Genomic DNA, 57,671 nt, shown 5'->3' on the forward strand with positions numbered 1-57,671 from the left:
TTCTGGTTTGTATTCGCAAGCATATTGAATTGCCTGCATCCCTCCCCAAGATTGTCCCAATAAGTGGATTTCGTCTAGGCCTAAGTGTTTACGTAACTGGATTAATTCTTCAATCCATGTTTTCGCACACCATAAGTCAGGACGGGAAGGTGTTGCGGACAATCCGCATCCCAATTGGTCATACATAATAACCGCACGTCCATCTTCCGCAACTTTGTCAAGTACTTCAAAATAATTATGTGTAGAACCCGGTCCGCCGTGTAATAAAACCAATGGTTTTTTATTTCCTGTGCATTCACCTACTATACGATAGTAAGTCTTATATTCTAGATATGGAATATAGCCTTCAGTAATCTTCATAATCAATCTCCTTATGTATATTTGTATTTAGTAACAATAATTATGTCTTTTGTAAATTCGTAAACTTTAGTATTTAATTCTTATACCTCTCATGCTCATCTCATTTATGATTTTAAACTATCTGATATTCCTTTGAAGAAATTTCCAATAGAGGCACAAATACTTGCGAACCAACCTTTAGCCTTATCACTATCTAATGTATTTTTCATTGTACTAGCTACACCCTCAAGCTGTCCTTTTACTTTGCTGTAATCCAAGTTTAATTTATTTACATTTGTCATTAATCCAACAATACCATTTACATCATCTTTAGACAGAGTGTAATTGTAATTATTTGTTACATTATTTACTATTTTTGTTATACCTGCCTCAGTCTTAGGTTTATCTTTTATAACTTCATTCTTTACTTCATTGATTAATCCCGCAGCTTTATCTTGTCCGATTTTTTCACCTAGTTTGCCTGTAACTGCGACCTCTTCATTAGCTGTTTTCTTTGTACTTTCATCTAATTTCTTACCGTCTTTACTATTTTCGAATCCCTTTAATATGCCAGTCATAGCTGCCGTACCTGATACGGAGAATGGTGCAGAAACTTTAACATCAGCATTCTCAATGCCTGCTGTAATTAGGGCATTCTTTATCATACTGGCATTTACCCAAGTTACATTATGTGTATTAACTACTAAACCACCAGTAGTTGTTGGCTCAATATAGGAACATGATATCGCCTTATTACCTAATTGATCTTTAGATACTGTACCTCCTAGATATTTCTTCTCCTCGTTAGATGTAACTTCAACAACACTTGCACTATTCTTATCTACACCAAAATACTTTAGCATGTCCTCTTTCTGTTGATTCGTCAAATCATACCCTATAGTAACGCTCTTATATGAATCAGCGTAGACATTGCTTATAGGTGTTGCAAACAAACTTGCTGTTAACATTACACCTAAGACTAATTTTTTATTCATTTAACAAGACCTCCATATTCTACATTATTTTACTGTTGTGACTTAGATATATTATAACCTAAATTATATTAATTTGGTAAACGAATTTTTTGATATTAGTCATTTATTATACGGATTCTTACATTTCTTCGGCCCCAATTAAGTACTTCAGCTTCTGTATTAAAAAATACATCTATGAGATTATCTTTAATAGCGGAACCAGTATCTGATGCAATAGCATATCCGTAGCCTTCTATATAAACTTTAGAGCCAATTGGTATAACCCTAGGGTCCACAGCTATAGTGCTATATCCATTTGGATTTCTAGTTGTTCTAGAACCTGATGATGTAAAACCACCCATTGAATATGCGGTTGATTGCATAATGAAGTAGTTAGTTGATTTTGATAAATCAATAGGTATAGCATCAGAATTAGACGTTGAACTTTTACTAGAAGCTAAGTGCCTAGACATAGTAGCGGTCTTGATTGCTGCTAGTTCTTTTAATATTTTTGCAGCGGCTAATTCTTTTGCATTTTTGTCAGCAATTAATTTAGTTTCTTTTTTAGTTACGTTGCTAAGAAGCACTTTGTGTTCCTTTATGTCTTTACTTAATTTTGTTAGAATAATTTCATTATTTGCTTTTAGCGCTGATAATTTATCCTTCTCATTATTTAAGGTGTCTTTATGTTTTATTATAGAATTTCTTTGTTTTTCTATTTTAGCAATGAGATTTTTATCATACTCTATTATCCTTCCAAGTGTATCTACTCTCGATATAAGATCACTAAAACTAGTTGAATCTAGAAGTACCTCAAGATAAGTATCTACACTATTTATATACATAGCTCTTGCTCTTTTTTCAAACAAGTCTTCTTGAGCGATAGCGTTTTTTTCTACAATTTCTAATTTAGTTTGTGTTTTTCTTATATCTTGGGCGATGTCATTCATTTTAGCTTTGTTAATGTCAATTTTATTTAACACTTTATCAATTTCATTGTTGAAATTCTTTACTTTTATCTGTAAAGCTTTTTTGCTACTTTGAGCTTGTTCTAATTCAGATGTTTGATTAGTACTTGGCGCAGCAAAAGTATTGACATTGATAGTTAGTGCTAATATTAGCATCATAACAACAGATATTATTTTTTTATTCATTTATTAACCTCCTTAAAATGGCTATCAATATTAATAATATTTTTTATTATATTATAGCGTGATAAATAATTATGTTAAAAAGCGTATATTTGTTATTTTTTAAAAAAGACTAATTAATTTCTCTTTTAAATTTTAGGCTATGTAAGGCAACAATGAGGATAATATATATAGTATTAAAAATAACCCCTTTTATTTTTTTAAAAATTGTAATTCCACCAAAAGATTCAACTTTGTAGATCGCTATCATTTCAGTCTGGCATTGATTACATGTTATTTTCATTTCCTAATCCTCCATGCCCTATTAATTATCTTCATTTTATATCATTGTTGCTACACTTCATTATACAATTGTTTCTAATCTTGATGCAAACTTTTTACTTATATAATTCACTTCTTCCAATGGAGAGTGCTATATAAGGTGACCTATCTTCATAAATAGTTGTAGCATTATACAAAAGCATGTACAATTGTATGTTTTTTATGCTTACTGGGGTGTCTAATACCAGGGCTAAAATTCAAGTTATTTCACTGCTTACAAATTGTGGTTTCACAACAACCGAAAGTGAAATAATTGTTTCTTCTCGAAAAAGGCGAAAAATTGCTATTACAATTATGCTTTTCGGTAATATATTTAATGTGGCCATAGTTTCACTTTTGGTCAACATGGTTATATTTTTTTCAAAAAATAAAGATTTTAATGCATTTCACTCTATTTTATATCTTTTGAATTTATGGCTTTTATTACAATAATAAGGAAGATACCATTTTTTAGAGTAACCTTTGATAATATCGTAAAGCGTATAGCAACAAAGGTAATCTTTAGTAAGAAGGCGAATCCAATATTATTGATGTATTTGAACAAAAGCCTTCACTTTATAGTAGAGCAAGCTAGAATTAGAAAGGTACATATGTTTGATGTGTGCACTTTTTAGCTAAAAAAATATAAATTACTATTTTATTATCATAGAAATAATCTATAAGGAAGGATTTGATTATAGAAAATATCAATTAGACAGGTATTATTAAAGATGTTACACTAATGCGTAAACTAAAGACCAAACAATATAAATATAGAGGAATTGATTTAAGGAAACAAAAAATATTAGAATGGCTTCATAAATAAAGAGGAGGGATTCGCATGGGTAAAATCATTGACTTTAATTGTACATATGATAATTCTATAGGAATGTTTAAAGAAGTTACACAAAAAACAAATCTGCAGTTTCCAGAAGCTTATAAACATTGGGATAGCATGACGATACTTGCAAAAGAGTTAAAAGAGCATGATAAGTCACCATTTTGTGAATTACCATTTTGTCATACAGTTGAAGGGGAGGCAATGGGTGGAAGCATTAATTATGGGGATGATAAAATAGGGCCAAGAGCGAAGGCTTATATATGCACAACTGCAGAAGAGATATTAGCCTTACCAGAAATTGATTACTCAAAAGGACGTATATCAGAAGTCTTAAAAGCCTGTGAATATCTAAGGAAAAAGGGAGAAAATGTTGTGCTGTATGTTTCGGGTCCTTTTACTATTATGAATGTATTGATAGATCCACGTCATGTTTTTAAGATTTTCAAAAGAAACCCAGAGGTTATGGAGGAGATTTTTCATAAGTTTCAAAATGAAATATTGCGTTTTATAGCAGAGGCTCAAAAATCGGGAGTCAATATGATTAGTTATGCTGATTCATCTGGAGGATTAAATATTTTAGGGCCTAAGTTTTCAGAGCAAGTGGTAGAGATGTTTACTTATCCATTACTAAAAAGTATAGAAGAAATCCTCAGTGATGAAACCATTGTATTACTTTGTCCAAAAACCACCTTTGCATTACTCGGAACAGATAAAGCGGTATGGAAAGATATTCAAATGAAAGCCCCTATAAAATATGCCAAGGCTTGTGTAGAAGTGATTGGTAAAGCAAAATTTATTGGACAAATGTGTATTAAAAACAAAGAATTTGAATTGAAAAATGGAATAATTAAAGCAATTAATTTGCTTTAGTTGTTATATTGAAAAGGAAGTTTAAGGATAAGTGATTATTTTATAAAAAACTAATTTAAAGATGATAAGAGGACTTTAAATGAATGGTTAAATTCTGTAATGAAGGATTAAAAATGATCTATAGAGAGATTATCGCTATGATATATTTCTTTTTTCAATGGACAGTGATATAGTTAGGTACGATTCGCCTACACTAGTGAAACCCTCGACTAATTAATTTTAGTTGAGGGTTTTCTTATGCGTATAAGTTTAGAATTGTCTATAGTGAACCGTACCATAAGTAAGTGCGGTTTTTACTAAAATTGGATGAAGATATGGTGGTAAGGTAAGCCTCGCATCCACCATGAACCCTCGACAATACAGATTTGTGTTGTCGAGGGTTCTTTATTGAACAAGAGTCACTAATGACATGGTCGTAAAAATATAAGAAAAGTAAGATTATCAGAGTCACAAAGAAATTAAAATAAGATAGTTAGAATATGCAGCTTATTCAGTTGTGGTATAAAGTGGTTTAATAGATGATGGGATTCAGATATAAGAAGGTACAGACTAAAATTTAATTTTTATAGATATATATCATATTGAGGATAGTATTTCATTAAACTCCAATGTAATTATAATTAAATATATAAATTATTTTGAAATAAATAATTCAAATAACTGTTCGTAAGTCTAATTTTTTCCTACCTCATAAACTCATTGTACAAAAAGGAGACCTATCTATATAGATCCATTTTATTCAAGTATATCTTCTTTTTTATGTGCTAAAAAAATAGGTATATATACTTAATATACTTGACAAAATTATAGTATAGATGTATATTTAATACCATAATCCAATCATCCTACGTTTGAAAGGGGAATAAAAATGTCTATTCAAAAGGCAAATCGATCAACTTTAGTTAAGCAGGTTACAAACCAAATTGAATATATGATAGAAAGTGGTATGTGGAAGGTAGGGGAAAAAATCCCTCCTGAACCAGAATTAATGAATCAGTTTGGGGTTAGTAGGAATACGTTAAGAGAAGGAATTCAATCCCTAGTTCATATTGGTCTACTTCAAACTCGTCAAGGTATAGGTACTACAGTAAAATCTAATAGTAATTTAGAATTGGTTTTAGAAAAGAAAATTAAAAAGAGTGATCTATTAGAAACATTAGAAGTTCGCTTGGGTTTTGAACGAGAAGCAGCTCAACTTGCAGCTGAAAGGAGAACTGAAGATGATTTAAAATATATAGAAAAATGCCTTGATGACTGTAAAGCAGCGGCTAAAAGCAATGATGTATTCCAATTCACCAAAATGGATATAATTTTTCATAAATCTATTGTGAAAGCTACACACAATAAGATGTTTATTGAACTTTATGAACATCTTACAGATGCTTTACAAAACTCCATTGATGAAATCATGGCAATTAAGAATCCTGTAAATTTTGAGAATGAAATTCACTCTAATTTGTTTCAAGCCATTAAGACTGGAGATTCTAAATTGGCTTTGAAAAGTGTTAATCAATATATAAATGATGCAAAGAAATTTTTGTTTATAGTGATTAATGAGTGAAAATACGATATTTTGTAAGGAGAAAAATTATATGAATAAATTAAGCAGTAAACATAATAGAAATATACATTCGAAAACACAAAAATCTACATCAATGATATTAATAATCGGCATTATATTCATTGCAGCTAATTTACGAGCTCCGCTGACATCTGTAGGTCCATTAGTCAGTATGATTAGAGATAGCTTAGGTATCTCTAATACATTAGCAGGGATGATTACCACTATTCCATTATTAGCTTTTGCTATATTTTCACCATTTTCACCTATGCTAGCAAGAAAATTTGGAACTAGGTTGGTATTATTTTTGTCTATTATATTTCTTACAATCGGGATTATTTTACGTTCAACATCAGGAATTATTGGAGTATTTGTTGGAACAGCAATTCTTGGATTAGCTATATCTGCGTGTAATGTATTGATTCCAAGCCTTATTAAACAGGATTTCTCTGAGAGGGTAGGGGTTATGACTGGAATATATTCTGTTTCAATGAATACATTTGGAGCATTAGCATCAGGTATTAGTATTCCTATTGCAACAGTATTAGGATGGTCAAAGACATTAGCGATTTGGGCAATTCTTAGCTTTATAGCAATTTTGTTTTGGATACCACAGCTAAAGCAGAGAAAGAAAGAAGTATCCATTATTAAAAAGATTGAAAGCACTGATATTCAATCTGATGCGTCTAATATTCATAAAGAAGTGCAGGAAGTTAATAGAACTAATCTGTGGAAGTCACCTTTAGCATGGCAGGTGACAGTATTTATGGGATTACAATCCTTAGTGTTTTATTCTATGGTTGCATGGCTTCCAGCTATTTTAATTCAGCAAGGAATGAATTCTAGTAAAGCAGGATGGATGCTCTCTCTTATGCAGTTAGCTTTAATTCCTTTTACATTTATTGTTTCTGTTCTTGCTGGACGCAAAGCTAGTCAGCGATCATTAGTTAAAATTGGTTCTTTTTGTACTTTAATAGGGATTTTAGGATTACTTTTTGGAAATCAAAATCTTGTATTTTTATGGATTATTGTATTGGGAATAGGTGGAGGATTTAACTTTAGTTTATCTATGATGTTTTTTAGCCTTCGTACGAAAACTGCAGATGAAGCTGCAAGATTATCTGGAATGGCGCAATCATTAGGATACCTGTTTGCTGCTTTTGGACCTACTTTATTTGGATTCTTACATGATTTCACAAATAGCTGGACAACACCTCTTATAATATTAATTATAGTAGTTATATTGAATTGTTTAGTTGGTCTAGGGGCAGCACGTAATTGCTATGTTGGATATTCCTGTAATGATGGAGAGTCAAAACAAATATAACCAATAAAGTCGGCGTAACATTTCGTATAAAATCAAAAATGATCTAATAGAAAGATGGATACTTTATGTCTCAGTGAAGATTATAGGAATGAATGAGAAGCCATGAATAGGAATAGATAAAATGAATATATCAGAAGATGAGGTTGTATTACTGCTATTGAGGAAGCATTCAAAAATGGTTCGAAGATCATTTCATTAAGAACATTTGGTGAGGGAAAAAAGTTATGTAAAGCATTGGGATTTAAGATTTATTAATCATCACGTCAATTCTCAATGAGTGTAAGACATTTTATTTAGCTATAACTTAAGAAAAAGTCTACGTTATGCCTGTTACGGTGAGCTGTAACATAAATGATGTAGACTTTTTAAAGTACTGCAAGCAGAAAAATACCATAAGTAAAGCCATACCCTTTACTTTCAAATACTAAAAGGGGTTGTCTCAAAATGAATAGAGAAGGAGAATTTCTAGATGATAGGATTCTTCTTTTATTTTGCTTACAATTAGAATATAATTATAGTTGTAATTTGTAGTAAAATACTAAATATTTGATAAGTTATGCATTAATTAGTTGAAAGAGAGGTTTATATGAAAAGGTGGGCAGACATATTAATTAATGGTGAATATAAAAGGATAAATGTTTGGGATGTATTGCACTGGAAACGAAATACCCCTGAATTTTGGGAAATAAATAAGGAGTCTATTTATAGTATTCATAAAAATCTTGAAGATAAAGTACCAATGGTTTTTCAAACTGGGAGAAATAACATTTTTGGTAAAAGTTATTTTAGGTATAAAGATGCTAATTCAATAAGATTAGGTGAAGGGTACGAAGAATCGTACCCGCATGAATTTTTTAAAGAGTGTTTTTCAAGAATAAAGGTACTTAACTTGGTATCTGGTAAGGATAATGTCAAAATTTATGTTGATGAAGCAACTCTAGAAGAAGTAATTTATACAAAGAATAGTAGAAAAAGAATTGTAGATGTAATGATACAATTTTCAAAAGCTGAGCCAATGATTTATGTTGAAAAGTGGAATGGAAAATTGGCAATAGAAGTATATCAAACTCATAAAGTGGATGATGTGAAAATAAAAGAATTTAAGGACATTGAAACAGCTATGGTAGAGTTTAATGCTTCAAAATGGTATATCACAGATAATTTTCTAACCAAAGAAGACGAAGAAAAACAATTTGAAAAAATAATTAATAAATTGAATAACTTTATATCCGTAAATATATTAAGTGACCCAATATCGAAAAAGTATTTTTCTTCAATTAAGCTTGAGGAAGAAATAAGTAAAAATGAATTGTACTTAAAAAGAATAGTTTACATGAATAGCGAAATAGATAACTTAAAAAAAGAAAATCAAAACTTATTGAGAGAAATAGAAATGTATAGGGAAAATGAAACTAAACTGAAACAGAAACTGAGAGATATCACAAATGAATATAGATTTTTAAAAGAAGAAATTGAAAGTATTAAATCCAAAACTTTGTACAAGCTATTCTATAAAAAAAATTAGTTTATGCAAATGCTATTAAATTTGTTCTACCATGAATAACTGCTATAAAATATATGGTAGATAATGGAGGCGCGTTAGTTGAGTAAAAGTTCTGATTATGAAAACTATAAATTTTTTAGCTTTATTTGTGACGAGCCCGATAAAGATAATTTTAGATTTGCTATAAAGCTAGGAAATTATGTTTCACATGAAGTAGTAGGAAAAAACCTTAATCCTAAAGAATTAGACGCTCTTGATAGAACTCGTTATGCAGAAATGTTTTTGGACAAGTATAGAAGTTACTTCAAGAGGTATAATAAATCTGTATATAATGCATATATGATTAGTCCATTATACGAAAGATTAAAGGAAGATACCGCATTTTACATTGATTTAAAAATTCCATATTTTTATTATATAAAAAAGAATAATATTTCTGGTCATGATGGTCATAAGTACTATAAGGGGATTGAATCAGTCGAAGGAGAAATTAATTACAAATTTGAACAATCAATAATTTTAGAAAAGAACTTATTTAATGTTAAGCGAGAAATAGAAATACCAACAGAAAAGCAAAAAAAGTATTTGCATGCTTTAGCAAAAAACTCTGGCTATAAAGTAATCAATGAAAATGAGATGACTAAAGAAATAGCCGCAAAATTGATAGGCTTTATTAAAGACGATGTTGAATTAGAAGTAGAATTACAAAAAAAATTTTTAATTTATGAATAACCTAGGTTTAAAGTATCAAATATTAGCTTCAAATATATATTATAATCATGAAAACTCTTACCTTGAAAATGTGGTAGGAGTATTTTAATTTTTAATGGAGGTAACAACAATGATAGAAGTTAGTCATTTGCATGAAAAAGAAAGACTTAGAGGTCTGCCACAGGAGGTTCAAGAAATTATTAAAGATATATTGCAAATACTGGACACCGAATATGGAACAGACAGGGATAAATACGAAGACGATGGAGGGTATGTAATAGTAGTAGAGAATGATGCAGATTTTCAGGAAATAAAGGACAAAACTTACATTGATTGTAATAGTGTCATAGCTGAATACGTAGATAAAATACTATGCAGTAATGGTGAAGTTTATACTAATTCATTAATACTTTGTAATAATGATTATGCTATATCACTAATAATTCCAAAGGAGTTAACACCACAAAATTTAAAAGATTATATAATTGATTAATAAGCCTTAATTGCCAAATGGAACGGTGATTAAGGCTTTTATTATTGTAAGAAACATAGGAGGATGCTATGACAAGGAAAGTAATAAAAGATACTAAATACTGTCAAATATTGAATCAAGGGAAATTGGCTGATGAAGAATATACCTATTGTATTGAAAAGATATTTATTAAAACTATGAAAAGAGATGAAATTAGGTTCAGTCTTTATAAAGATACTATAAGGTCAGAAGAAAGATATATCCCTCGTTCGTTGGATGTAACAGAGCAACAATTATTACAGCTTATTAAGGAAGCAATACAAGAAGCAGTATTTTCAAAGGAATTTATAAAAAATCTAATTGAAATATTGAATCAGAAATAGGAGGATTATACAAAATGTTTGAAAAAAAGAATAATCGTTATATTACTAGAGGAGTTAATGCAACTTTAAGCATTCATTTACAGCTATTATTATGGAACTTAATAGATACATTAGAGCAGGATAAAAGCATAGAGCTTGACTATCTACAGATATTTAAGTTCAAGCGTATTACTGACAATGAAAAATATAATCTTATTATTACTCATTCACAGGAGGTACCGCCATACGAAAAGAAATATATGTTTCATGTAGATAATCCTATTGATGAAAAGGTATATGTAATTGACGACGGAGAATATAGCACAATGTTATTAGCAGAAGAATATTAATGGATGGAGGTATAATGATGAATAAGGATTTAGTAAGTTGTATTACATTTCAAATTGACGAAACAAAGAGACTTGGAACAATGCGAATTGACTGGTATGACGGGAAGCTCTGCAACCAATGGAATCCCTCAAAGCTTCTAATAGACCTGAAAACAAGCTCGAAAATTGACCTAGGGAAACTACAGCAGGAGCTGAACTACCTCCAATTTGAGCTTCTTTCCAGCTTTCAGAGGGTAGAAAAATACTGCAACGGTACTGGCTACGACAAGGAGCAAATTTTCACTATTTCATTGGATTGCTATAATTATGCTATTAAACTAATACCAGTTAAAGACGCTTATAGCTATATTTACGCATATCTAAAGTAATAAGCCTTTCACACAAATTAACTTTTCTACTTATTATCCCTAATAGTCTTTTTAGCTTTTAAGTAATATAGCAATTCTTTCTTATCTTCTATGTTCCAATCCTTAAAATCCCTTAGTAATTCAACTACAGGAATAAATTCTGTATCTTCAATAGCTCCACTAAATAAGCTGTTCTCTGAATCATCTAAGAAGTATGAAACAGGTGTATTCAAAGCACTGGCAATAATTTTTAGACTATCTATTGATGGATTACCCCTTCCATTTTCAATATCACTCAGAAATGACACAGATACTTGCTCTTTGGTATCTTTTGATAATTGTTTCAGTGATAGTCCTTTAACTTTCCTAATAGCTTTTAGTTTGTCTCCTAACTCCATAATATCCTCCTCAAAATTCCGTAAATAACGTATTTATTTTAGTATAAACAAAACTAGATAAAATGTAAAACTCTTTGTAACTTTGGTAAAATATTATACTACTAGCGTAAAAATAATTGCATAATTACGTAATTATCGTATAATTAATATTGTGGGGGTGTTAATTTGGATAATATAGGTCAAAAAATAAAGTGTGAAAGGCTTAAGAAAAGCTTAAAGCAATATGAGTTAGCTAAAAAAGCAGGAATTTCTAATACGTATCTATCTGATATCGAGGTTGGCAGGACATCTCCATCATTAAAAACATTGGACAAGATATCAAAGGCATTAGCAGTTGATATTAAGATATTCTTGTAAACTTGGAGGTTATGAAATGCCGATAAAAGCAAATAGGGAATTCATATGTAAAAGATGTGGAAAAAAACTCGTAATTGAATGTAATGATGAAATAACCATTGAAGACCTTAAAAAATTTATTAATAAACTATGTTTCAAATGTAGGATTATTACAGAAATAATGGGTCATTAAAATAAGTGTAGAAGTAGGAAGATATAAATTGATTTATATTTCAAATAAATAAAGAAATGGGGTAATAATATGGCAAAAGTAACGTGTTCAGTATGTAGAGGTAAGAAGATAGTAAAATGTGAGGATTATGGAATGACTTATGGTACATATGACCATAGTAACGTAACAATACAAGGCTCATGTCCAGCCTGTGGTGGTAGTGGTAAAATACCATGTCCCGAATGTCACGGAACAGGTAAAGTAGATGACTAAATTAAAGAAATTATAGATAACGGGAGATGAGAGTGTGGGTTTATTTAATAAGTTAAAGGAAATAGTAGTAACAGAATTAGGCAATGATGATGATATAAAACTTTCAACAAAGATTAAAGATTTTGTATCGAATGAAGCAGATAAAAGAGATAGAAACAGAGATAGGATCTTAGCATTAGCAAGAAATATGGATAATAAAAGTGATGAAGAATTAAAAAGAATATATCAAACTAGCTCAGGAGACATGAAGATGGCAGCAGGATATCTTTTAAAGAGAAGAGGTTATTAAAGATGGATAATATAAATATAATACTATTTGCAATGGGATTTGTTGTTGCCATAATAACATTAATAATTATGTTGTTAAAAAGCATAAAGGGTAATAAAGTTGGATTTCTACTACCTTTTATACTGATTATAGGAATGGGGGCTATAGGTTCTGGGGTGTGGCTAACAATACAGCAAAATAATCAATCAAATACTAAATCAACTACAGTTCAAAGTAATCCAAATTCAACTGCAACGAATAAGGGTGAAGCAAATGCTTCAACAGAAACTAAGCAGATGCAAAAGGAAGTAGTCTTTGATGCTAATGGTTCAGTAGTACCAAAGTCAACAGAGGATGAATGGAGTAGAAAAATAATAACAGATGCGGATGGTAGTAAAACAATACTAGAAGGTGCAGGAAAATCCTATATAAACATTGCCGCAGATGGAACAAGATTTTTCACACCTGCAAGTAGTCAAGGAGTAGTTCAAATACCACAAAATCAAAGTACAGCAGATGGAAAAGTGTATAAACAGTATAATTTCTTTAGAGATAGTATATTGTTAAAAATTACTCTTACTGAATGTAATCAAGCTGTACCATCTGAAACAAAGATAGATTCAAAGGACTTGGTTAGTGCTAATAATAAAAGAGAAGATTATGAAATAACCAATAGTAATGATATGAGACCTATTGATTTCATATATAAGGTTATGCCTGCTTTAAAGCCTAAAAATATCACTAGTAATAATTTCTTACAAGGAAATTATGTTGGAAAACAAGAAAAAGTATTATCTACTCCCGGATTATTCATGAACTCAAATTCTATGATTTGAATATTAAAATCACATAGAATTTGAGTTTTTGTATTTGTTTTCATTATAAAAATCGTGTGTACTTCATAGAAATTACGTAAAATAGTTAAATACATATATTTACATTTAAAAAGATATAGACTTCACCAATTTATTTTAATATATTATTTTAATTATTGAGTTTTAAAATGGATTATTAAGTCAAATAAACTATATAGGTATATAGGCAATTCCATTTAATATATTAAAAAAATCTTCTTTGTAGGGGCAACTGCTGCATAACTTAAACTTTAAGTATCTTCCACCTTTCACTATTTTTGCTGCGATCTTTATTAATTTTGTACGAATAGTTTCAATTGTCATATCTTTCATTGGTGTTTTGTCTAAGCAAAGATTTCTGAACCAATTGTTAAAATTGTATGCAAGTACCATTTCTTGAAGCTTATTAGCGTTAGCTATAAAGGCAGTACTGCTCATTTTATCAAAAGATAATCCTAGTTTACCTTCTTTTATAAAGTTTTCCATAGTACCTCTATTGCAATAGAATTTAACTACGGATTCTGGAGGCAATGTCATGTTTGTAACGATGAACGTATAGTTATAGCACATTTGATCTTCTGGCTTTTCTATTTTTACAACAACTCTACGCTCTTTTTTCCAACTTGATGCTTTGTACATAAATTCTCCATAAACAACATGATGTGAACAAAAGTCTCTTTTACACAATTTAGCCATTTCATTAGCAAATTCACATGACAATTTATATAATATAGAGTTAACCTTTAATCTTATTGCATAAAGTGTGTCAAGTTGTTCCGAAATTTCATATAATTCAGGAGTGGCAAAGCCGCTATCGCCTCTTATAACTCTTGTAATATAAGGATATTTATTCATATATCTTTTAAGCACAGGGCCAATAAATCTTACTACTTGTCTTGAAGTATAGACATTTCCTGACCTAAGCTCCGCTTTAATTAAATCACCTGTTAACCCATCAAACATTAATAGTGGATGATATCCATTTGAACTATAATGAGAGTTATAATCTGAACCATATTGATCCCCATAGGTTTGAAAATTTGTAGAATCTATATCAAAAATAATATGCTCTGGCATCCGCACAGAATAAACTTTATCTTGCAATAGCTCATTAATTTGTTGATAGCTCTTTACTGTTTCACCAGAAACCCTATTATTAAACCTAGAAATTGTTGGTTGAGAAGCTAATGATTTTTTTTCAAGTACATTGGTAAAAGTAGGATCATGTCTAAGTTCATCAGCGTTATCATCAGTTTCATAACCTGCGATTCTTTGATATATTCTTTGAATGGCAATGTCTTCATTTTTATGTATTCTAGCGTTTGCTGACGGATCTTTAACATCAATATTTTCTTTAATGGTTTTGCTGAAACCAATTTTTTCATCAAATTCTTTATATAATAAAAGGCCTGCATCTGATGTTAAATTCCCACCTTCAAAATTTATTTTAATTTTCTTGTTATATAGGAAACAGCTTGCGGAAGCCGCTGTGGATAACATTCTAGCTAAAAGATATATAGAAAAAATCAGATAAATATGAGATGATTAAATCATGAGAAAAAATAAGATTACCATAAAACAAATATTTGAAGATAATTATTCAAAGTTTTGGAAATTGAATAAAGAAAAGTATCCTGAAAAGATGAGAGAACATATGAATATCGAAGTAATGAAAATGATAGGATGTGGAGATATTTCATTAGGTTTTGTTGCGTACATATGTTTAAAATGTCTGGAAGTATTTAAAATAGGATTTACATGTAAAAGTAGGTTTTGTAGTAAATGTGGTAAAAAATACATAAGCGAATGGGTAGAGAAACAAGTAAGTAAAATCTTGGATGTTCCACATAGGCATTGTGTTTTTACGATACCGACTGAGTACAGAAAATATTTTTTTTGGAATAGAGAGAGTCTGAAAGACCTGCAAGACATGGTATATGAGGTTATAAATGAGTTTGCAAATGGTGTAAACTATAAAAATAGAGAAGAATATAAAAAGAAGAAAAGAAGCAAAAAAGGTGGAGTGCTTTGGCAAAGTGGAATGATTGGCGTAGTGCATACTTTTGGAAGGAATATAGGGTTTAACCCACATGTGCATGCATTGGTTCCAGAAATAAAAACAAGGGATAATGAAGTTAAGGATATGGAATTCTTTGACTATAAATATTTTAGAAAAGTTTGGCAGTACAAATTAATAAATTATATGGTTAGTAAAAACCCAGATAAAAAAGCAGAGTACTTAAAAATGTTCAAAGATTATCCTAACGGATTTTACATAAATGCCAAATCAAGAATGAAAAGTGCAAGAGGTGCAGCAAGATATATCGGTAGATATTTAGCAAGACCTGCGATAGCAGAATATAGAATACTTAGCTATGATGGGAAAAATGTAACGTTTTGGTATAAGAGTCATGAAACTAATGAGAGAGTAGAAGAAACAGTTACGGCACAAGTGTTTATAGGCAGGTTACTAATGCATATATCGCCTAAATATTTTAAAATGGTTAGATTATATGGAGTATATGCTGGAAGTATAAGTATAAAGATTAGAAAATGTTTTGGTTTATTGCAATACATAAAAAGTGGGCTTAAAGCAATTCAGTACACATTAAAAATAAATTGGAAAAAGGAAATAAGAAAAATGAAGTATAGAGAATTAATGATTATTAATTTTTCTAAAGATCCAGGGAAATGTTCAAAATGCGGTCAGCTAATGGAGTTATTCCAAATTTGGCACAGAAAGTATGGGTATATTTATGATATGGGAACGTATTAAAAGGATTTTTAAAATTAAAATGGATGAAAGGGAGATACCATTTCAAACAGAGGGGCCCGATAAGATGATACTTTTTAAATGTAAGAAATGTGGGTATGAAGAAGAGGTACCAGAATTTGTTGCGTTTGAATGTTATACACCTGAGGAATTTGACAAGAAGAGTGGTAGTCCTATTGTTCTATGCCCAGAATGTGATGCAAATATGATAATTAAAGGACGATGAAATTATCATATTTGCTTGGCATAAGGGTTTTTACTCGACCGTAGGGAGATTTTGTTCTTGAATTTTAATGATTTTTCATTTAAACTATTCATTGTAAGAAGTCTCTCCTTTGTCTTTTGTTTTGGGTTTCTCAACTTAAACATAACAAATTTGAGGCTTTTTGCATATACTTTTTTATCACTTTTCTCGTGAAAAACTAAAAATTTATAAAACACAGTGTTTTAGCTATGTAAGGCATAGCTTTTTGGTGTTGCGTGAATAATCCGGGCTACTAGTACTATAATGTCTATTAATATACTAGATGATAAACTATTAGATTTTAAATGTAGTTACATAACTGGTATGGACTCAATATATGGTTATAAGATTGAGTCATTAGGGAAAAATGCATATAAGCTATATTTGTATCCAGCAACAATCAAGGCAAATACTAATGGTGGAGGTACAACTATTGCTGATGACCCTATAAAACGGACATTCATAATATACATGAAAAGTAAGGATAGTTTTGAGGTAGTCTTTATTGATGATAATGTAAATAGAGCTTCTATTACTATGAACAAGCAATAAATTATAAATAAAGAAGTGTTAATGTTTGAAAGGTAACATTAATACTTCTTTTTCTATTTGTAAATATATTGAATGGTGAAAGGAGATAACATATTGCAGGAAATTATTGTTTTAGTTTTGGAAGTAATACTTCTAATAATAAAGATGAGAGTTAGCCCAGAAGAAGCTACAAGGGCTACTGCTGATAAGTATGGAGTAGCATTCTCAAAGCTATGGGAAGCTGTACCTAAACGTTGGAAATGAAAATATTAAAATAAGTAATTATAGCTGATTGTAATTACTTATTTTTTTTGTTAACATTTACACTATAAATTGAAGAATAAATATTTATACATATTTTAAGGAGATAAGTTAATGGATATAGTAACAATAATTAAAATAATTGCTGTTATTCTTCAACTCATAGCAAGTGGCTTATCTGAATCAGAAGCAATTACAGGGACATCAGCTAAGTTCGGAGTAGCAGAAAGCTTAATAAAAGGTTTATGTAGATATAAACTTTTACTAGATATTTATTGAATTTTCAATAAGTATTTAATGAGTTTTATTAAGTCAAGTAAAAGTGTGGGAGCTTATTTTTTTAGAAAATATCGTAACAATCGATGTGTCTATAGTGTCGGTATTTTCATGTTTAAAAAGGACATAGTTATAAATGATATAATGAGATATAATTTAATTATGGAGCATAAAAAAAAGCAGAGGTAAAAGAATATGATGAAAAACGAAAGTAATAAAGATGAAGAAATAAAAAAAGTATATTCATTAAGTGAATTGGTAGAAGAAATATACCTTGTTAATAAGGAGACATCAAAAAATTACGATGCTTGTTATAAGGAGTTGCAGAGAATAGATAAGGTACTAAGAGGAAATAGTGACTATTCTATGAGCAAAGGAATATTAGAAGACCATAAAGAAAAATATGTATCAAGCATAAAAAAGATAGTAAATGATAGTGAATTGAAAAAAATAATTGCAAAAATAGGTTCTAATAAAAAACTAACAGATGAAGAGTATAAAAAATATACTGAATTTATGTTAAAAAACATAAACGATGAAAATATTAAAGAAAAAGTTAATGATATGGAATCAATAAAACAGAAGATAGAGAAAATAGATAGCAAGGTGAAATACATTATAAATTTAATTCCTAATTACTTCGATGTTGAATCTACAGATTTAATGGAAATAGTACTTGATGAATATGAAAAAGAAATTGATAAATTACATAAAAAGATACAAGAACGTTGTGAAGAGTTAGATGAGATTGATGATATGAGATATAAAGAAAAATTAATAAAAACCTTAACAGGGTATGGTAGTAATAATATAAGAAATATGAAAAGCAAGGACAAAAAAAGCTAAGATTTTATGTCTTAGCTTTTCTTTTTTTAGGATGATAAAATCTCAAGTGTAGCAAAGATAAAAACACCGAGGAGGAATTCAAATGATTAACAGAAATAAAGAAGAACTAAAAGAAGGGTATGCTAAAGGGATTAGAGTTTTAGAGAAACTTGATGTGCCAATAGAAGTAAGAATGCTTAAAACTAAAAATGGGACAAGAAGTGGTTACTATGAGGATAAGAACAAGCTTTTAAATGACATTATTAAATATGATGGAGAAGATAACATATTTTTTACATTAAATGTGTTTTCAGAAGATTTACTTGCAAGAGGAAAAGACAAGCTTTCATCTTATGTTAAACATACTACATCTGATTCAGAAATTATAAGAAGAGTACTACTACTTATTGATGTTGACCCAGAGAGACCAGCAGGGATTTCTTCAACAGATGAAGAGTTAGAATCGGCTAATGGAGTTGCAGAAGCAGTTAAGGACTTCTTAACAGAAAAGGGGTTTCCTCAACCAGTAAAAGCTTGTAGTGGTAATGGGTATCACTTACTATATAAGCTGGATTTACCTAGCACCAAAGAAATTAATGATATGATTAAAGATTTCTTAAATACCTTAGATGGTTTATTTAGTACAGAGAAAGCTAAGATTGATAAGACAACCTACAACCCAGCTAGAATAACTAAGCTATATGGAACTATAGCATGTAAGGGTGAGAGTACTGAAACAAGACCTCATAGAAGGTCAAGGATAATAGAATCACCAGAAGAGTTTAAGGTTGTAGAAGAAAATCTAATCAGTAAAGTAGTAGAGCATATGCCAAAGAAACAAGTTAAAGCTAAAAAGCAAAGTAAGAAAACAAATGCAGTTAATAGCTTTGATGCTAAGGAATGGCTAGAAAAGCATGAAATAGAAATAAGTCATACAATTGAGAAAGATTATGGATTATGCCATGTACTAAAAGTATGTCCTTGGAACTCTAATCATACTGATACATCTGCATCAGTAACTCAACATCATGATGGTGGGATTAGTGCTAAATGCCATCATGACAGTTGTTCAGAAGAGAATTGGGACACACTTAGAGAGAGGTATGAGCCAAAGGCTTCAAGAAAAAAGACGGAATATTCAAATAAATCACAATCTGATGATGATTCAAAAAGGAGTCAAGCAGATGTGTTGGTAGACCTTGTACTAGAAAATAATGATGTTTTTTTTCATAACTCATTAGAAGAAACATTCGTTGCAGTAGATAAAGGTAACTTTTATGAGGTTCATGGAATGGAAGATAAGAAGTATCAAATGCTTTTAAGAAAAAGATATTATGATAACACTCAAAAAGCTCCATCTAAAGATAATATTAATCAAGCAATTGGAGTGTTAGAAGCTAAAGCTTTATATGAAGGTGAGGAGATAGAAGTGGCTAAAAGATGTACAAGTGTAGAAAATACTATCTACTATGACATTGCAGATAAGGCTTCAACCATCATTAAGATAGATGAAAATGGGTGGGAAATTGATGATAGTAAGCAAATTCTATTTATAAGAAAAAATAATATGAAAGAACAAGTAATACCAGAACCTTATGAAGATTTAGTAGGTTTACTAGAAAAGCATTTTAGATTTAGAGATGAAGAAGATAAAACACTTCATGCAGTAAGTTTAGTAACTAGATTAATTCCACATATTCCTCATCCAATAGAAGTAATTCATGGTGAGAAAGGAGCTTCTAAAACCACTACTATGAAGATGAATAGAAGCTTAATTGACCCAGCTTCAAGAGATATAATTTCAATACCTAAAGCTATACAAGATTTAGCAATAACATTATTTAATAATTATATGCCTTGCTTTGATAATCTAGATAGTGTTTCATCAGAGAAAAGTGACTTGTTCTGTATTGCTTCAACCGGTGGTGGCTACAGTAAAAGAAAGCTCTATACAGATGATGATGAAAAAATAATTAACTTTAAAAGTCGTATAACCTTAAATGGAATTAATGTTATGGCTACAAGAGCGGATTTGCTTGATAGATGTATAGTCTTAGCACTAGAAAGAATTCCAGAGAATGAAAGAAAAGAAGAAGCTAGGGTATGGAAGGACTTCAATGATGATAAGCCTAAAATACTAGGAGCTATGCTAACAACATTATCAAAAGCTATGAAGATATACCTAACAGTAACATTAGATAAGTTAGGTAGAATGGCTGACTTTACTAGATGGGGTTATGCTGTGGCAGAAGCTTGTGGAATTGGTGGAGAAGTGTTTTTAAAAGCATACTTAAATAATCAGAAGAAAGCTAACCAAGAAGCAGTTGAATCTAATCCAATAGCTACTGCATTAATTAAGTACATGGATGAAGTAAAGAATTTTAATGGAACTGTAAGTTCATTATTAACAGTACTGAATCAAGTTGCAGAAGTCGAGCAAATTGATACAACATCTACCCTGTGGGCTAAAGAACCTAATGTACTTAGCAGGAGATTAAATGAAATAAAATCTAACCTTGAACTAGAAGGTATTTACTATGAAGTGAAACAGAAAAACTATGGCAGAGTTATTGAAATAGCTAAGGTAGCTTAGATTTACACATAATGACATTATCGAGGTGATACTTCGATAATGTCGATAAATTCATGAAGAAAAGGAGCAAATTAAGATGAAAGCATTAAAGGAACTGAGAGATAGACAGATAGGATTATATATAAGAAAAGAAGAAAGGGGAGAAAATCTTTCAACAGGATATGGAAGATTACAATGGCTGAAATATGAACTTGAAGAACATGAAGAACATGAAGGTAGAATAAAAATATACATTGATGATAATAACAGCCAATTTAGACTTTATGATTTATTAGATGACATTAATAATGGATATATTAAAGCAGTTTTAGTATGGTCAATAAGAGATGTTGAATCATTTTACATTGATACTTTAGGACTGATATGTGAAGAAAAAGATATTCCGATAGTAAGTTTCTGTGAAACAACCAAAAGCCTTAATAAAATAATAAAGAAGCTTATAAATGAAAATAGAGAAATCTATGATTTAAATTCAAAATATTTTTTTTAAGGAGTGGATTACAATGACTAATGATAAAGATGTATATAAAATAATAGATATAATTTCAGAAATGATACTTAAGTATGTAGAAGAGTGTAAAGAAAATCAATGTGATGGTGAAGAAGTAAATATACAAGTTGCATAGCTGTCAATGCTGGAAAATACCGTAAATATTGAAGTAGCGAAGTGTCTATAATGGCGGTATTTTCCCAATAAAAAATGTGAAGGTAATGAAGTAAGAAGATAAGTATATATTATATATTTGATACAAGGACTATAAATTTAAGGTAATGGAGGAATAAAGATGGGATTTATAACTTTAGATAATGATGCAACTATGGAGAAGATAAGAAAGAGGGTAGCAATTTACTGTAGAGTTTCAACCATAGAACAAGCAGAAGAAGGCTATAGTATAGATGAACAGCAAAGGTTACTAATGGAATGGTGTAAAAAGATGGATTACATTGTATATAAGTGTTATTCAGATAGAGGAATTAGTGGTAAGGATATTAAGAATAGACCAGAGTTAAAGCAATTACTTAATGATGCCGAAGATAAGAAATTCGATATGGTAATTTCATGGAAGATTAACCGTATAAGTAGAAAGTTAGCTGATGTATTAAAGATAGTTGATGTTTTAGAGCAGAATAATATAACTTTCAAGTCTTATTCAGAACCATTTGAAACTGATACACCAGCAGGTAAAATGCAGTTTCAAATGATGGCATTAATAGGTGAATTTGAGAGAGGTACAATAGCACAAAATGTAAAAATGGGAATGTGTGCCAGGGCAAGAAGTGGAGAATGGTGCGGTGGTAGAGTTCTAGGATATGATTTAGTAGCAGTAGAAAACTTAGAAGGAGCTAAAAGAAGAAAAACTAAGCTAACTATTAATGAAAAAGAAGCAGAAACAGTAAGGTTTATTTTTAATGAATATGGTAATGGGAAAGGCTATAAGGCAATTACTAACCAATTAAACAAGTTAGCACATAAAACTAAGAAGGGGAACAACTTCTCAGTAGGTTCAATAAGAGATATTATAACTAATCCAGTATATATAGGTAAGATTAGATATAATTTAATACAGAATTGGTCAGAAAAGAGAAGAAGAAATATTAATGTTAATCCTATAATAAATGATGGAGTACATGAAGCTATCATAGATGAAAAACTATGGGACAAGGTTCAAGCAATTCTAGAAAATAAGCAAGGAAAGCCTTCAAGAGTGCATGATGGAGAGTTCCCATTAACAGGAATACTAAGATGTCCTAAGTGTGGAGCTGGTATGGTAATATCAAGAACTACTAATAAATTAGCAGATGGTACTAAAAAAAGTATAGCATACTATGCTTGTGGAAATTGGAAGAATAAAGGTACAGCAGTATGTAACAGTAATACAATAAGAGTAGAAAAAGCTAATGAATATGTATTTAATAAGCTTTCTGAGTTACTTTCTAATGAGAATATGGTTAAAACCATAGTAAGTAATGTTAATAGAGAAAGAATAAGAAAGGTTAATCCTACTAAGAACGAGCTAACAAGAATTGATAAAGAGCTAGAAAAGTTAGACAAGAAAAAAGGGAAACTTTTTGAAGCTTATGAAGATGAAATAATAACTAAAGAAGAGTTTCAAGTAAGAAAATATGAGTTAACTGAAAGAGTTAAAAGACTTGAAGAAGAAAAAGCACCATTATTAGTAACACTATCAGATGATGTTAAGGAAGAACTACCTTATGACTTCATTAAGAGTATACTTGAAAATTTCAGTAAGGTCTTAAAAGAAAGCACAAGTAGGGAGCAACAGAAGAAGTTATTACACATGATAATTTCAGAAATAACCATTAATGAGCTAAGGGACATTGACTCAATTAAGATTAACATTAATGATAACTTGGTTAACTATTTAAGCAAGGAAGAAGGAGTATCTATAAAAGGTACTACTTCTTCTTTTACATTAAGAAGTGTTGGTATAAATACATTGAACTTAGATATTGCAATATAGAAGACAGTATAATATTGTGGAAATAAATAGAATAATATATACTCAAATTAAAGGGGGGGATATCAATGAATACTAGAGAAAATCTAAAGTCAGAAATTATAGCTTTTCTTGAAAATGATGAAGAAAAAATAATGCTTATAACTGGAACACATCAATTTGAAAAGCATATGGAAGTATTAAGAACATTAAATAAAAATGTACAAGATGGGGTCAAAGTTTTATTTAGACTTAATGGAAAAGATAATATTGATAGTATTTTTCAACATAGTCTTAAATCAGCAAAATTGAATACAAGAATTAAAGTAGGAAACTTGAGAATGTATATAGACACAATAAATAAAAAGTCATGGAGAAATGAAAGATATAATGTATCTATATTGTATCCAGTAGATTCAATATGTAGAAAGAAAGATGAACAACGTAAAGAAATATTGGGTGACCTAATAAGAAATACAGTTCATAAAGTATTTATAGTTTCGTGGACTGACTCATATGATTATAGTTGGTTAGATGAATTTGGAATAGATAGAACAGTTGTATTTGATGCAGAGGAAGAAGACCCAGCTTATCATGGTAGAGTAATAGAGAATATAAATAGATTTAAATAAAATATGTACAGTTAAGGAGTGTGAATAAAATGGTAGTTACAAATATTATGCCATGTATAAAGGTTACAAAAGAGAATAATATGAGTGGTATGGATATGTATATTGATTTAGGTTGTAAGATAAGAGTTACAGATGATGAAGGTAAGATAGTAGAAGGTAGAGTATTGTTTTTAGAGTTGGCTAAATATGAGGAAGAAGATGATATGCTATATCTATTATTAGATAATGAAAAGCAATTTAGTATAGGTATAAGTTATATAGTAGATATAGAAGAGCTGTAATTATAAGTAAAAACCTCACTTGTAAGTGATACGGAGAACCGTATCATAAGTAATGAGATAAAATAATTTATGTTTACAAATTAAATCAAATAATGCGAGGAAATAAATTAAATGATAGAGTATTCTAATATCAAGGAGGTAAGGTAATGGAGTGGTTAAAAAGTTTCAATAAAGCTATTAGTTATATAGAAAAAAATTTAGATGATGATATTTCATATGAAGAAGCAGCTAAAATTGCATGTTGTTCAACAAATTATTTTCAACGCATGTTTGCCTATGTTACTGGTATAACATTAGTAGGATATATAAGGCGTAGAAAAATGACACAAGCATCTTTTGAATTACAGACAAAAGATATAAAGGTTTTAGATATTGCATTGAAATATGGATATACTTCGCCAACTGCATTTAATCGTGCATTTCAAAGTGTACATGGTATAAGTCCTGCTGTAGCAAAATCACAAGGATGTAAGCTTTGTGCATATCCACCAATTAAAATCTCAATTCAAATACAAGGAGGTAGTGATATGCCATATAGAATTGAAGAAAAAGCCCCAATAAGAATCGTTGGAGTTCGTATTCCATTAACATATGATATGGATGAGAATTATAAGTTAATTCCATCATTTTGGGAGAAAACAAAGAAAAGTGAAATATTTCAACAGATTTTAAATTTAAATAATACATCAGAAGAAAGTGTATTTGGAATATCAATTTATAGTGGAAGTGATGAAGTTTATTATTATATAGCTACTGAAACAGATAAACCAGTACAACAAGGAATGTATGAGTTTGAAATTCCTACAACAATGTGGGCTGTATTTGAGAACAATGGTCCATTTAAAGAATCAATACAAAATATCTATAAACGTTTCTTTACAGAATGGCTTCCGTTTTCAGGATACCAACATTCTGAAATTGCAGATATAGAAGTATATCCAGGTACTTGTAAAGAAAGTTCTAGTGGGTATTCAGAAATATGGATGAGTATAAAAAAAGAAAGGAATAATTAGACATATGGAATATAAAGTAGAAATTAGAGAAATAGAACCTATAAAAATAGCTTTTATGAAATATAAAGGAGTTGTCACCGAAGCAAATAAAGTATTTCCTAATGTTTTTAAATCAATTAGAGGAAAAGCAAATGGAGCACCGTTTTTTAATTACATTACAATGAATTCAGAAACTAAATTTGGAGATATTGAACTATGTGTACCTACTTCAATGAATCCAAGTGGAAATGGTATAGAAATGAAGGAAACACCTAGAGTAAAGGCATTATGTGTTACTCATATGGGCTCTTATGAAACTATGTTTAAGGCATATCAGCAGATTGATGAATATGCAAAAGAAAATGGAATTAAATTAAAGACTGAGTTTCGTGAAGTATTTATTAAAGGTCCTGGTATGATTCTAAAGGGGAATACAGATAAATATATTACAGAAATTATATGCCCTATTGAGGAGGAGTAGTGTGGAAGCGATTCATGTAGATAATGTTGTTAAACATTATAAGAATGGAGTTGAAGCTTTAAACGGAATATCATTAATAGTTAAGAAAGGTGAGATTTTTTCTTTGCTAGGTCAAAATGGTGCTGGGAAGTCAACTTTAATTAATATACTTACAACATATCTTGAGCCAACTTCAGGTACTGTAAAAATATTAGGTAGTGATATTTATAATGATAGTAATAAGGTAAGGAAAAGTGTTGCATGTGTTGCACAAAAAATATCAATTGACACATATTTATCATTAAAAGAAAATATGATGTTCCAAAGTAAATTGTATAAAATACCAAAAGTAGAGGCAGAACAACGAATGAAAACATTAATTTCATGTTTTTCATTGGAAAGATATTTAGATTACCCTGTTTCGTCTTATTCGGGTGGAGTAAAAAGACGGTTAGACATTGCTTTGAATCTTATGTCAAATCCGCAGATTTTGTTTTTAGATGAGCCTACAGTAGGTATGGATATTCAATCACGAATGGCTATGTGGGAGATGATGAAAAAAATTAGGGATGAATTTGGAACAACAATTTTTCTTACAACACACTATCTTGAGGAAGCTGATGAGTTAAGCGACACTATTTGTATTATGAGAGATGGAAAGGCTGTAATACAGGGTACACCAGCAAAGCTTAGGGAATTAATTAAACAGGACATTTTGAGTATAAGATTTACTAATAAAAATCAGGCTAAAAATTGTTTTGTAGAGCTTAGTACAGCTATAAATGATATAAAGCTGTCATTACGTGATGAAAAAGTTTTAATTCATTCAAAACAAAGTAGAGAGAATTTAAAAATAATAAATCAATGGTTGCTTGATAGAAAGATAAATTTTGAAGGGATTGAGATAGTTAAACCAACATTAGATGATGTGTTTATAAAAGCAACAGAAGTAAATAGATTGGAGGATATTTCATGAATGTTATAACTCTTTTAGGGAGAAATATTAAGTGGAGGTTCAATAATAAATTTACTGTAGTTATTACTATTTTACAACCAATGTTATGGCTTATTCTATACAGTGCAGTTGCAAGTCAAACTATGAATGGAATAGGAATTGATAATTATACAACCTTTATATTACCTGGACTTATAGTATTAGTAAGCTTTGGTGCGTGTAGCAGTAGTGGAATTATGAATTATTTAATGAAGTCTGATGGAAGTTTTTATAGGATACTGATTGCTCCAGTTAGTAGAAAGTCTATAGTATTAGGACAAGTTCTTGAAGCAGTATTATGCACATTTCTTGAAGTTGGAATCATGTGTATTGTGAGTTTACTTTTTTCTGTAAGAATACAGACCAATATTTTAGGAGTTTTCATTATTATATTGATTATATTTCTTAATTCCTTATGTTTATCTTCAATTACCTATGCAATAAGTTTATCACTTCCAAATGAGGTAGTATATGAAACAGTTATGAACGCTATTGTATTACCTGTATTCTTTTTAAGTACAGCGTTATTTCCAGCAGATAAATTAACAGGTCTGCTTTCGATAGTTGTAAATTTGAATCCATTTACTCATGTTATTAATTTATTACGTGCAATGATGATTGAAGGGGATATTGAAATATTGCAACTTTCAGGTGTAATAGGTATGCTTATTGTAATGAGTGGGGTCAGCTTTTTATGGGCTTTATCAAGATTAAAGAAAGAAACGAGTTTTTAAAAGGTAATTTAATATAAAGATAAAGTTATGGAATTTAATTATAAATGTTTATTTTTTATAAAGATTTGATATAATATAAATAAGAAAAGCTTAGTGCGTCAACACTAAGCAATCCTTAGAACATTTATTTTGTTTTAGGGCTATTGGATAAAATTTATTATGTGAATTTAAGAGGCTAAAGCACTATTCTTTGTCGGATGGGTGCTTTTTCTCTTTGCCATCAAGTTTTATATGAATACCAAGAAATTTAATCTTGATAGTTAACTTAGAAATAAAAAGATTATGTTGTAAAACTAATTTAATAATATAAATAGTAACAAAACTTTTTATAGTTAATTCTAGCATAGCCAATACCACCCCTTAACTATGATGATATATTCATCAATAGTCCAAGGGAGATAAAACGTTCAAAACCCCCGTAGCCATCTACTACGGAATTTCTAAATAACACTTTAGAATTATACTATAATTATGTAGAATATATACACAAGAATAAAGTGGAAAAACCTCACCTCTAAGTGAGGAAGGAGTTAAATTTGCAATATGTTAAGTTCAGAATGTGGGCGATTAGAAGCATATAAGAATTACTATTAATTTATGTTCTTAAAACTTAAAATAATGAAAAAAAGAGTATATTTTAAAAGGCTAGGGTATGATATTATTGTAGAAGATATTAATAAACATATAAACTAAAATTGAAGAAAGGAGGTCTTATGATTATGGAAGCAATAATTATTATAATGACTACAATAGTTACATTAATTGTTTTTCTAGCATCATTTTTAATAGATAAAAGAAGACTTATAAATGGTTTTTTATTTAATATATTTTTGATGTCACTATTTATGGCTATAACATATTGTGCATTCAAAACTCAAAATCGTATTTTAATTGTCTTTGTACTTATTATATTTATCATATTAGGAATAGTCCTATTCTTTGCTGTTTATGCACTGATAATTGCATTACTAATTAATTCAAAAATTGTTATAAAGAAAGAAGGACGAAGCATTTCGAATTTGCTAACACTATTTTTAGCAATAGGCTTAATAGGTATATTAATATGGTCAGCTATTAATCCAGAAAGGTTTTTGCCAAAAGAGGCAAATGCGATATTAAGTTGTGTTTACTTAATAGGGGTCTACTATTGCATTGATATATTTAACTTTTTGGTAGCATCTTTAATATATCAATTTAACAAACCTAAGCTAAATCAAGATTTTGTTATTGTATTAGGATGTGGATTAAATAAAGACAAAGTTACACCTCTACTTGCTAGTCGTATAAACAAAGGAATTGAATTTTATAAAAAGCAAGCACGAGCAACCACACCTCCAAAAATGATTTTTTCAGGAGGAAAGGGTAATGATGAGGAAATATCAGAAGCACTAGCTATGTGTAGATATGCAATTTCTAATGGAGTTCCAGAGGAAGATTGTATTATGGAGGATAAATCAGTAAATACATTGCAAAATATGAGATTTTCTAATGTGATTATGGAAAAAATAAAAGGCGGTAGTGTATATAATAGTATATTTGTTACTAATAACTTTCATCTATTTAGAGCAGGAATTTATGCTAAAAAGGCAGAATTAAAATCTCAAGGAATAGGTTCCAAGACAGCAAAGTTCTTCATTCCGAATGCATTAATTAGGGAATATATCGCAATAGCAGTTATGTATAAAAAGAGACACATAATTGTAGTAAGTATTATTTTAGCAATAGGTATTGTACTAGCCTTTGTTGAACATTTTGCTATAGTAGGTTAAATACATATAAAATAACATTCCATTAAAAAGGGGGTGTTATTTTTTTATGTGTGCCACAGACGGCACACGTAATGAATTAATTGTTTGTATGGACATTTAAGAATTTGTATAATTATATAAAGAAGTTTTACTTCCTAACAGTAACAAAATGCTTAGTTGAGTAGCTTTTTTCTTCAAGTCTGCTTATACGAATACTCCATCAATAATATTCAAATCTAAATAAACATGGTATAATAAAGTGAAAAAAATGTATGAACAAATAACAATCATAAATTTGGTTATTTTAAATGGCAAGTGGCGTGTGTCGCATTGATAGAAAGGGAACTACGTAAATAAAGGAGCTATTAGATATATGAATTTTTATTTCGCACCTATGGAAGGTTTGACTGGGTACATTTATAGAAATGCCCATAATGCTTTTTTCAATAATATAGATAAATACTTTTCACCTTTTATTTTTGCAAATCAAAGTGAAAGTTTTAAAACCCGGGAATTAAATGATATTTTGCCTGAAAACAACCAAGGACTAGTTTTGATTCCACAATTACTAACTAATAATGCAAAAGATTTTATTCATACTTCAAAGAAAATAAAGATGCTGGGATATAATGAGATTAATTTAAATTTAGGATGTCCTTCTGGAACTGTAGTTTCAAAAAATAGAGGATCTGGATTTCTTTCAAAAAAAGAAGAACTTGATGTGTTTTTAGACGAAATTTTTTCTCAATCGATAACAAAAATATCATTAAAAACCAGGATAGGAAAAGACCAACCTGAAGAATTTTATGATTTAATTGAAATATTTAACAAATACCCTATAGAAGAGCTAATTATTCATCCAAGGATTCAAAAAGATTTTTATAAAAACAAGCCTAATCTGAAAATATTTAAGGAAGCCTTGATTTTAAGTAAAAATCCTGTTTGCTATAATGGTGACATTTTTACAATCAAAGATTACAAGGAGTTTTTGGCTGATTTCCCTAGTGTAGATACTTTAATGTTTGGCAGGGGATTATTAGGCAATCCTGGACTAATTAGCGGCATCACAAATAATATTAAGCTTGAGAAAAAATTATTAAAAGACTTTCATGATAAAATTTATGAAGATTATAAAAGAATACTCTTTGGCGATAGGAATGTCTTGTTTAAAATGAAAGAATTATGGTTTTATATGATCCTGGTGTTTTCTGATAATGCAAAATATGCAAAAAGAATTAAGAAATCAGAAAGATTATACGATTATGATGAAGCTGTTTCAAGCTTATTCAGAGAACAGGATGTTTTAGAAAATTGAGCTGAAAGCGATGAAATTATAGGTTAGAATGGAATAAATGCACACCTCTATGGATTTTGAATTTAGGGGTGTGCATTTTTCAGTAGAATTATAAAATTTTTCTTAAAGTGTTTACTCTGACAAAGTGAAGATGAATTATATACTGCAGAGCTTCCTACGGTTAATTGGGAGATCTGTATTATTGTTTTATGTTTAGAGTTGACAAACCATTTTTTTACTATTACACTATGGATATTAATTGAAAATAAATTCAATGAAATATAATTCAATGAAAGGATTTGGTAGGAATTTGAATAAACGGCAAGAACAAAAAGAACAGCGTCGAAAAAAGATATTGTCTGTAAGTTTGGATTTGTTTATACGGAAGGGTTACAATGCTACAAAAATTTCAGATATCGCAGAAAAAGCAGGCATGAGTATGGGCTTATTTTTTAACTACTTTGAATCGAAGGAAAGGGTGTATGAAGAACTTGTGGGGATAGGATTGACAGGAACTAAACGGTCTATAGAATTTGACCAAGAAAATCCTCTCGCATTTTTTGAAACAGCAGCAAGCATGGTTTTTACCATGCTGGAAGAAAATCCAGATTCTGCGAAAATATTCGTGTTGATGGCGCAGGCTCAGCATAACGAATATGCGCCACAATCGGTAAAAGAAATGCTGTTGAAGGTGGATAATATTCAACTGTCGATTTCTCTGATTAAAGCAGGTCAAGAAAACAGAACCATTCGCGAGGGTAACCCAGAAGCGTTATCCACTGCTTTTTGGTGCAGTATCAAAGGTATTGCAGAACAGTTGGCACTGTATCCAAATACCCCGCCTGCAGAAGCAAATTGGATTGTGGATATTTTGCGTAAATAGAAGAAAATAGTAGCAATGTTAGAATAGGAACATTTTTAAGTTAAAGAGAGCAGACAACAATAAATATAGATTTTTTATGAAAGGGTGAGAATAGTAATGTTGCTAAGTAGAGGTAAATGATTTATATTATCCAATCAAGAATAAAATTATTAAGGCTTGAATAAATAGAATATTGTAAAATCTACAAGCATTAGGGGGAAATATGGATAAGATTTGTATAATAGAGGATGATTTTAAACTGTGTGAATTAGTTAAAGCTTATTTAGAAGATAAGGGATTTTACGTGTATATAGTGGAAGATTTCATTAATATATAAAGATAGGGTTATTGAGCTTACCAAAAATGAGTTTAAGCTGATTAATAAGTTTTTAGTAAACCACGGAAAGGTAATAGTTAGATATAATAAATAAAACCACAAAAAAATTGTATTCGCATTTTAATAGCTACGAAGATATGCTAAAGGTTTCTTCAAAAGTTGACAGTTACAATTATAATATACAAGGAGCCAAACTATTATTATTTACCTCAGGATTTTTAGGAATATTCTTTTTTATAGCTACAGCTATTAGAAGAACTTTTGATATGAAGATTTTATAAAAACTAGTAAAGAATATAATGTTCATTACTAGGATAGGTTGATATCTAGACAGGATGTGGAGAAAACATGAAAGAATATGAGTAAAAGGAAGATACTTCACAGTGTTATCCTTAAAATATCTTAGAAATCACTTATATAATTCACTTCTTTTAACGGACAGTGATAAAGTTAGGTACGGTTCGCCTCCACCAAATAATCACTCACATTGTGATACAATGCAAAGCCCTTGATTTAAAGGGCTTTTGTTGTTTTTAGAGACAGAATTGCAGTCAAAAACAGAATCGATTTTTTCAACTACTGGATCTTTTTTCAAGCAAGATGCATACCGCTGCGAATTTTGAACAAGGGATGTGCATTTTTTATGTTGATGTATTATAATTTTTAGCCAAAGTATTTATTAGCATCAATGATAAATAAGATGACCTACCTTCATAAATAGTTGCAGCATTATAGAAAAACATGTAAAATTATTGTATAATTTTATGTTTTTTAGTTTATTATGAGGGGATGAAAAGATGTCTATAAATCTAGCTTTATTAATATTATTATTTCTAGTTATCTTATATATTACCATTATTGAAATATTTACAGTGATTTTTATGATTACTGGAGTGTCTAATACCAGGGCTAAATTTCAAGTTATTTCACTGCTTACAAATTGTGGTTTCACAACAACTGAAAGTGAAATAATTGTTTCTTCTCGAAAAAGGCGAAAAATTGCTATTACAATTATGCTTTTCGGTAATATCTTCAATGTGGCCATAGTTTCACTTTTGGTGAACATGGTTATATCTTTTTCAAAAAATAAAGATTTCAATGTATTTCACTCTATTTTATATCTTTTGAGTTTTATGGCTTTTATTACAATAATAAGAAAGATACCATTTTTTAGAGTAACCTTTGATAATATCGTAAAGCGTATAGCAACAAAGGTAATCTTTAGTAAGAAGGCGAATCCAATGTTGATTTTTGATAATTTTCATGGATTTGTAATTGTAGAGATAAAGATTGTTGAGGTCCCTGAAAAGCTTAATAATAGGACTTTATTGGAGTCAAGAATTAGTAAAGACTATGGAATAAGAGTTCTAAATATTAAAAGAGATGATTTATCAATGGTGGATATTTCAAAGGATGAAGTGATTATGAAAAATGATAGAGTAATGGTTTATGGACCTTTGGCCAATATCATTGTTGTATTTGAACAAAAGCCTTCTCTTTATAGTAGAGCAAGCTAGAATTAGAAAGCCAAAAACCTATAATAGTATTTTTGTGACAAATAATTATCACTTGTTTAGAAGTGGAATATATGCAAGATTGACAGGGCTAAAAAGCCAAGGAATAGGCTCTAAAACTGCTCCATATTTTTTACCGAATGCTATGATTAGAGGATATATAGCTATAGTAGCTATGCATAAGAAAGGACATATAATAATTGTTACTTTGATTTTAATTTTTAGCCTTATATTAGCTATACTTCCTCATCTTTCATTACTTATGTATATAAAGGGCAAAGTATCTCTTCCACCAGTGAAACCCTTGACTAATTAATAAATTAGTCAAGGGTTTCCTTATGCTTTGATTTAAGTTGATTAGCAACAGAGCTTGTCAGCGAGGCTTCCAATTTCTGTAAGGGGTCTGACCCCATACCACCTTTTACTATGTGATAATAATTCCAGAAAAGAGTTTTGTAATTATTAGATGGCTTAACATTAAAATTAAAAAAAAGACAAATCAGTAAAAGAAAATAATAACCTAAGAAAAAATAGCAAATATAAAGCAAATATGGGTATAGTAAATCTTATTTGAGTGTAGAGGCTAAAATGAATATTGAAAAAACAGGAAAGTAGAGTTACATTATAGATAACGACTGTTATATGATAAATAACCTTATAAAAGAAAAGTGACAATTTAACAAAAACTGTCTTTTATAATAAATTTAAGGGAGGTCAATATATACAAAAATTGCAGTTGGAGGATGTACTCATGCAGATACAGCAGTTGCCAGTAGTAATAAAGCCAATGGCAGAGTAGATTAAGCAAAGTGAAAGGTTTATAGCCTTATAATAAGGCACAGTTTTTTACCGGTTTTCATGACGAAAAAAAAGTTTGAGTTAAGCTTGTAATGTATATCTCTTAGGTATACAATGAAAGTATACGGTTTTGGTATACATTTGAGGAATGTGTTTACAAGTATGGTTGATACAGTAAAACATAGCGATTAGATGGATTCCAAGGGTGAAAAAGAATTGGCGGAGTCACCTGAGTTTGATGAGTTTCGCTTGCGGCAGTTCAATGCTGTGGTTTTACAGATTTCACATAGCGACATTCATGAAACCGTATTAATTAAAGGGAGGTGTATTAATGTTTTTTAAGACTATGGAACAACATGAAAATTTCAGAACAAAAATAAGAGAGTTTGCGCAGGAGGAAGTTAAACCTATTGCATTTATGTTAGACCAGGAAAATAAATTTCCAATGGAAGCAATTAATAAGTTAGCTGATATGGGGATGATGGGGATTCCATATCCAAAAGAGTACGGTGGAGCAGGTTTGGATGTAATAAGCTATGCAATCGCCGTTGAGGAATTATCAAGAGTGGACGGTGGTACGGGCGTAATTCTTTCCGCTCATACATCTTTGGGTGCATACCCAATTTCTGCCTATGGAACAGAGGAGCAGAAACAAAAATACTTGGTTCCATTGGCAAAGGGAGAGAAACTTGGCGCATTCGGTCTCACCGAAGAAAATGCTGGTAGTGATGCAGGTGGTACGGAGACAACTGCAGTCCTCGAAGGTGATTATTACATTTTGAATGGTGAAAAAATCTTCATAACAAACGCAGGTAAGGCTGATATTTACATTGTTTTTGCAGTTACGTCGCCGAATATAGGTGTTCGTGGTATCAGTGCGTTTATTGTGGAGAAGGGCCTAGAAGGCTTTAGCTTTGGTAAGCATTACGACAAGATGGGTATTCGTTCGTCAGTCACTGCAGAGCTTATTTTCAACGACGTGAAAGTTCCTAAGGAAAATCTATTAGGCAGTGAGTGTGATGGTTTCAAGATTGCAATGGCAACTTTGGATGGTGGCCGTATTGGTATTGCAGCTCAGGCTCTCGGCATAGCGCAAGGCGCTTATGAGCATGCTTTGGAGTACTCAAAAGAAAGAGTTCAATTTGGCAAACCTATCTGTCAGCAACAGGTTGTAGCTTTTAAGTTGGCCGATATGGCGACAAAGCTTAGAGCAGCTAGATTGCTTATTTACAGTGCGGCAGAGCTTAAAGAAAATCATGAGCATTTCAGTATGGAAGCTGCTATGGCGAAACAATACGCTTCCGACGTTTGCCTTGAGATTGTAAACGACGCTCTTCAAATATTTGGTGGAAGCGGTTATTTGAAAGGTATGGAAGTTGAGCGTGCTTACAGGGATGCTAAGATTTGTACAATATATGAAGGAACTAATGAGATTCAACGTGTCGTTATAGCTGCTCACATCATAGGTAAGATGCCGAAGACTGAGCATGCAAGTAAAGTTTCGAAGTCGGGGCCTGCCACAGGTTATCGTAAGAAAGTGATTTTCAAGAGTGGAACGATCCAGGAAAGAGTACAGGCTCTTGTGGAAGCTCTTAAGGCAGATAATTATGACTTTACAGTTGGAATTCCTTTGGATACTCCTATTACTAAGGCTGAAAGGGTAGTTAGCGTAGGGCTAGGCATAGGAGAAAAACAAAATATGAAACTTATAGAAGACTTGGCAGTTCAAGCCGGTGCAGCTATAGGTTCTTCACGTCCAGTAGCTGAAACACTTAAATATTTACCGCTGAATCGTTATGTTGGTATGTCTGGTCAAAAATTCAAGGGAAATCTTTACATTGCTTGCGGTATTTCAGGTGCAGGTCAGCATTTGAAAGGTATAAAGGATGCTACTACAATTGTTGCTATAAATATCGATCCTCATGCGAAAATTTTTAAGAACTCAGACTACGGTATCGTTGGCGATTTAATGGAAATATTGCCATTGCTCACTGTTGCTTTAGACAACGGAGAACCAAAGAAGGAGGCTCCACCAATGAAGAAGATGAAGATGGCCGCTCCTAAGAAAGTTATTCCAACTTGGAAACATTATGTATGTAACGGATGTGGTTATGAATACGATCCTAGCATGGGTGATTCAGAAGGTGAAGTAGTTCAGGGGACTCTCTTTGAAAATATACCACAGGAGTGGACTTGCCCTTCTTGTGGTGAAGAAAAGGATATGTTTATAGAAGTCTGATTCCTATAATAATTAAACATAATAATGTGTTTTTAGTGAAAAGGAGGATTATATGTATGTATTGTGTTAGAAAAATAACTGAGGATCTTTATTGGGTTGGTGGAAGCGATCGTCGCCTTGCTCTCTTTGAAAACATTCATCCCATTCCACGAGGTGTTTCCTATAACTCTTATCTACTAATAGATGAGAAGACAGTACTCTTTGATACAGTGGACTGGTCAATTTGCCGTCAGTTCCTTGAGAATATTCAACAGGTTCTAGGTAGCAAATCTTTAGATTATATGGTAATTAATCATATGGAACCGGATCATGCAGCGTGTATTGAAGAGATTATTCTTCGGTATCCGGATGTAAAGATTGTATGCACCCAAAAGGCTTCCTTGTTCATGCATCAGTTCGGTTTCCATATAGATGGCAATGTAATAGAAGTTAGTGAAGGAGATACTATGTCCTTTGGAAAACATAACGTTACATTTGTGGCGGCGCCAATGGTACATTGGCCAGAAGCTATGGTGACATATGATGCTACCGATGGTGTATTATTTTCCGCTGATGCTTTCGGTTCTTTTGGCTCATTGGATGGTCAGCTGTTTAATGACGAGATGAACTTTGACCGCGATTGGATTGACGATGCCAGAAGGTATTATACAAACATTGTAGGCAAGTATGGGCCTCATGTTCAGAATCTTTTGAAGAAGGCGAGCAACATTGACATCAAGATTATCTGCCCGCTACATGGACCTGTATGGCGTAATGATTTGGGATACTTGTTAGATAAGTACGACAAGTGGAGCAGGTACGCACCTGAGGAAAATGGTGTAATGATAGTTTATGGAACAATGTACGGCAATACAGAGGCTGCTGCAAGCGACTTGGCAACAAGGCTTGTGGAAAAGGGAATGACGAATGTGGTTATGTATGACGTTTCAAAAACTCATGTCTCCTATTTGATTTCTGAGACATTCAAATATAGTCATGTGGTTCTTGCTTCCGTAACATATAACTTGAAGATTTATCCACCGATGCTGAATTATATAATGGATATGAAGGCATTAAATCTTCAAAAACGAACTTTCACTCTTATAGAAAATGGTTCATGGGCTCCTCAATCCGGAAAATTGATGCGTGAACTTTTGGGTGAGATGAAAGAAATGACTATTTTAGATAATGAGATGTCGTTGAACTCCAGCATGAAAGAAGATGATGCGGATTCAATGGATGCCATTGCAGACAGCATTATCGAGTCAATGAAATAATTTCAGAAAAACATAAATTTGGGATTTACTCATGGATAAAATTCGTGAGCAGGTCCCTTTTGCTGTGCATGTTAATATTAAATTTATATTAGGATGTACATAGTGAGGTTTACAGCCACCATACATAGAATAAAATATCTGAAGAGGGTTTAACTCAGCATATGAATACTTTATCTGTGGTAATACAAAACAATATAACCATAGGAGAATTGGCAATGACAGATTTTTTCTTATGTTTTAAATTAGTTGGATTGGTGATGTTGATTTATAATCTCATTTTGATTTTAAGGCTATTGACTAAAGTAGGTAATTAGAATATAATACGTTCAAAGGATTAAACCATTAAACTATTGAGGTGAAATATGGAAAAAGATAAAAGCCTAGAAGTTACTCTACAGAAATTTAAAGATTGTATACCTCTTTTCGATGTATTAGCAGATGAACATAGGCAAAGGATAATAATGATACTTGCAAAAGAAAAAGAAGGACTAAACGTTAACTTAATAACTGAGAAGATGATACTTTCAAGACCAGCTGTTTCTCATCATTTAAAGGTATTAAAACAAGTAAGGATTATTGATGTGAGAAAAGAAGGCACTGAAAACATTTATTATCTTACATTAAAACCGGCGATTGAAAAAATCAAGCACTTTCTAAGTTCTATAGAAAATACTTGTGGCTTATAAAACGAAGCGATAGAATTATAAAAATGTATGATTCATATAAAGAAAACCCTAAATTAAATGATAAGTTGTTTTTCAATGCTCCAACAGTAATACTTGTTACAGCTAACTCAGAAATAAATGGAGGATTAGCTTCTTGTTCTAAAATAAGTAAAGGAATAATTACATTTTCATGAATATTAGAAACATCTACTTCAGAAGAGGGGGCATTTTGTTCTTTCTTCTTTTAAGTCTTTATTTGTAGCAGCTATGATTCTAACGTTAATTGGTATAGTATTTTTCCCACCGATTCTTGTTATACATCCTTCTTGCAGAACTCTAAGAAGTGTTACTTGCATCTCTAAGGGCATCTCTGAAATTTCGTCTAAGGCATCAAACAAAACAGATAGCATTCCCATTGGAAGTGAATTAACAATAGAATCTATATGTGAACATGTATGAGTAAAATTATTCATAATTGTCCTCTTAAATCAGTAAAGTAATAAGAATGTATATTAAACCTTAATCTATATATTACCAAGTATATATTATTTTATGATATTTATAAAGAGAATCTAAATGTGTTAAGCATTAATATGGTAATAGTGTTTTAATGATTATTTCTTCTAAAATGAGCCGTGTGTAACAATGTCAAATAGGTTTTAAGCTAAAATTAGCTTGGCATGATAATTGCTAAATATAACTTGGCATAGCACTAGCAGAAGCTGGTGCTATTTTTTATATTAATAGATTTATAAAAAAACTAGAACAATATAAATATTAGAAAAAATTTAAAATATAGGTAATAAATATTAAAAAAATAGTTACATATAATAGAAAAGATGTTTATAATATAAAGTAATGGTAGCAACGAAATGTATATATAAATTTTGGATGCAAAGACTGACTGCCACAAAATTGTTACATGGAGGCATTTATATGATTATTAATCATAATATTAGTGCTATGACGGCATGTAGATATATGAATATAAATTTAGCACTTGCAAATAAGGCTATGCAAAGGATTTCTTCAGGTCGTAGAATTAACAGTGCTGCAGATGATCCTGCAGGACTTGCAATTTCAGAAGGCATGAAAGCACAAATTAGGGGACTTCAACAGGCTTCAAGAAATGTACAAGATGGTATATCTGTACTCCAAGTTGCCGATGGAGCTTTAAATGAAACTCATTCAATGCTTCAAAGACTTAGAGAATTAGCAGTTCAGGCTACTAATGGTACTCTATCTCCGGAAGATCGAAAAAATATACAAATAGAGGTGGATCAATTAACTTCAGGAATTAATAGAATTGCTACAGATACAGAATTTAATACAATAAAAATACTAGATCCTAGTACTGGAAAATATGATGCAGTTGATTCCCAGCTTAAAATTCAAATTGGTGCAAATTCAGGTCAGGTTATGGCAATTCCAATTGGAGATATGAAATCAAATGCACTAAATATAAGTGGCACAGCAGGTGCTGTGGTAACATCTAAGGATGGAAGTGTTAAAGGTAGATTTTCTACTACTAAGTGCAGTGATGCATCAGGGTATGCATTAGATGTTTCTACACCTGAAAATGCAGGTGCTGCAATAAAAATTTATGATGATGCTATAAACCAAGTATCATCTTCAAGAGCTACTTTAGGCGCTATGCAAAATACATTAGAATATAGAATAGATTATCTCGACAATACTGCTGAAAATTTAACTGCTGCAGAATCTAGAATAGTGGATGCTGATATCGCAAAGGAAATGATAGAATATTCAAAGCATAATATGCTTTATCAAGTTTGTCAGGCGATGCTTATTCAAGCAAATCATCAGTCAGAAAGTGTAATTGAACTTTTAAAATCTTTGTAAAATGCTACCTGCTATCTGGTGGATTATTGTCTATTTTTATTTAGACAAGCATATTGCACAGATGGGGGTTCCATTGATGAAGGTTCATGTTTCGCATTGGGGCATATGTATGCTAAAGGAAAGAGGACTATAGGATATAAAACTGATTTCAGAAATTTTGCAGATGGAAAGGACAACTTAGTGATTCAGCAATCCTTGGAAATAACATTAAATAATAGGTGTGAGTTGAAAAATTTTTTTAATAAACTCAAAGGATAGTCTTATTGGAAGAACAACAAAGTAACATTATGAAGAGAAATTTTTAATATACCAACTCAAGACTGATAGACATTAGTCTTGAGTTGGTATATTTTAATTATAACATCCAGAACCACCAGGCATTTAATGATAAAATCGGGACGTTTTGCTGAAAAAGCTTTCAATAGAAATTATAAAAGAGTTTGGCAAAGGTTTTGATATGAGAAATTCAAACAATATGTGCTCTTTTTATATATCATTTTAAAATTAGTTAAAATATTGAACATTTCAGAGGGAAAGTCTCAAATTAAGAAAACGCAAGTTAAATGTCTTGCGTTTTTGTTATGAAGTTTTTGGGGAAAGGTTAAGTTTTTTAAATTTGACCATTATACAATTTTAGACAAACAATTTGAAAATTCTACAATTTTTACGTATAATAAGCAGGAACTACAAAATCCTATAAGTGCTTTGAATGCTTTTGGATATATAGGAAGGAGGGGTTTAAAATGAAAATTTTACTTATAGATGACGAAGAGAGTATTTTAAATTTAGTCCGTATGAACCTGGTATTGGAAGGTTTTGAGGTAGTAACTAGTGCTACTGGTAATATCGGAATCAAGAAATTTCAAGATGAAAAACCAGACTTAGTTCTACTTGATTTAATGCTACCTGATTTAAATGGCTATGAAGTTATGAAGAGAATGCAACAGATTAATAGGGAAATTCCCATTATTCTTCTTACTGCAAAGGGCCAACTCAATGATAAACTCCTAGGTTTACAGTTAGGGGCAGATGATTATATTACAAAGCCCTTTGATAGTCGGGAAATTATACTGCGTATACGAGTAATTTCAAGGCGAATAAATCAATCAAAGCTTCTTAATGAAAATTCTGAAAATAAAATAGAAAAAGGATTCATTAAACTACTAAAAGCTGAGAGAAAGATTTTTATAGATTCTGTAGAAGTGCAATTTACTTTTCGTGAATTTGAAACTATAAATCTTTTAATACAAAATATTAATAAGGTTTTTACTAGAAAAGAGCTGCTAGAAAAGCTTTGGGGCTATGATTATGAGGGTAACACAAGGGCTGTTGACATTCATATAGAACGAATTCGTAAAAAGTTTAAAATGCATGGAAATGCTATTCAAACTATTTATGGTGCCGGATACAGATTAGAGGTATGAAATGAAAATTGGTATAAAAAATAAAATCGTAATTATGAATATAGCCATTTTATTTCCAGTTTTGCTTATTGTATGCTTAATTACTATTGGTAACCTTTATAAAAATATACTAGGTAGTTCTATTACCATGTTAAAACAAGAGAGTTACAACAGTCAATTAAATATCATTACATATTTAGAGAACGAAAAAAACGTAGGGTTGCCAGTGCTTCTTAAAAATATGGGCCCTTTTATTGCTAAAAATTTATCTGATCATTATAAATTCAGAATTCAACTATACAACAAGGATGGACTAGTAGGAGATTCTGAAGAATACCCTATAATTTCAGAGAATAAAGATTTGATTCATGCACTTTCAGGAACCAAATCCTATATTATAAAAAAAATTGAAAATAAGCAATACATTTTATTTTCCAGTCCACTTTATTTTGAAGAAGAAACTATTGGTTGCTTTCGATATATTTATCCCTTAGATAAAGAAATCGGACTAGTTAAAAATACTAGTGTAGCTATGTTGCTTCTAGGTATACTAGCACTGTTTCTTTCTATTTTCTTAAGCAATATATTTTCTAGAAAAATTGTAAGTCCTATTGTATCTTTAAAAAGAGCTTCTCAGAAGGTTGCAAATGGAGATTTTACAAATACTATAGAAATTGATACCACGGATGAAATCAAAGACTTAGCGGATTCTTTTAATCTTATGTCCACTAATATCAGTAATTCTATTTTAAAATTAAAGGATGAAAAAGCAAATCAAAAAAGATTTTTAGATAACGTTACCCATGAATTAAAAACACCTATAACCTCAATCATTGGATATGCAGATTTACTTCCTAGAGTAAAGACGCAGGAAGACAAAATTCAATGTTGTGATTATATCCAAAAGGGTGGACATCGCTTACTTTGTCTTGTGGAAGAATTGTTAAACCTCTCTAAATTAAATAAGGAAGATTTCCAAATGGAAGCAAAGCAAACAAATATTAAAGTAGTAATAGAGGAAAGCTTGTTAATTTTAAAGCCTAGATTAGAGAAATACAATATTTCTATAGAAACATTGTTATTTGACCATTTCCTTTGGATAGATGAACAAAGAACAGAACAAGTATTTTTAAATATACTTGACAATGCTATTAAATATAGCGATTGTACTTCTATTGTTATAAAAATGTTCGGCGCGGCAGGGTCACTAATTGTTTCAATTTCAGATAATGGTGAAGGTATAGCAAAGGAGCATTTGAAAAAGATTTTTGAACCTTTTTATACTGCAAATAAAACGCTACAAAATCAATATGGGGGTATGGGACTTGGACTTGCCATTTGCAAGGAGATTATGAAAAAAGAGCAGGGTGATATTTCTATAAGTAGTGACAAGGGAACAAAAGTGGAATTATTTTTTGAATTGTTACAAAGTTGATACAATTTTGATGTAATTCTGAAAACGTTTTTTGCTATTATAAGGAGGAAGAGAAAAATAAATATTTTAAAAAAATATAAAAAATTATTTATTATTTATTTTATTTTTATGCTATCGCTAGGAATCATAATAGTTTGGCAATATAAAAAAAATTATGATCATTTAGTACTTATTCAGGATAGAGAACAAGTTTTAGAGGCTGCACGGACCTCTACGCCTGTAAAATTAGAAGTTTATAGTAATCGTTGGGGCAAGGCTGTTATTTCTGATAGTAAGACTATTGAGAATATATGGAATATTATAGACGAGATGTCTAAGAGCAGCCCCTTGCAAGAGAACCAAAATACATATACTTCTGATGAGATCAGGGGCACTATTTATTATTTAAATGGTAAAAAATCTACATTTAGTTTAGGAAGTTACCTAAAAATTAGCGCTATTATATATGGAAATCCTAAAGATAAGCCTTATGTGGATAAGCTTAAAAACTATGTGTATGAAATCTTATGTCGTCCTGAAAATCTAAGCAACCTTATTAATGAACGAAATAAAGTTACCGTAGTAGATAGCAGTAATGATATACAAAAATGTGGTAGTGATGATAAAACCTCTATTCGTAATAAAATACTAAAATGTTCTAAAATTCAGGATAATGAAGAACTAGAAGAAGCAATCAATGCAAAGGGAAAAGTTTTATACCATATAAAAACCTATATGGAAAAAGAAAGTAATTCTATTATAAGTACAAAAGAAACTTCCTATGCAATTATAAATATTGATGTATATGAAAATGGATATATTGTTATTCAAGATTTTAGTAATGAGGTAGTAAATGCAATATATATGAAAGGAAATTTACTAGAGGTTTGTAAAAACATCAGTAAAGCTGGTATTTAATTTTTATATTTCATATATTTTGGAGGTATCTTAATGAAAGTTTACAAATTTACTATATTTATATTAATATTGTTTTGTTTTACGGTGTTCACTGCATGCAATAAAAGGCAAGGTGCCTATCCTAATTTACAAGGTGAAAAAATTTTGGTTTACGTAGCCTTTCATGAAGATGAGGCTAAATCATTATTAGAAGGATTTAAACAAAAAACTGGTTGTGAGTATTCCATTTTGCGATTTCCTACTGGGGAGGCTTTAGCTCGGGTAATGGAAGAAAAAAAAGATCCTAAAGTAGATGTTTTTTTAGGAGGCACAGTAGATGCCCATGAGTCCATGAAAAGAGAAGGCATAATTGAAAAATATATATCTAAAAATGCCAGTTCCATTCCTGAAAGATATAAAGATAAAGATGGGTATTGGACAGGACTTTATATAGAAGCCTTATCTATTGGTATCAATAAAGAACGATGGGGCGCGGAGTTTAAATCAAAGGGTATAAAGCAGCCAGAAAGCTTTGAAGATTTGTTAAACCCTGCTTTTAAAGGTGAAATTATTATTCCAGATCCAAAAACCTCCGGCACCGGCTACACTTTTGTTTCTTATCTTGTACAATCTATGGGAAAGGAAAAAGCCTTAGAATATCTAGGTAAACTCAGGCGTAATGTGGCACAAATTACTGTAAATGGGGTTACTCCAGCGCAAAAGGTAGGTATTGGTGAATATTTAATTGCTGTTAATTTTATAAATCAACAGCTTATAGTTAAAAAGTCTGGATTTAATATAGAATCTAAAATTCCTAAAGATGTGGGGTGGACCCTTTGTGCAGTTTCTAAAATTAAAAATGGTCCAGACTCTAAGGCCGCAAATGCTTTTATAGATTATTGCTTAACGCTAGAAGCTGGCAATGCTCTAAAAAATTTTTCTATGGCAATGTCTACAAGAGAAGATGTATCAATTCCAGAGGGAGGACAAAAGTTAAAGGAGCTTCTAGCTAGTGAAAAATATGATTTTAAAAAAGCAGCTATTGATAAAAAAGATATGCTAGATGCTTTTGAAAAGATCAATCCCTAAATTTATATATAAATCAATATTCCTAAATAAAAAAAATTAAACAGAAAGGTGGATGAAACCAATGGGAAATTTATTTAGTTTTTTAAAACCCGCTGCACCTATTGAGAGATTACCAAAAGAAAAAATTGATCCAGCTTATAAGAAATATCGTTTACAAGTGTTTATAAGTATATATATTGGTTATATGGGTTACTACTTTGTTAGGAGTAACTTCTCAATGGCTAAGATATACCTCATTCAAGAAGGATTTACAAAAACACAGCTTGGTTTAGTTGCATCTGCGCTAGGAATGGCTTATGGTATCAGTAAATTTGTTATGGGTAATGTATCCGATAGGTCAAATGCGAAGTATTTTTTAGGTATCGGGTTAATTTTGTCTGGTGTTATAAATTTGTTTTTCCCACTTACCTCAAGCCTTACAGTAATGTTTATATTGATGCTTACTAATGGATGGGTTCAAGGTATGGGATGGCCACCATGTGGAAGAATCATAACCCACTGGTTTTCAGATAAAGAACGTGGTGTTAAAATGTCTATTTGGAATACAGCACACAATGTGGGTGGTGGATTTATAGCTATCATTGCCCTTGCCGGTGTTCAAATATTCGGAAGTTGGAAAGGAATTTTTTATTTACCAGCTATTATTGCAATAGTTATCGGAATGATGTATATGTTTTTTGCAAAAGATACACCTCAATCTGTAGGACTTCCTCCTATAGAAGAATATAAAAATGATTATCCTGCTGTAAAAGTAGAGAATAGGGAAAGAGAAATGACTGGAAAAGAAATACTATTTAAATATGTACTCAATAATAAATATCTATGGTATATCGCTCTTGCAAACGGTTTTGTGTATATGGTAAGATATGGTATTATTAATTGGGCTCCACTATACCTACAAGAAGTAAAAGGTTTTAATGTTAAAGAATCAGCAATTGCATTTTCTTTATTTGAATATGCTGCAGTTCCGGGTACTATACTTATAGGATGGATAAGTGATAAAATATTCCACGGTCGTCGTGCACCAGTAGGTGTAGCTTGCATGGTAGGGGTTACAGCTGGAGTGTTTATTTATTGGCAAAGTACAAGTATTTTAGCAATAAACATTACATTGGCTTTAATAGGGGCCTTAATATATGGACCCGTTATGCTTATTGGAGTAAGTGCCTTAGATCTAGTTCCTAAAAAAGCCGCTGGTACTGCTGCTGGATTTACAGGACTCTTCGGATATCTTATTGGACAAGTTTCAGCTGAAATTGTAATGGGAATGGTGGTAGATAAATTCAACTGGGATGGAGGATTCACGCTTCTTATGGTTTCTGCTGTACTTGCTATTGTATTTCTATCCCTTACTTGGAACGTACATGATAGGTCAAAACCAGAAGCAGAAGATGGTACTGTTGTAAGTTAAATAGATACTTAACATAAAAAATATTCATTAATTCTCAGATTATATGATATAATTCTAAGTATGAAATATACTGCTAGGTATAAGAAATACGAGGAGGGTAATATGCTTCAGATGTTTAAAATTAATAAAAAGTTATTTAAACAACTAGATTTTGGCATAATAATTATCTGCATAATTATTGTGTTATTTGGTTCGTTAAATATTTTAAGTGCAACTCAATATCTTTATAAAGGAAATAATATGGCTAGTACCGCTTTGAATTTTCATTTTCTTAAGATGCATTTAGGATGGCTTGTGGTAGGGTTGTTTGTAATGTATTTAATAATTCTTATAGATTACAAAATTATCCAAAGTTATGCAAATATAATATATTGGTGCGGCATATTCCTACTTCTACTTAATGCACTAATGCCAGTAAAGGTTAATGGGGCAGAGTCCTGGCTAAAACTTGGACCGTTACCACAATTTCAGCCCTCGGAATTTGTAAAGATTGCATTAATAATTATGATTGCTAAACAATTAGATGAAATGGAAGGCAATATAAATAATATTAAAAACTTTCTTAAACTTTCGGTTTATGCTATTATCCCAGTGATTTTCCTATTAAAGCAGCCTGATATGGGAATGACTATGTTTTTTTTCTTTATCCTTCTAGGCATGTTTTTTATGGCGGGGCTAAATTCTAAGGTTATTATTGGTGGCTTACTAGGAGTGTCTGGTACTATAGCATTAGTTTGGAATTCAGGGTTAATTAGACCTTATCAAAAGAATAGATTGATATCTTTTTTATATCCAGATAAAGATCCCACAGGTACTGGTCTTCAACTGACCATGTCTCAAATTGGAATAGGCAAGGGGGGGATTTTTGGTACTGGATTTTTAAAAGGCTCCTGGGCGGCAGTTGGAAGCACACCTGAATCCAGCACAGATTGTATTTTTTCAGTGGTGGGAGAAGAGTGGGGGCTCCTTGGTGCAATTTTTCTTCTAGCTTTGTATGGATTATTAATTTATAAGTTAATTAAAATTGCTAAAGAGTCTAAGGATATATTTGGTACAATGTTAACTGCAGGTATTATATCTATGTTCTTGTTTTCTATTTTGCAGAATATAGGTATGAATATAGGTATTATGCCTATTACAGGACTTACTCTTCCTTTTATGAGTTATGGAGGAAGTTCAATAATTACAACTTTCATATGTGTTGGTATTGTCTTAAACGTAGGTATGAGGAGAAAGAAAATCAACTTTTAGGGGCGTAATTATGGGAATTTGTTAACATAAGAAGGGCTATTGGAGAATCTCCAATAGCCCTTCTTATGAGTAGCTCATTAACAAATAAAAATCTAAAGAAATTCGCAGAAGTTGCAATAAGCTTATTATTCCGTACCTCTATTTTACTTATGCTATTAGCCCTAGATTTTTCATAACAAGAATAAATTTATCTATTTCAATTGGCTTCCAAGCGTAGGATTCACAACCAGAATCATAGGCCTTTAGTACCGTTTTTTTATCATTTAGTGCTGTGGTCATAATTATATTTACTCTTTTTTTTGTTTCAATATCATTTTGTTTTTCAATCTCTCTAATGGATTTAAGTACCTTCATTCCATCAAGTATTGGCATCATAATGTCAAGGCAAATTAAATCATAGCTATTTCCAACTTTTATTGAATTTAAGTAAGCATCAAGAGCCTCTATACCATCTACGACAACGTCACATTCTACATATTTAGAAAGAAACTTGCTCATAAATAATCTGCTTGCAAAGGCATCCGCTGCTATTAATATTCTCATTTACAACACCTCTTTGTTAAAATTTAATAGAATCCGTGGCGTCAATAAAGGAGGCCAAATAGAAAATCTCCTTATTTATTTTTAGAGGTACAACTTTTGCAAATGGGTAAGCACCCTTGATTTTACTTCAAGAACTTTAAATGGTTTTGTCATATAATCCATAGCAACTGAAATTTCATAATCATCCCAAGGACTTCTACAAGAATATCCACATTTTCTTCTGTATCATCCACAATAAGTACAGTACATTCAGAAAGTTTTTTCAACAAAAATAACCTCCTTACCATTGGTAAGAGCCTTACTTAAAGCTTGAATTTATTTAACTCTTTTGTTAATTGATCCGCGGAATCAGTCAAACTTTGTGCAGTACTAGATACAGAACCAGCTGAATTTTTCATTTCTGCTGTTGAGGCTGCAATTTCCTCTGAGGCAGCTGAATTTTCCTCTGCTACAGCGCTGGTACCCTCCAGCTTCAGCATTACTGGAGATATGCCTACATTCAAATTACCAATACCTACTGAAATTTTTTGTATATCAGGTATAATACTCTCTACAGAGTTTATTATAGATTGAAATGATTCCACAGCTGTATTTATTGTTATTACTTCATTGGCTAAGTCTTTATTAACATCGCCTGTGGTTTTTACTAAATTAGATGTCTCTGATGACACATTACTAAGTAACCCACTAATTCTGTCAGAAGAGTTTTTACTCTGATCTGCTAGCTTTCGGATTTCATCTGCCACTACTGAAAAACCTCTTCCAGATTCTCCTGCTCTAGCAGCTTCAATGGCTGCATTCAGTGCAAGTAAATTTGTCTGTACTGAGATATTGTTTATTAAGCCTGTTATTTCATTGGCTTCATTTATACTGCCTTCAAGCTCTTTAATTTTATCTATAACACCTTCAAAGGAGTTGCTAATATTGTTTAAAGAAATAACTAGTTCCCCTAGTTGTTTGTTACTTGTACTTGCCATGCTACCAATGCTTCCTGCTGTACAATCAACTCCTCCTGTTAACGTAACAAATATACCTAAGGCATTTCCAAATTCCTTTATAGATTCATTTATAGACATTAATTCGCCGGCCTGGGTAGTGGAACCATTTGCTACTTCTTCGATTGCCGTTGAAACCTCATCAGAGGTTGAATACATTTCTTCTGATAATGCAGATAAATTTGACGCACCTTCATCAATGGTGCAAGAAACAGTTCTTACATCTCTTAATAAACCCGCTACGGAATTCCTCATAGTATCTAGTTGCTTATTCATATCACCAAATTCTGTATTTGGAGAAGTGTCTATGACAGAAGTAAAGTCCCCTGATGCTATCACTTTTATAGTATTGATTGTTTCTTTTAATAATAAATTCAGCTCAGATATGAATACTGCAGATATTACTAATAATAATAAAGCAGAAAAAATTGCAACTGCCACAAGTGCTCTATTAGAAGAGGCAGACGCACTTTTATACTCCGCTGTTTCAGCTATTATACGCGCGTTTTCTTTAGATAAAGCAGTTTTTATTCCATCAGTGATGGCGGCACCTACTAATGTAAATTGTTTTGATTGGTCTGATGTTATTGCTAAGTTTGCTTTTCTTTTAATCTTCACGTCATTATATATATCCATGTAGCTTGTATAGCTATTTTCTATTTCGGTTATCGCTGCGACTTGGCTGCTATCTAATCCTAGGGATTTTATCTTTTTAAAGCAGTCTTTTACTGTGGCATCTGTATTTTCAACATCGTTAATCTGTGCATCTGTATATGTTCTATCTAAAACCTTGGTTAAATATGTCCTTAGTTCGTTAAAACTCCCGTTCATATCTCCATATGTCTCTATTGTAACAACACCGTTAGAGCTTAATCTAGTGTAGTAGTTATTAAGTTTGGAAGAAGTTGTGAAACTAATAATAACTATAGCGCACAATGCTATAAATGCTATGGATATTAAAGATATGGTCCCTTGTACTAATTTTATTTTATTTCCTACTCTCATTTTTATGATTCCCCCACGTAAATTTTTTTGTTTGTTTGTAAATTTGTACTATAATAATAAAATGCCCTTCTGAAAAATTATCCACATTGCCTTATGTTATTTATTTACTATAAAATAAAAAAAAGGTACTTGTGTATTATTTTATTATACACAAGTAGCCTTATTTCGACAATGAAAAATATCATGTTTTTACCCCGAAAAATTCTAGATTTTAGCATTTATTTTAGATATATAAATTTATTTTGAAGTCTAAAGGGCATTTCCTTTAAGTTTATTCATTAAGGCTTTTAGTATTTCTAAGGCTTCCTTGAATTTATATTTTGAAAGAAGTTTATCAAGCTCTGTAGCTTGTATTTGAGTTTCTATTGGCCAAACTAATTTTCTGTATTTCGACATTACTTGCGCACATTTTTTAGGTTTTCGAGTTTCTATGTAAGGTTTAAGCTCTTCCAAAATATTTAATAGTTCCACAAGTGGGGAACTAGGACCTGTAAGCATCACTGCCGGCTTCTCTTCTGGTAATGCATTTTCAATGTGTTCTATCATTTTAACAAGCATAACATTAGTTTCTTGTATTAAGGGGCTTAATTTGTCCTTAGAAGTATGGTTTCGAATCGCTCCTTCCAAATTAGCAGCCTTTTCCTCAATTATAACAGCACCAATACTTCCAGATACCCCTTTTAAAGTATGTGCCATACGTTCTGCACTAGACCAGTCTCCTGCTGAAAGCATTTTTTCAATTTGTATAAATGTATCCTTTTGTCCAAAAATATATTTTCTTAATAGATTGATATAAGATTTTTTCTTACAAAGTACTCTTCTTAATCCAAGGGATGTATCAAGTCCTGGAATGCTAAATCCAAGTTCCACTGCAGAAGTTTTCATTGAAAATTGCGCTTGTACTTGTAGCGTATTAATTCTTTTATGTGGAATCCAATTTAGGAGTATTGCAAATAATTGATTTGGCTCTATAGGTTTGGCAACATGGTCATTCATACCAGCCGCTATACACTTATCGCGATCACTGATCATTGCATTGGCAGTCATTGCAATAATTGGTAGTGATGAATGCTCTGGATTCTTTCTAATTTCTTTTGTTGCCGTAACACCATCCATTATCGGCATTTGCATATCCATAAGTATAATATCATACTTATTTTTCTTAACTTTGTCTACTGCAATTTTTCCGTTTTCAGCAACATCTATTGAAAAGTCACCTTCTTCCAACAATTCAACGGTAACTTGTACGTTTAATTCATTATCTTCCACCAATAATATACGTGCACCTCGGATTACTGTAAGATCTTGGTTACTTATATTTATTGGGCAATATTCCACAGCTTCAGGTTTTTCAGATTTTTCTCCGCCCAGAATACGAATTACAGAATCCTGCAACACTGTAGAATTAACAGGTTTAACCAAAACCATATCAATGCCAGCACTTTCTGCCTCCTTAAAGACTTCCTCACGGCCATAGCCAGTAACCATAATGCAACAAGGGTTTATTTTAAGTGGCATTGCATGAATTCTCTGCATTGCTTCTATACCATTGATACCAGGCATTAGCAAATCCATAAATACAATTTCATAAGGATCCTCTCCATTATTTTCTCTACCAATAAGTTGAAGTGCTTTTTCACCGGAGTCTACATCTGTTACACGCAAAGACATACCTCGTAGCATTTCTGAAAGTATTAACCGTGCTTGTAGGTTGTCATCTACAACAAGCACATTTCGATTGCGTAAATCTCCAGGCAGTAAATATACGGTTTCCATTACCTTGTTAATACTCATCTTAGCAGTAAACCAAAAAGTGCTTCCCTTCCCAGATTCTGATTCAACTCCAACATTGCCGTCCATCAAACTGGCTAATTTCTTAGAAATTGCTAGGCCTAGTCCAGTGCCACCATATTTCCTAGTTGTGGAAGTATCTGCCTGTTGAAAAGATTGAAAAAGCTTACCACTTTGTTCCCCTGTCATTCCAATTCCTGTATCCTGTACCTCGAATTTTACTAAACAATCTTTGCCAACTTCTTGTTCTTTACGAATTCTTACAATGATTTCTCCTTTTTCAGTGAATTTAACTGCATTGTTTACATAATTAATAAGAATTTGACCCAACCTTAACGGATCCCCGCATAAATTGTTTGGTAATTCAGGATCTAAGTCAAAAATTAATTCAAGACCTTTTGAAGCACATTTTTCTCCAATAAGATTTCCTAAATTATCAAGTACAACATCTAACTTAAAATTTGTTTTTTCAATCACAAGCTTACCGGCTTCAATTTTAGAAAAATCTAAAATATCATTTATTACAACCAGTAGATGATGGCTAGATTTCGATATTTTATCAATATAGTCTCTTTGTTTCACATTCAAATCTGTTTTTTGAATTAGATGAGTCATTCCCATAATTGCATTCATGGGAGTACGAATCTCGTGGCTCATATTTGCTAAAAAATCAGACTTTGTTTGGGCTGCATCTTCTGCACTTTCCTTGGCATCTCTCAATTCATCTGCTTGTAATAGCAATACATCATTCCTTTTTTTTAACTGATTCATAAGTTCCGATCTTGAGGGTAAAGATAGTTCTCTTTTGAACTCCTCTATCAATTCATCACTTATAGAAAGATTTACATCACTTATATAAGAAAGTGCTTCGATATACAATGAACCATCTTTAGAATTATTTATTGAGTATTTATCAAAAAAATGATTACCGAATATAAGATTTTCACTGGTTATAATTTTAGTTAATTTAAATAATAGGGCACTTTGTGCCCTATTATTTATTATAAAGATTGAAATCATCATTTCACTGCTGTTAAGATAACATTTACGACATATCTCTGATATAGCCGTCTCTATTCTTGTAGATTTAATTTCAGTATATTCAAGCATTGTAACAAGAATATGAATTTTCTTTCTAATTTCAATTATGGAATCACTATTTATTATTTCGAGACTACCTAGTGCAATCATTTTAGTCTACCTCTTCTTAATTTTATATTAAATATTTTAATACTATACAGGATGCATCGTCTTGTTTTTTTTCGAATCTTTTCAATATACCTTGTGCAATGTCCACTGCACTTTCTTTTAATAAACCTGCACATTCAAAGAGTTCAAAATGCTCTTTGATTCCATCAGAATGTAAAAGCAAGATATCACCTTCATAAAGCTTTAAAATCTGTTTTTGAGGCTTTGCCATTATGTAGCCAATGACACCATCCTTTGGTACAAGTCTAGTGAATCTTGACCCCATAATTCTCACCGTAATATTTCCTATTCCTACATAACTTAGTTCGCCCGTTAGAACATTTAAATTGCATATTGCTGCAACAGCTCCGCGGGTTCCCTTTAGATGTTCATGAAGACCATTCATAAGGTCGATACTATCTTTTTCATAATTATTTTCAAGGTATAGTTTTGCATAAAGTGCTACTTCCCTAGCCTCAGAGCCATGTCCAAGTATGTCAATCAATGCTAAAAAACAATAATTGTTATACTCTTTAATAATACCTATATCACCACATTCTGATTCTTCACAAAGCAAAGCTTTATATGTCATTCCTAAATCAATATCTGCCATTATTTTTTCCACTTACGTGCAAGTACACGTGTTCCCTTTCCGAGTATAGATTCGATATAAAATTCGTCCATTATCCTTTTTACACTTGGTAGTCCAAGGCCCAAACTGTGAGGCAAAGAACTATATTGATCCTGCATAGCAAGATTAATATCCGCTATGCCAGGACCTTTATCATATGCAAAAAGTTCTACACCCTGTCGCCCATCCTTTATATTTCTTATAATACTAATGGTTATTTCACCGGTTTTAGCATACCGAATAATATTTGTTGCTAATTCTGAGACGGCAGTAGCAATCATAGTCTCATCTGTACATTGGAAACCAGCCTTTATAGCCATTTGTCTTGTGATAAATATTGCATATCCATTTTCAAAATTTTCTACTAGTTTAACAAGGGATTCCTCCACCACGCTTACAGTTTTTCCAGCGTAAAGAGTAAAATCACCTTCCATTGTACCCATTAATTGGTGCCTCTATTTTTATTGCACAAAATATCAGATATCATTTTAAGCCCTTGTTCTAAGTTCAAAGCGGCTTTTATGCTACTGACATCCACATTTAAATCTAGTAAAGCAGATACAACGCCAGGCCTGAAGCCTATCCATACAACAATAACGCCCATAAGGGAGATTGCTTTTGCAGTTTTTTCTAATGCTGTGAATGAATAAGAATCAAGTACTGTTACCCTACTTAAATCAAGTATTGCACCAACTGTTGAAGTCGCATTAGCCTTATTTAAAATTCTACTCATACCTATTTCAATGGCCTCATCTGTCATTTCATTTGGCAAAGTTATAATGATACAGCCTTGTACTATGGTTACCGAGGTGTTTAAATCATAATCTAAATTTTTCATATGCTCTTCTTCCTTAAGAATTATTTTTAACTTCTAGATTAAGTATCAAAAAAGCTTCCGCTAGTGCATCACTTAAGGTGGACTTTGTCTTTATGTCGCCCATTTCAATGCCAAGTTGTATAATTGTTTGTGCCACTGCTGGAGATATTCCTGAAACTATACATTCGCACCCCATAAGCTTTGTAGCTTTTGTTATTTTAATGAGATGATTTGCTACAGCGGTGTCTACGGCAGCTACACCTTGAATATCCATTATTATAACTTTAGAATATGTTTCCATTATTTTGTTTAGCATACTATCCATCATATGTTGCGCTCTCATAGAGTCTACAACGCCAACTATGGGAAGCAATAAAACATCATCCCAAAGCTTTATGGTTGGTGTTGACATCTCTCGTATAGTTTTACTTTGATTTTTCAATTGTGCTTCATACTGAACTCTTTCTGTTATATTAACGGCAAATTCAAGTCCTCCAATTACAGCATTATTTTCATCTTTCAAGGGTACACAAAAGTATTCCATATGTATTTTCAAACCATTAGCGTTTACTTCATTACGTCCAGAACAAATTTTTCCACTATCTATAGCTTTGCGCATACGGCATTCCTCTGTATTACAATGAAGGGAATTAAAAAGGTTATAGCAGTTTTTTCCTAGAATATTTTCACTTGTTCCATTGAGTATTTTTTGTGCTGCATTATTGACATAAATCACACTTAGATTATTGTCCACCGCAAACACAGAAGTGGGTAGTTGATCGAGAATTTGCATTTTTAGCATAATATCTGCTTCTTTAAAATTTGTAACGATTTTATCCATATATTCCTCCTTATATTTCCTTTTTAACTATGCGACTGCATTTGAAGTTTGAAGGAGTTGTTCCTGTATATTTTTTAAATAGTTTACTAAAATACTCAACATCCTTATAGCCTAATTTATCTGCAATCTCATAATTTTTTATACTATTATTCTCAAAGAGTATCTTTGCTCTTTCCATCTTAACCATGGTTATATATTCAACAAGTGAGGTTCCTGTTTTTTCTTTGTATACGGTGCTTAGATAAGAATGATTTAAAAAGAGTTGATCCGCAATAATTTTAACAGAAACCTCAGCATCTATATGTTCAAGAACTACTTTACATATGTTACGAATCATACTATTTACTTCATTGCCAAACTCGAACTTTTTGAGGTGGGTAATAAGTTCTCTTATTATTTCTAAAAAAGTTGTTTTGCTATTAGAAAAGTCAGAACACTTTGTAAAATCAATATTAACATACTCTGAAACATTTACAAGTTTGGTTAACCAGGGGTAGATTTCTTGCAAAACTTCAATTAAAGTTGATGTCATCCGATTTAAAATATAGGCCACTTTCATTGGATCATAATTAACTGCTACTCCAGTTGTTTCAACTATACTAGAAGCAACTTCAACGACGTTTAGGTCTACATCTTTAAACAGTTTGATTATTTTATCAAGATCTTTCGCTACATAGAAAGTTTCTATTTTTTCTTCAAACTGTACTTCCAATTTCTTTAATTTTTCTTTTTTTAATTTTTTTTCACTTATGTATTTTGCAACTTTTAGAAGTAGCTTCTCTATTTTATCTTCATCTATAGGTTTTATAATATAATCAAAAGCTCCATATACAAGACCTTGCCTTGCATATTCAAACTCACTATATTCACTCAAAAAAACAACGCAAGAACTTAATTCTTTGTTAATGATATTTTTCAAAAGATCTACCCCATCCATTAGTGGCATTTTAATATCGGTAATTACAAGGTCTACTTTTTTCTTTTTCAGTTTTTTAAGAGCTTCTTGTCCATCTTTTGCCTCTTCTACAACAATAAACCCAGTGCGCTCACCCCATATTTTCAATCTTTTTAAATCTCTTCTCATAATTTCCATATCATCTACAATCATAACTTCAAACAATCTACTTCACCTCTTCTTCACTGAAGTTTGTAAGTTCTTTAATTGCACTGGGTAGCGTGAAATATATGGTTGCGCCCTCATTTAATTTACCTTCAATCCATGTTTTTCCTCCATGTTTTTGAATTATTTTACCAACTGTAGCAAGGCCTATTCCATTTCCCTCAAATTCATCCGTTGAGTGTAACCGTTGAAATATTCGAAATAGCTTTCCGCAAAACTCCATATCAATACCCACTCCATTATCCCTTACATAGAAAATATACTCACCTACACCCATTTTACATCCAACAACAACAAGTGCTTTTTCTCTATTTCTAGTAAATTTTATAGCATTGGAAAGTATGTTGTAAACAACTTGTTTTATTAAGAGGGTATCACCTAAAATAGGGGGCATTCCTGTCTCAAACTCAAGTTCAATAAATCGTTCTAAATAAAGAGACTTCAGCTGTGAAAAAGCCGAATTGAACATTTCGCTTATATTTACTGGTTCTTTGCAGATTTCTAGACGAGTAGTTGTAGAATACTCCAATAATTTTACAATCATAGCAATCATGTCATTGCAAATATCTATAATATTAGAAAGCATTTTATTACCATCTTCATCTAGTGTTGCGCACTGCTCTTCAAGAATTATTTTACTATATACTTCAATGGCTCTTAAGGGTGATTTTAAATCATGGGATACAGTATATGAAAAAGCTTCAAGCTCCTCGACCATAGCCTGAAGCTCCACTGTTTTTTCCTCAAGAATTTGATTTTTTTCCAATAACTCATATTTAGCAAGCTTCAAAGACAAATGGGTACGTACTCTTGCCTTAACTTCAAGAATTTCAAAGGGTTTTGTCACATAATCCACAGCACCCAATTGAAATCCTTTTGATTTGCTTATTATATCTGTCATGGCAGTTAGAAAAACAATGGGAATATCCGCTGTGAGTTTATTTGCTTTAAGCCGCCTACATACTTCATAACCATCCATACCTGGCATCATAATATCTAGCAGAATAATATCAGGAGTCTCGATTTCCACATTTTCCAGCGCGCCTTCTCCATCCATAGCAACTGAAATTTCATAGTCATCGCCAAGTGCTGCTACAAGAACATCCACATTTGCTTCTGTATCATCCACAATTAAAACTATACATTCTGAAAGCTTTTTCATTACACTCTTACTCCTGTTCAAATAGTTTATTTTATTCAGCGTTTTTACTTAATTATAGCATAAAAGGAAAAC

Annotated in this window: 61 protein-coding genes and 3 pseudogenes (1 of these 64 running past the window's edge); 48 read left to right on the forward strand and 16 right to left on the reverse strand. The window is 31.3% G+C overall.

Annotation, left to right across the window (positions count from 1 at the left end; genetic code table 11):
- From pepI to G9F70_RS03620, 3 genes are all read right to left on the reverse strand, one after another.
- On the reverse strand, positions 1–360 hold the beginning of the coding sequence (pepI, locus tag G9F70_RS03610) for a proline iminopeptidase (protein WP_164947627.1). It extends 522 nt beyond the left edge of the window; 360 of the gene's 882 nt are visible here — the first part of the coding sequence; its start codon is at positions 358–360; the stop codon falls past the left edge of the window.
- A gap of 104 nt (positions 361–464) precedes the next feature.
- Positions 465–1,334: a DUF1002 domain-containing protein gene (locus tag G9F70_RS03615; RefSeq protein ID WP_164947628.1), complete on the reverse strand. Its 870-nt coding sequence runs from the start codon at positions 1,332–1,334 to the stop codon at positions 465–467.
- A 95-nt stretch (positions 1,335–1,429) separates the two neighbouring features.
- Entirely contained in the window at positions 1,430–2,467 is a 1,038-nt protein-coding gene (locus G9F70_RS03620) for a 3D domain-containing protein (protein ID WP_164947629.1), read from the reverse strand.
- Positions 2,468–2,926: 459 nt separating this feature from the next.
- Here G9F70_RS03620 and G9F70_RS03625 point away from each other — a divergent pair, with 459 nt between their 5' ends.
- The 10 genes from G9F70_RS03625 (at position 2,927) to G9F70_RS03670 (ending at position 11,130) form a co-directional block, all read left to right on the forward strand.
- Entirely contained in the window at positions 2,927–3,217 is a 291-nt protein-coding gene (locus G9F70_RS03625; RefSeq protein WP_224617398.1) for a hypothetical protein, read from the forward strand.
- A 388-nt stretch (positions 3,218–3,605) separates the two neighbouring features.
- Positions 3,606–4,475: a uroporphyrinogen decarboxylase family protein gene (locus G9F70_RS03630; RefSeq protein WP_164947630.1), complete on the forward strand. Its 870-nt coding sequence runs from the start codon at positions 3,606–3,608 to the stop codon at positions 4,473–4,475.
- 868 nt (positions 4,476–5,343) lie between these two features.
- Positions 5,344–6,036, forward strand: a complete 693-nt coding sequence (locus G9F70_RS03635; protein ID WP_164947631.1) for a FadR/GntR family transcriptional regulator — start codon at positions 5,344–5,346, stop codon at positions 6,034–6,036.
- Between the two features lie 31 nt (positions 6,037–6,067).
- A complete protein-coding gene (locus G9F70_RS03640) occupies positions 6,068–7,363 on the forward strand; it encodes a CynX/NimT family MFS transporter (RefSeq protein WP_164947632.1) in 1,296 nt (431 codons plus the stop codon).
- Between the two features lie 586 nt (positions 7,364–7,949).
- Positions 7,950–8,888 (forward strand): hypothetical protein, encoded by a 939-nt coding sequence (locus tag G9F70_RS03645; protein ID WP_164947633.1) that lies wholly within the window; start codon positions 7,950–7,952, stop codon positions 8,886–8,888.
- A 78-nt stretch (positions 8,889–8,966) separates the two neighbouring features.
- Entirely contained in the window at positions 8,967–9,599 is a 633-nt protein-coding gene (locus G9F70_RS03650) for a hypothetical protein (RefSeq protein ID WP_164947634.1), read from the forward strand.
- 109 nt (positions 9,600–9,708) lie between these two features.
- Positions 9,709–10,071 carry a hypothetical protein gene (locus tag G9F70_RS03655; RefSeq protein ID WP_164947635.1) on the forward strand — a complete coding sequence of 121 codons (363 nt, stop codon included), beginning with the start codon at positions 9,709–9,711 and terminating at the stop codon, positions 10,069–10,071.
- 68 nt (positions 10,072–10,139) lie between these two features.
- A complete protein-coding gene (locus tag G9F70_RS03660; RefSeq protein ID WP_164947636.1) occupies positions 10,140–10,433 on the forward strand; it encodes a hypothetical protein in 294 nt (97 codons plus the stop codon).
- A gap of 14 nt (positions 10,434–10,447) precedes the next feature.
- The gene (locus G9F70_RS03665) at positions 10,448–10,762 is read left to right on the forward strand and encodes a DUF960 domain-containing protein (protein ID WP_164947637.1); all 315 of its coding nucleotides are present in this window, start codon (positions 10,448–10,450) and stop codon (positions 10,760–10,762) included.
- Complete coding sequence (locus G9F70_RS03670; protein ID WP_224617399.1) at positions 10,762–11,130, forward strand: hypothetical protein; 369 nt, start codon at positions 10,762–10,764, stop codon at positions 11,128–11,130. Before G9F70_RS03665 ends, G9F70_RS03670 begins: the two co-directional genes overlap by 1 nt.
- 26 nt (positions 11,131–11,156) lie before the next feature.
- On the opposite strand, the gene G9F70_RS03675 is transcribed toward G9F70_RS03670, so the two are convergent.
- Entirely contained in the window at positions 11,157–11,507 is a 351-nt protein-coding gene (locus G9F70_RS03675) for a helix-turn-helix domain-containing protein (RefSeq protein WP_224617400.1), read from the reverse strand.
- Between the two features lie 165 nt (positions 11,508–11,672).
- Between G9F70_RS03675 and G9F70_RS03680 the strand changes: the two genes are divergently transcribed.
- From G9F70_RS03680 to G9F70_RS03700, 5 genes are all read left to right on the forward strand, one after another.
- The gene (locus tag G9F70_RS03680) at positions 11,673–11,864 is read left to right on the forward strand and encodes a helix-turn-helix domain-containing protein (protein WP_164947638.1); all 192 of its coding nucleotides are present in this window, start codon (positions 11,673–11,675) and stop codon (positions 11,862–11,864) included.
- Positions 11,865–11,880: 16 nt separating this feature from the next.
- Positions 11,881–12,036 (forward strand): hypothetical protein, encoded by a 156-nt coding sequence (locus tag G9F70_RS03685; RefSeq protein WP_164947639.1) that lies wholly within the window; start codon positions 11,881–11,883, stop codon positions 12,034–12,036.
- Between the two features lie 69 nt (positions 12,037–12,105).
- Positions 12,106–12,288 carry a hypothetical protein gene (locus G9F70_RS03690; RefSeq protein ID WP_164947640.1) on the forward strand — a complete coding sequence of 61 codons (183 nt, stop codon included), beginning with the start codon at positions 12,106–12,108 and terminating at the stop codon, positions 12,286–12,288.
- 34 nt (positions 12,289–12,322) lie between these two features.
- A complete protein-coding gene (locus tag G9F70_RS03695) occupies positions 12,323–12,577 on the forward strand; it encodes a hypothetical protein (RefSeq protein WP_164947641.1) in 255 nt (84 codons plus the stop codon).
- 2 nt (positions 12,578–12,579) lie between these two features.
- Positions 12,580–13,392, forward strand: coding sequence for a hypothetical protein (locus G9F70_RS03700; RefSeq protein ID WP_164947642.1), 813 nt, complete (start codon positions 12,580–12,582; stop codon positions 13,390–13,392).
- Between the two features lie 189 nt (positions 13,393–13,581).
- Here the strand turns inward: G9F70_RS03700 and G9F70_RS03705 are convergent, their stop codons facing one another.
- Positions 13,582–14,910 carry an IS1380 family transposase gene (locus tag G9F70_RS03705; RefSeq protein WP_224617401.1) on the reverse strand — a complete coding sequence of 443 codons (1,329 nt, stop codon included), beginning with the start codon at positions 14,908–14,910 and terminating at the stop codon, positions 13,582–13,584.
- Positions 14,911–14,962: 52 nt separating this feature from the next.
- On the opposite strand from G9F70_RS03705, the gene G9F70_RS03710 reads away from it, so the two are divergent.
- Complete coding sequence (locus G9F70_RS03710) at positions 14,963–16,186, forward strand: transposase (RefSeq protein ID WP_224617359.1); 1,224 nt, start codon at positions 14,963–14,965, stop codon at positions 16,184–16,186.
- The gene (locus G9F70_RS03715; RefSeq protein ID WP_224617360.1) at positions 16,155–16,409 is read left to right on the forward strand and encodes a hypothetical protein; all 255 of its coding nucleotides are present in this window, start codon (positions 16,155–16,157) and stop codon (positions 16,407–16,409) included. Before G9F70_RS03710 ends, G9F70_RS03715 begins: the two co-directional genes overlap by 32 nt.
- Positions 16,410–16,414: 5 nt before the next feature.
- Here the strand turns inward: G9F70_RS03715 and G9F70_RS03720 are convergent, their stop codons facing one another.
- A complete protein-coding gene (locus tag G9F70_RS03720) occupies positions 16,415–16,552 on the reverse strand; it encodes a hypothetical protein (RefSeq protein ID WP_224617402.1) in 138 nt (45 codons plus the stop codon).
- A gap of 139 nt (positions 16,553–16,691) precedes the next feature.
- On the opposite strand from G9F70_RS03720, the gene G9F70_RS03725 reads away from it, so the two are divergent.
- From G9F70_RS03725 to G9F70_RS03835, 24 genes and pseudogenes are all read left to right on the forward strand, one after another.
- A complete protein-coding gene (locus G9F70_RS03725; protein ID WP_164946497.1) occupies positions 16,692–16,979 on the forward strand; it encodes a hypothetical protein in 288 nt (95 codons plus the stop codon).
- 93 nt (positions 16,980–17,072) lie between these two features.
- A complete protein-coding gene (locus G9F70_RS03730) occupies positions 17,073–17,222 on the forward strand; it encodes a hypothetical protein (protein WP_164946496.1) in 150 nt (49 codons plus the stop codon).
- Positions 17,223–17,333: 111 nt separating this feature from the next.
- Positions 17,334–17,498: a hypothetical protein gene (locus G9F70_RS03735; protein ID WP_164946495.1), complete on the forward strand. Its 165-nt coding sequence runs from the start codon at positions 17,334–17,336 to the stop codon at positions 17,496–17,498.
- Positions 17,499–17,690: 192 nt separating this feature from the next.
- Positions 17,691–18,341, forward strand: a complete 651-nt coding sequence (locus G9F70_RS03740) for a hypothetical protein (RefSeq protein WP_164946494.1) — start codon at positions 17,691–17,693, stop codon at positions 18,339–18,341.
- A gap of 82 nt (positions 18,342–18,423) precedes the next feature.
- Entirely contained in the window at positions 18,424–20,913 is a 2,490-nt protein-coding gene (locus G9F70_RS03745) for a hypothetical protein (protein WP_224617403.1), read from the forward strand.
- Positions 20,914–20,989: 76 nt separating this feature from the next.
- Positions 20,990–21,403 carry a hypothetical protein gene (locus tag G9F70_RS03750; RefSeq protein ID WP_164946493.1) on the forward strand — a complete coding sequence of 138 codons (414 nt, stop codon included), beginning with the start codon at positions 20,990–20,992 and terminating at the stop codon, positions 21,401–21,403.
- A 13-nt stretch (positions 21,404–21,416) separates the two neighbouring features.
- On the forward strand, positions 21,417–21,539 hold the full coding sequence (locus G9F70_RS26855; RefSeq protein WP_263484229.1) for a hypothetical protein: 123 nt from the start codon (positions 21,417–21,419) through the stop codon (positions 21,537–21,539).
- Positions 21,540–21,698: 159 nt separating this feature from the next.
- Complete coding sequence (locus tag G9F70_RS03755) at positions 21,699–23,396, forward strand: recombinase family protein (RefSeq protein WP_164946492.1); 1,698 nt, start codon at positions 21,699–21,701, stop codon at positions 23,394–23,396.
- Positions 23,397–23,461: 65 nt separating this feature from the next.
- Complete coding sequence (locus G9F70_RS03760) at positions 23,462–24,004, forward strand: hypothetical protein (RefSeq protein WP_164946491.1); 543 nt, start codon at positions 23,462–23,464, stop codon at positions 24,002–24,004.
- A gap of 29 nt (positions 24,005–24,033) precedes the next feature.
- A complete protein-coding gene (locus tag G9F70_RS03765) occupies positions 24,034–24,285 on the forward strand; it encodes a hypothetical protein (RefSeq protein WP_164946490.1) in 252 nt (83 codons plus the stop codon).
- Positions 24,286–24,431: 146 nt separating this feature from the next.
- Complete coding sequence (locus tag G9F70_RS03770; RefSeq protein WP_164946489.1) at positions 24,432–25,298, forward strand: AraC family transcriptional regulator; 867 nt, start codon at positions 24,432–24,434, stop codon at positions 25,296–25,298.
- A gap of 4 nt (positions 25,299–25,302) precedes the next feature.
- A complete protein-coding gene (locus G9F70_RS03775; protein ID WP_164946488.1) occupies positions 25,303–25,758 on the forward strand; it encodes a GyrI-like domain-containing protein in 456 nt (151 codons plus the stop codon).
- A 1-nt stretch (position 25,759) separates the two neighbouring features.
- Complete coding sequence (locus tag G9F70_RS03780) at positions 25,760–26,713, forward strand: ATP-binding cassette domain-containing protein (RefSeq protein WP_164946487.1); 954 nt, start codon at positions 25,760–25,762, stop codon at positions 26,711–26,713.
- Entirely contained in the window at positions 26,710–27,465 is a 756-nt protein-coding gene (locus G9F70_RS03785) for an ABC transporter permease (RefSeq protein ID WP_164946486.1), read from the forward strand. The genes G9F70_RS03780 and G9F70_RS03785 overlap by 4 nt, the downstream gene beginning before the upstream one ends.
- Before the next feature lie 719 nt (positions 27,466–28,184).
- Entirely contained in the window at positions 28,185–29,234 is a 1,050-nt protein-coding gene (locus tag G9F70_RS03790; RefSeq protein WP_164946485.1) for a YdcF family protein, read from the forward strand.
- A 352-nt stretch (positions 29,235–29,586) separates the two neighbouring features.
- Positions 29,587–30,528, forward strand: coding sequence for a tRNA dihydrouridine synthase (locus G9F70_RS03795; protein WP_164946484.1), 942 nt, complete (start codon positions 29,587–29,589; stop codon positions 30,526–30,528).
- A 253-nt stretch (positions 30,529–30,781) separates the two neighbouring features.
- Entirely contained in the window at positions 30,782–31,390 is a 609-nt protein-coding gene (locus G9F70_RS03800; RefSeq protein ID WP_224617404.1) for a TetR/AcrR family transcriptional regulator, read from the forward strand.
- Positions 31,391–32,503: 1,113 nt separating this feature from the next.
- Complete coding sequence (locus tag G9F70_RS03805; RefSeq protein WP_164946483.1) at positions 32,504–33,223, forward strand: TrkA C-terminal domain-containing protein; 720 nt, start codon at positions 32,504–32,506, stop codon at positions 33,221–33,223.
- Between the two features lie 34 nt (positions 33,224–33,257).
- The gene (locus G9F70_RS03810; protein ID WP_224617405.1) at positions 33,258–33,536 is read left to right on the forward strand and encodes a YdcF family protein; all 279 of its coding nucleotides are present in this window, start codon (positions 33,258–33,260) and stop codon (positions 33,534–33,536) included.
- 813 nt (positions 33,537–34,349) lie between these two features.
- Positions 34,350–36,257, forward strand: coding sequence for an acyl-CoA dehydrogenase family protein (locus G9F70_RS03815; RefSeq protein WP_164946482.1), 1,908 nt, complete (start codon positions 34,350–34,352; stop codon positions 36,255–36,257).
- A gap of 56 nt (positions 36,258–36,313) precedes the next feature.
- Complete coding sequence (locus tag G9F70_RS03820) at positions 36,314–37,513, forward strand: FprA family A-type flavoprotein (RefSeq protein ID WP_164946481.1); 1,200 nt, start codon at positions 36,314–36,316, stop codon at positions 37,511–37,513.
- A gap of 134 nt (positions 37,514–37,647) precedes the next feature.
- A pseudogene (locus tag G9F70_RS03825) lies at positions 37,648–37,827 on the forward strand (hypothetical protein); the annotation flags it as partial.
- Between the two features lie 48 nt (positions 37,828–37,875).
- A complete protein-coding gene (locus G9F70_RS03830; protein ID WP_164946480.1) occupies positions 37,876–38,199 on the forward strand; it encodes an ArsR/SmtB family transcription factor in 324 nt (107 codons plus the stop codon).
- Between the two features lie 17 nt (positions 38,200–38,216).
- Positions 38,217–38,333 (forward strand): annotated as a pseudogene (locus tag G9F70_RS03835) (nitroreductase); the annotation flags it as partial.
- A gap of 72 nt (positions 38,334–38,405) precedes the next feature.
- Here G9F70_RS03835 and G9F70_RS03840 read toward each other — a convergent pair.
- A pseudogene (locus G9F70_RS03840) lies at positions 38,406–38,564 on the reverse strand (sigma 54-interacting transcriptional regulator); the annotation flags it as partial.
- A gap of 550 nt (positions 38,565–39,114) precedes the next feature.
- On the opposite strand from G9F70_RS03840, the gene G9F70_RS03845 reads away from it, so the two are divergent.
- The 7 genes from G9F70_RS03845 to rodA all read left to right on the forward strand — a co-directional run bounded on the left by G9F70_RS03845 (position 39,115) and on the right by rodA (position 47,506).
- The gene (locus tag G9F70_RS03845) at positions 39,115–40,041 is read left to right on the forward strand and encodes a flagellin (RefSeq protein WP_164946479.1); all 927 of its coding nucleotides are present in this window, start codon (positions 39,115–39,117) and stop codon (positions 40,039–40,041) included.
- Between the two features lie 743 nt (positions 40,042–40,784).
- The gene (locus G9F70_RS03850) at positions 40,785–41,465 is read left to right on the forward strand and encodes a response regulator transcription factor (protein ID WP_164946478.1); all 681 of its coding nucleotides are present in this window, start codon (positions 40,785–40,787) and stop codon (positions 41,463–41,465) included.
- A gap of 1 nt (position 41,466) precedes the next feature.
- The gene (locus G9F70_RS03855; RefSeq protein ID WP_164946477.1) at positions 41,467–42,879 is read left to right on the forward strand and encodes a sensor histidine kinase; all 1,413 of its coding nucleotides are present in this window, start codon (positions 41,467–41,469) and stop codon (positions 42,877–42,879) included.
- Between the two features lie 108 nt (positions 42,880–42,987).
- Positions 42,988–43,776, forward strand: coding sequence for a DUF3919 family protein (locus tag G9F70_RS03860; RefSeq protein WP_164946476.1), 789 nt, complete (start codon positions 42,988–42,990; stop codon positions 43,774–43,776).
- 33 nt (positions 43,777–43,809) lie between these two features.
- Positions 43,810–44,844, forward strand: a complete 1,035-nt coding sequence (locus tag G9F70_RS03865) for an ABC transporter substrate-binding protein (protein WP_164946475.1) — start codon at positions 43,810–43,812, stop codon at positions 44,842–44,844.
- Positions 44,845–44,905: 61 nt separating this feature from the next.
- Positions 44,906–46,255: an MFS transporter gene (locus G9F70_RS03870; protein ID WP_164946474.1), complete on the forward strand. Its 1,350-nt coding sequence runs from the start codon at positions 44,906–44,908 to the stop codon at positions 46,253–46,255.
- A 102-nt stretch (positions 46,256–46,357) separates the two neighbouring features.
- Positions 46,358–47,506, forward strand: a complete 1,149-nt coding sequence (rodA, locus tag G9F70_RS03875; protein ID WP_164946473.1) for a rod shape-determining protein RodA — start codon at positions 46,358–46,360, stop codon at positions 47,504–47,506.
- Positions 47,507–47,653: 147 nt separating this feature from the next.
- On the opposite strand, the gene G9F70_RS03880 is transcribed toward rodA, so the two are convergent.
- The 9 genes from G9F70_RS03880 to G9F70_RS03920 all read right to left on the reverse strand — a co-directional run bounded on the left by G9F70_RS03880 (position 47,654) and on the right by G9F70_RS03920 (position 57,599).
- The gene (locus G9F70_RS03880) at positions 47,654–48,049 is read right to left on the reverse strand and encodes a PleD family two-component system response regulator (protein WP_164946472.1); all 396 of its coding nucleotides are present in this window, start codon (positions 48,047–48,049) and stop codon (positions 47,654–47,656) included.
- Positions 48,050–48,351: 302 nt separating this feature from the next.
- Complete coding sequence (locus G9F70_RS03885; RefSeq protein WP_164946471.1) at positions 48,352–50,049, reverse strand: methyl-accepting chemotaxis protein; 1,698 nt, start codon at positions 50,047–50,049, stop codon at positions 48,352–48,354.
- Positions 50,050–50,298: 249 nt separating this feature from the next.
- Positions 50,299–53,031 (reverse strand): hybrid sensor histidine kinase/response regulator, encoded by a 2,733-nt coding sequence (locus G9F70_RS03890; RefSeq protein ID WP_164946470.1) that lies wholly within the window; start codon positions 53,029–53,031, stop codon positions 50,299–50,301.
- 22 nt (positions 53,032–53,053) lie between these two features.
- Positions 53,054–53,641, reverse strand: a complete 588-nt coding sequence (locus G9F70_RS03895; protein WP_164946469.1) for a SpoIIE family protein phosphatase — start codon at positions 53,639–53,641, stop codon at positions 53,054–53,056.
- On the reverse strand, positions 53,641–54,102 hold the full coding sequence (locus G9F70_RS03900) for an anti-sigma regulatory factor (RefSeq protein ID WP_202017927.1): 462 nt from the start codon (positions 54,100–54,102) through the stop codon (positions 53,641–53,643). The genes G9F70_RS03895 and G9F70_RS03900 overlap by 1 nt, the downstream gene beginning before the upstream one ends.
- Positions 54,102–54,497, reverse strand: coding sequence for an STAS domain-containing protein (locus G9F70_RS03905; RefSeq protein ID WP_164946468.1), 396 nt, complete (start codon positions 54,495–54,497; stop codon positions 54,102–54,104). The genes G9F70_RS03900 and G9F70_RS03905 overlap by 1 nt, the downstream gene beginning before the upstream one ends.
- A gap of 13 nt (positions 54,498–54,510) precedes the next feature.
- Positions 54,511–55,317, reverse strand: coding sequence for a PAS domain-containing protein (locus G9F70_RS03910; protein WP_164946467.1), 807 nt, complete (start codon positions 55,315–55,317; stop codon positions 54,511–54,513).
- A gap of 10 nt (positions 55,318–55,327) precedes the next feature.
- Positions 55,328–56,437 carry a response regulator gene (locus tag G9F70_RS03915; protein WP_164946466.1) on the reverse strand — a complete coding sequence of 370 codons (1,110 nt, stop codon included), beginning with the start codon at positions 56,435–56,437 and terminating at the stop codon, positions 55,328–55,330.
- A 1-nt stretch (position 56,438) separates the two neighbouring features.
- Positions 56,439–57,599, reverse strand: coding sequence for a sensor histidine kinase (locus tag G9F70_RS03920; RefSeq protein ID WP_164946465.1), 1,161 nt, complete (start codon positions 57,597–57,599; stop codon positions 56,439–56,441).
- Positions 57,600–57,671: the final 72 nt, after the last annotated feature.

It is taken from the genome of Clostridium sp. FP1, from assembly GCF_011065975.2.
GTDB classification, from domain to species: Bacteria; Bacillota; Clostridia; order Clostridiales; family Clostridiaceae; genus Clostridium_AD; species Clostridium_AD tagluense.

Bases quoted from the DNA above. Each gene is read 5' to 3' on its own strand.
- G9F70_RS03860 (WP_164946476.1), top strand. From the start codon at position 42,988: ATGCTATCGCTAGGAATCATAATAGTTTGGCAATATAAAAAAAATTAT.
- G9F70_RS03845 (WP_164946479.1), top strand. From the start codon at position 39,115: ATGATTATTAATCATAATATTAGTGCTATGACGGCATGTAGATATATG.
- G9F70_RS03670 (WP_224617399.1), top strand. From the start codon at position 10,762: ATGGATGGAGGTATAATGATGAATAAGGATTTAGTAAGTTGTATTACA.
- G9F70_RS03855 (WP_164946477.1), top strand. From the start codon at position 41,467: ATGAAAATTGGTATAAAAAATAAAATCGTAATTATGAATATAGCCATT.
- G9F70_RS03620 (WP_164947629.1), bottom strand. From the start codon at position 2,467: ATGAATAAAAAAATAATATCTGTTGTTATGATGCTAATATTAGCACTA.
- G9F70_RS03790 (WP_164946485.1), top strand. From the start codon at position 28,185: ATGGAAGCAATAATTATTATAATGACTACAATAGTTACATTAATTGTT.
- G9F70_RS03815 (WP_164946482.1), top strand. From the start codon at position 34,350: ATGTTTTTTAAGACTATGGAACAACATGAAAATTTCAGAACAAAAATA.
- G9F70_RS03665 (WP_164947637.1), top strand. From the start codon at position 10,448: ATGTTTGAAAAAAAGAATAATCGTTATATTACTAGAGGAGTTAATGCA.
- G9F70_RS03890 (WP_164946470.1), bottom strand. From the start codon at position 53,031: ATGATTGCACTAGGTAGTCTCGAAATAATAAATAGTGATTCCATAATT.
- G9F70_RS03865 (WP_164946475.1), top strand. From the start codon at position 43,810: ATGAAAGTTTACAAATTTACTATATTTATATTAATATTGTTTTGTTTT.
- G9F70_RS03760 (WP_164946491.1), top strand. From the start codon at position 23,462: ATGAATACTAGAGAAAATCTAAAGTCAGAAATTATAGCTTTTCTTGAA.
- G9F70_RS03800 (WP_224617404.1), top strand. From the start codon at position 30,782: ATGAAATATAATTCAATGAAAGGATTTGGTAGGAATTTGAATAAACGG.
- G9F70_RS03770 (WP_164946489.1), top strand. From the start codon at position 24,432: ATGGAGTGGTTAAAAAGTTTCAATAAAGCTATTAGTTATATAGAAAAA.
- G9F70_RS03710 (WP_224617359.1), top strand. From the start codon at position 14,963: ATGAGAAAAAATAAGATTACCATAAAACAAATATTTGAAGATAATTAT.
- G9F70_RS03720 (WP_224617402.1), bottom strand. From the start codon at position 16,552: ATGTTTAAGTTGAGAAACCCAAAACAAAAGACAAAGGAGAGACTTCTT.
- G9F70_RS03805 (WP_164946483.1), top strand. From the start codon at position 32,504: ATGTCTATAAATCTAGCTTTATTAATATTATTATTTCTAGTTATCTTA.
- G9F70_RS03740 (WP_164946494.1), top strand. From the start codon at position 17,691: ATGATGAAAAACGAAAGTAATAAAGATGAAGAAATAAAAAAAGTATAT.
- G9F70_RS03745 (WP_224617403.1), top strand. From the start codon at position 18,424: ATGATTAACAGAAATAAAGAAGAACTAAAAGAAGGGTATGCTAAAGGG.
- G9F70_RS03880 (WP_164946472.1), bottom strand. From the start codon at position 48,049: ATGAGAATATTAATAGCAGCGGATGCCTTTGCAAGCAGATTATTTATG.
- G9F70_RS03885 (WP_164946471.1), bottom strand. From the start codon at position 50,049: ATGAGAGTAGGAAATAAAATAAAATTAGTACAAGGGACCATATCTTTA.
- G9F70_RS03795 (WP_164946484.1), top strand. From the start codon at position 29,587: ATGAATTTTTATTTCGCACCTATGGAAGGTTTGACTGGGTACATTTAT.
- G9F70_RS03635 (WP_164947631.1), top strand. From the start codon at position 5,344: ATGTCTATTCAAAAGGCAAATCGATCAACTTTAGTTAAGCAGGTTACA.
- G9F70_RS03895 (WP_164946469.1), bottom strand. From the start codon at position 53,641: ATGGCAGATATTGATTTAGGAATGACATATAAAGCTTTGCTTTGTGAA.
- G9F70_RS03850 (WP_164946478.1), top strand. From the start codon at position 40,785: ATGAAAATTTTACTTATAGATGACGAAGAGAGTATTTTAAATTTAGTC.
- G9F70_RS03625 (WP_224617398.1), top strand. From the start codon at position 2,927: ATGTACAATTGTATGTTTTTTATGCTTACTGGGGTGTCTAATACCAGG.
- G9F70_RS03700 (WP_164947642.1), top strand. From the start codon at position 12,580: ATGGATAATATAAATATAATACTATTTGCAATGGGATTTGTTGTTGCC.
- G9F70_RS03750 (WP_164946493.1), top strand. From the start codon at position 20,990: ATGAAAGCATTAAAGGAACTGAGAGATAGACAGATAGGATTATATATA.
- G9F70_RS03640 (WP_164947632.1), top strand. From the start codon at position 6,068: ATGAATAAATTAAGCAGTAAACATAATAGAAATATACATTCGAAAACA.
- G9F70_RS03775 (WP_164946488.1), top strand. From the start codon at position 25,303: ATGGAATATAAAGTAGAAATTAGAGAAATAGAACCTATAAAAATAGCT.
- G9F70_RS03660 (WP_164947636.1), top strand. From the start codon at position 10,140: ATGACAAGGAAAGTAATAAAAGATACTAAATACTGTCAAATATTGAAT.
- G9F70_RS03630 (WP_164947630.1), top strand. From the start codon at position 3,606: ATGGGTAAAATCATTGACTTTAATTGTACATATGATAATTCTATAGGA.
- G9F70_RS03715 (WP_224617360.1), top strand. From the start codon at position 16,155: ATGGGTATATTTATGATATGGGAACGTATTAAAAGGATTTTTAAAATT.
- G9F70_RS03690 (WP_164947640.1), top strand. From the start codon at position 12,106: ATGGCAAAAGTAACGTGTTCAGTATGTAGAGGTAAGAAGATAGTAAAA.
- G9F70_RS03685 (WP_164947639.1), top strand. From the start codon at position 11,881: ATGCCGATAAAAGCAAATAGGGAATTCATATGTAAAAGATGTGGAAAA.
- G9F70_RS03675 (WP_224617400.1), bottom strand. From the start codon at position 11,507: ATGGAGTTAGGAGACAAACTAAAAGCTATTAGGAAAGTTAAAGGACTA.
- G9F70_RS03920 (WP_164946465.1), bottom strand. From the start codon at position 57,599: ATGAAAAAGCTTTCAGAATGTATAGTTTTAATTGTGGATGATACAGAA.
- rodA (WP_164946473.1), top strand. From the start codon at position 46,358: ATGCTTCAGATGTTTAAAATTAATAAAAAGTTATTTAAACAACTAGAT.
- G9F70_RS03735 (WP_164946495.1), top strand. From the start codon at position 17,334: ATGGATATAGTAACAATAATTAAAATAATTGCTGTTATTCTTCAACTC.
- G9F70_RS03830 (WP_164946480.1), top strand. From the start codon at position 37,876: ATGGAAAAAGATAAAAGCCTAGAAGTTACTCTACAGAAATTTAAAGAT.
- G9F70_RS03785 (WP_164946486.1), top strand. From the start codon at position 26,710: ATGAATGTTATAACTCTTTTAGGGAGAAATATTAAGTGGAGGTTCAAT.
- G9F70_RS03900 (WP_202017927.1), bottom strand. From the start codon at position 54,102: ATGGGTACAATGGAAGGTGATTTTACTCTTTACGCTGGAAAAACTGTA.
- G9F70_RS03725 (WP_164946497.1), top strand. From the start codon at position 16,692: ATGTCTATTAATATACTAGATGATAAACTATTAGATTTTAAATGTAGT.
- G9F70_RS03655 (WP_164947635.1), top strand. From the start codon at position 9,709: ATGATAGAAGTTAGTCATTTGCATGAAAAAGAAAGACTTAGAGGTCTG.
- G9F70_RS03910 (WP_164946467.1), bottom strand. From the start codon at position 55,317: ATGGATAAAATCGTTACAAATTTTAAAGAAGCAGATATTATGCTAAAA.
- G9F70_RS03705 (WP_224617401.1), bottom strand. From the start codon at position 14,910: ATGTTATCCACAGCGGCTTCCGCAAGCTGTTTCCTATATAACAAGAAA.
- G9F70_RS03765 (WP_164946490.1), top strand. From the start codon at position 24,034: ATGGTAGTTACAAATATTATGCCATGTATAAAGGTTACAAAAGAGAAT.
- G9F70_RS03615 (WP_164947628.1), bottom strand. From the start codon at position 1,334: ATGAATAAAAAATTAGTCTTAGGTGTAATGTTAACAGCAAGTTTGTTT.
- G9F70_RS03645 (WP_164947633.1), top strand. From the start codon at position 7,950: ATGAAAAGGTGGGCAGACATATTAATTAATGGTGAATATAAAAGGATA.
- G9F70_RS03870 (WP_164946474.1), top strand. From the start codon at position 44,906: ATGGGAAATTTATTTAGTTTTTTAAAACCCGCTGCACCTATTGAGAGA.
- G9F70_RS03820 (WP_164946481.1), top strand. From the start codon at position 36,314: ATGTATTGTGTTAGAAAAATAACTGAGGATCTTTATTGGGTTGGTGGA.
- G9F70_RS03905 (WP_164946468.1), bottom strand. From the start codon at position 54,497: ATGAAAAATTTAGATTATGATTTAAACACCTCGGTAACCATAGTACAA.
- G9F70_RS03755 (WP_164946492.1), top strand. From the start codon at position 21,699: ATGGGATTTATAACTTTAGATAATGATGCAACTATGGAGAAGATAAGA.
- G9F70_RS26855 (WP_263484229.1), top strand. From the start codon at position 21,417: ATGACTAATGATAAAGATGTATATAAAATAATAGATATAATTTCAGAA.